At 59.2% G+C, this 56,694-nt stretch carries 56 protein-coding genes and 1 tRNA gene (2 of these 57 cut by a window edge); 37 read left to right on the top strand and 20 right to left on the bottom strand.

Annotated features, from left to right (window positions below; translation table 11 throughout):
• The 3 genes in view from ACA046_RS05440 to ACA046_RS05450 are tightly spaced (at most 30 nt apart) and all read left to right on the top strand, a layout consistent with a single transcriptional unit that may run on beyond the window.
• On the top strand, positions 1–337 hold the 3' portion of the coding sequence (locus ACA046_RS05440) for a bleomycin resistance protein (protein WP_258343850.1). 98 nt of this gene lie to the left of the window's left edge; 337 of the gene's 435 nt are visible here — the last part of the coding sequence; its start codon lies off the left edge, out of view; its stop codon occupies positions 335–337.
• Positions 334–717: a c-type cytochrome gene (locus tag ACA046_RS05445; RefSeq protein ID WP_459026274.1), complete on the top strand. Its 384-nt coding sequence runs from the start codon at positions 334–336 to the stop codon at positions 715–717. Before ACA046_RS05440 ends, ACA046_RS05445 begins: the two co-directional genes overlap by 4 nt.
• 30 nt (positions 718–747) lie before the next feature.
• On the top strand, positions 748–1,194 hold the full coding sequence (locus tag ACA046_RS05450) for an NUDIX hydrolase (protein ID WP_497676062.1): 447 nt from the start codon (positions 748–750) through the stop codon (positions 1,192–1,194).
• Between the two features lie 47 nt (positions 1,195–1,241).
• Here ACA046_RS05450 and ACA046_RS05455 read toward each other — a convergent pair whose 3' ends face one another.
• Entirely contained in the window at positions 1,242–2,510 is a 1,269-nt protein-coding gene (locus tag ACA046_RS05455) for a phospholipase D-like domain-containing protein (RefSeq protein WP_459026278.1), read from the bottom strand.
• Between the two features lie 130 nt (positions 2,511–2,640).
• Between ACA046_RS05455 and ACA046_RS05460 the strand changes: the two genes are divergently transcribed.
• Positions 2,641–3,519: a hypothetical protein gene (locus ACA046_RS05460; protein ID WP_459026280.1), complete on the top strand. Its 879-nt coding sequence runs from the start codon at positions 2,641–2,643 to the stop codon at positions 3,517–3,519.
• 19 nt (positions 3,520–3,538) lie between these two features.
• Here the strand turns inward: ACA046_RS05460 and phnX are convergent, their stop codons facing one another.
• From phnX to ACA046_RS05495, 7 genes are all read right to left on the bottom strand, one after another.
• Positions 3,539–4,366, bottom strand: coding sequence for a phosphonoacetaldehyde hydrolase (gene phnX / locus ACA046_RS05465; protein WP_459026282.1), 828 nt, complete (start codon positions 4,364–4,366; stop codon positions 3,539–3,541).
• Between the two features lie 88 nt (positions 4,367–4,454).
• Positions 4,455–5,327 (bottom strand): LysR substrate-binding domain-containing protein, encoded by an 873-nt coding sequence (locus ACA046_RS05470; protein ID WP_497676063.1) that lies wholly within the window; start codon positions 5,325–5,327, stop codon positions 4,455–4,457.
• 36 nt (positions 5,328–5,363) lie between these two features.
• Entirely contained in the window at positions 5,364–6,659 is a 1,296-nt protein-coding gene (locus ACA046_RS05475; RefSeq protein ID WP_497676064.1) for an MFS transporter, read from the bottom strand.
• Between the two features lie 93 nt (positions 6,660–6,752).
• Entirely contained in the window at positions 6,753–7,844 is a 1,092-nt protein-coding gene (psrA, locus tag ACA046_RS05480; protein ID WP_167664545.1) for an iron-containing alcohol dehydrogenase PsrA, read from the bottom strand.
• A 126-nt stretch (positions 7,845–7,970) separates the two neighbouring features.
• Positions 7,971–9,989: an LTA synthase family protein gene (locus ACA046_RS05485; RefSeq protein ID WP_459029199.1), complete on the bottom strand. Its 2,019-nt coding sequence runs from the start codon at positions 9,987–9,989 to the stop codon at positions 7,971–7,973.
• Positions 9,989–10,588 carry a hypothetical protein gene (locus ACA046_RS05490; RefSeq protein ID WP_258343865.1) on the bottom strand — a complete coding sequence of 200 codons (600 nt, stop codon included), beginning with the start codon at positions 10,586–10,588 and terminating at the stop codon, positions 9,989–9,991. Before ACA046_RS05490 ends, ACA046_RS05485 begins: the two co-directional genes overlap by 1 nt.
• Complete coding sequence (locus ACA046_RS05495; protein WP_459029201.1) at positions 10,588–11,856, bottom strand: sialidase family protein; 1,269 nt, start codon at positions 11,854–11,856, stop codon at positions 10,588–10,590. The genes ACA046_RS05490 and ACA046_RS05495 overlap by 1 nt, the downstream gene beginning before the upstream one ends.
• Positions 11,857–12,036: 180 nt before the next feature.
• Between ACA046_RS05495 and ACA046_RS05500 the strand changes: the two genes are divergently transcribed.
• A complete protein-coding gene (locus ACA046_RS05500) occupies positions 12,037–12,699 on the top strand; it encodes a response regulator (RefSeq protein ID WP_459026286.1) in 663 nt (220 codons plus the stop codon).
• A complete protein-coding gene (locus ACA046_RS05505; RefSeq protein WP_497676065.1) occupies positions 12,696–14,093 on the top strand; it encodes a sensor histidine kinase in 1,398 nt (465 codons plus the stop codon). The genes ACA046_RS05500 and ACA046_RS05505 overlap by 4 nt, the downstream gene beginning before the upstream one ends.
• Here the strand turns inward: ACA046_RS05505 and ACA046_RS05510 are convergent.
• From ACA046_RS05510 to ACA046_RS05520, 3 genes are read right to left on the bottom strand one after another with little or no spacing between them, the layout of a single operon-like run.
• The gene (locus ACA046_RS05510) at positions 14,050–14,520 is read right to left on the bottom strand and encodes a hypothetical protein (RefSeq protein ID WP_459026290.1); all 471 of its coding nucleotides are present in this window, start codon (positions 14,518–14,520) and stop codon (positions 14,050–14,052) included. The two genes, ACA046_RS05505 and ACA046_RS05510, sit on opposite strands and share 44 nt — an antisense overlap.
• Before the next feature lie 9 nt (positions 14,521–14,529).
• Positions 14,530–14,808 (bottom strand): colicin E3-like toxin immunity protein, encoded by a 279-nt coding sequence (locus ACA046_RS05515; protein WP_459026292.1) that lies wholly within the window; start codon positions 14,806–14,808, stop codon positions 14,530–14,532.
• Positions 14,809–14,822: 14 nt separating this feature from the next.
• Positions 14,823–15,986: an S-type pyocin domain-containing protein gene (locus ACA046_RS05520; protein WP_497676066.1), complete on the bottom strand. Its 1,164-nt coding sequence runs from the start codon at positions 15,984–15,986 to the stop codon at positions 14,823–14,825.
• Between the two features lie 255 nt (positions 15,987–16,241).
• Here ACA046_RS05520 and ACA046_RS05525 point away from each other — a divergent pair, with 255 nt between their 5' ends.
• Positions 16,242–17,996 (top strand): hypothetical protein, encoded by a 1,755-nt coding sequence (locus tag ACA046_RS05525; protein WP_497676067.1) that lies wholly within the window; start codon positions 16,242–16,244, stop codon positions 17,994–17,996.
• Positions 17,997–18,101: 105 nt separating this feature from the next.
• Here ACA046_RS05525 and ACA046_RS05530 read toward each other — a convergent pair whose 3' ends face one another.
• Positions 18,102–18,470 carry a PH domain-containing protein gene (locus ACA046_RS05530; RefSeq protein WP_003210321.1) on the bottom strand — a complete coding sequence of 123 codons (369 nt, stop codon included), beginning with the start codon at positions 18,468–18,470 and terminating at the stop codon, positions 18,102–18,104.
• A gap of 157 nt (positions 18,471–18,627) precedes the next feature.
• Between ACA046_RS05530 and ACA046_RS05535 the strand changes: the two genes are divergently transcribed.
• Positions 18,628–19,263 carry a LysE family translocator gene (locus tag ACA046_RS05535; protein ID WP_459026298.1) on the top strand — a complete coding sequence of 212 codons (636 nt, stop codon included), beginning with the start codon at positions 18,628–18,630 and terminating at the stop codon, positions 19,261–19,263.
• Positions 19,264–19,271: 8 nt separating this feature from the next.
• Here ACA046_RS05535 and ACA046_RS05540 read toward each other — a convergent pair whose 3' ends face one another.
• Positions 19,272–19,601, bottom strand: a complete 330-nt coding sequence (locus ACA046_RS05540) for a hypothetical protein (protein WP_497676068.1) — start codon at positions 19,599–19,601, stop codon at positions 19,272–19,274.
• 94 nt (positions 19,602–19,695) lie between these two features.
• Positions 19,696–19,780: transfer RNA gene (locus ACA046_RS05545), tRNA-Leu, on the bottom strand.
• A 108-nt stretch (positions 19,781–19,888) separates the two neighbouring features.
• Here ACA046_RS05545 and queA point away from each other — a divergent pair.
• The 6 genes from queA (at position 19,889) to ACA046_RS05575 (ending at position 25,968) form a co-directional block, all read left to right on the top strand.
• Entirely contained in the window at positions 19,889–20,938 is a 1,050-nt protein-coding gene (gene queA / locus ACA046_RS05550; protein ID WP_497676069.1) for a tRNA preQ1(34) S-adenosylmethionine ribosyltransferase-isomerase QueA, read from the top strand.
• A 5-nt stretch (positions 20,939–20,943) separates the two neighbouring features.
• Positions 20,944–22,059 carry a tRNA guanosine(34) transglycosylase Tgt gene (gene tgt / locus ACA046_RS05555; RefSeq protein WP_497677046.1) on the top strand — a complete coding sequence of 372 codons (1,116 nt, stop codon included), beginning with the start codon at positions 20,944–20,946 and terminating at the stop codon, positions 22,057–22,059.
• 43 nt (positions 22,060–22,102) lie between these two features.
• Complete coding sequence (yajC, locus tag ACA046_RS05560; protein ID WP_076017553.1) at positions 22,103–22,441, top strand: preprotein translocase subunit YajC; 339 nt, start codon at positions 22,103–22,105, stop codon at positions 22,439–22,441.
• Between the two features lie 62 nt (positions 22,442–22,503).
• Positions 22,504–24,372, top strand: a complete 1,869-nt coding sequence (gene secD, locus ACA046_RS05565) for a protein translocase subunit SecD (RefSeq protein ID WP_459026305.1) — start codon at positions 22,504–22,506, stop codon at positions 24,370–24,372.
• A gap of 9 nt (positions 24,373–24,381) precedes the next feature.
• Positions 24,382–25,296, top strand: a complete 915-nt coding sequence (gene secF / locus ACA046_RS05570; RefSeq protein ID WP_003210311.1) for a protein translocase subunit SecF — start codon at positions 24,382–24,384, stop codon at positions 25,294–25,296.
• 123 nt (positions 25,297–25,419) lie between these two features.
• Positions 25,420–25,968 (top strand): glycine zipper 2TM domain-containing protein, encoded by a 549-nt coding sequence (locus ACA046_RS05575; protein WP_003210309.1) that lies wholly within the window; start codon positions 25,420–25,422, stop codon positions 25,966–25,968.
• Positions 25,969–26,019: 51 nt separating this feature from the next.
• Here ACA046_RS05575 and suhB read toward each other — a convergent pair whose 3' ends face one another.
• Positions 26,020–26,835 (bottom strand): type III secretion system regulator SuhB, encoded by an 816-nt coding sequence (suhB, locus tag ACA046_RS05580; protein WP_003175971.1) that lies wholly within the window; start codon positions 26,833–26,835, stop codon positions 26,020–26,022.
• 145 nt (positions 26,836–26,980) lie between these two features.
• On the opposite strand from suhB, the gene trmJ reads away from it, so the two are divergent.
• The 21 genes from trmJ (at position 26,981) to ACA046_RS05685 (ending at position 45,796) form a co-directional block, all read left to right on the top strand.
• On the top strand, positions 26,981–27,751 hold the full coding sequence (trmJ, locus tag ACA046_RS05585) for a tRNA (cytosine(32)/uridine(32)-2'-O)-methyltransferase TrmJ (RefSeq protein WP_497676070.1): 771 nt from the start codon (positions 26,981–26,983) through the stop codon (positions 27,749–27,751).
• Positions 27,752–27,753: 2 nt separating this feature from the next.
• On the top strand, positions 27,754–28,539 hold the full coding sequence (gene cysE, locus ACA046_RS05590) for a serine O-acetyltransferase (protein WP_258343881.1): 786 nt from the start codon (positions 27,754–27,756) through the stop codon (positions 28,537–28,539).
• A gap of 303 nt (positions 28,540–28,842) precedes the next feature.
• The gene (gene iscR / locus ACA046_RS05595; protein WP_003210305.1) at positions 28,843–29,334 is read left to right on the top strand and encodes a Fe-S cluster assembly transcriptional regulator IscR; all 492 of its coding nucleotides are present in this window, start codon (positions 28,843–28,845) and stop codon (positions 29,332–29,334) included.
• A 50-nt stretch (positions 29,335–29,384) separates the two neighbouring features.
• Positions 29,385–30,599, top strand: a complete 1,215-nt coding sequence (locus ACA046_RS05600; protein ID WP_497676071.1) for an IscS subfamily cysteine desulfurase — start codon at positions 29,385–29,387, stop codon at positions 30,597–30,599.
• Positions 30,600–30,701: 102 nt separating this feature from the next.
• Positions 30,702–31,088, top strand: coding sequence for a Fe-S cluster assembly scaffold IscU (iscU, locus tag ACA046_RS05605; RefSeq protein WP_003209682.1), 387 nt, complete (start codon positions 30,702–30,704; stop codon positions 31,086–31,088).
• A 28-nt stretch (positions 31,089–31,116) separates the two neighbouring features.
• Entirely contained in the window at positions 31,117–31,440 is a 324-nt protein-coding gene (iscA, locus tag ACA046_RS05610) for an iron-sulfur cluster assembly protein IscA (protein WP_003209680.1), read from the top strand.
• An 8-nt stretch (positions 31,441–31,448) separates the two neighbouring features.
• Complete coding sequence (gene hscB, locus ACA046_RS05615; RefSeq protein WP_497677047.1) at positions 31,449–31,970, top strand: co-chaperone HscB; 522 nt, start codon at positions 31,449–31,451, stop codon at positions 31,968–31,970.
• A gap of 51 nt (positions 31,971–32,021) precedes the next feature.
• Entirely contained in the window at positions 32,022–33,884 is a 1,863-nt protein-coding gene (hscA, locus tag ACA046_RS05620) for a Fe-S protein assembly chaperone HscA (RefSeq protein ID WP_497676072.1), read from the top strand.
• 3 nt (positions 33,885–33,887) lie between these two features.
• The gene (gene fdx, locus ACA046_RS05625; RefSeq protein WP_167664532.1) at positions 33,888–34,229 is read left to right on the top strand and encodes an ISC system 2Fe-2S type ferredoxin; all 342 of its coding nucleotides are present in this window, start codon (positions 33,888–33,890) and stop codon (positions 34,227–34,229) included.
• A gap of 14 nt (positions 34,230–34,243) precedes the next feature.
• Positions 34,244–34,444: a Fe-S cluster assembly protein IscX gene (gene iscX, locus ACA046_RS05630; protein WP_076017546.1), complete on the top strand. Its 201-nt coding sequence runs from the start codon at positions 34,244–34,246 to the stop codon at positions 34,442–34,444.
• A 91-nt stretch (positions 34,445–34,535) separates the two neighbouring features.
• Positions 34,536–34,961: a nucleoside-diphosphate kinase gene (ndk, locus tag ACA046_RS05635; RefSeq protein WP_003175956.1), complete on the top strand. Its 426-nt coding sequence runs from the start codon at positions 34,536–34,538 to the stop codon at positions 34,959–34,961.
• Between the two features lie 30 nt (positions 34,962–34,991).
• Positions 34,992–36,140, top strand: coding sequence for a dual-specificity RNA methyltransferase RlmN (rlmN, locus tag ACA046_RS05640; RefSeq protein ID WP_003209670.1), 1,149 nt, complete (start codon positions 34,992–34,994; stop codon positions 36,138–36,140).
• 12 nt (positions 36,141–36,152) lie between these two features.
• Complete coding sequence (gene pilW, locus ACA046_RS05645; protein ID WP_497676073.1) at positions 36,153–36,911, top strand: type IV pilus biogenesis/stability protein PilW; 759 nt, start codon at positions 36,153–36,155, stop codon at positions 36,909–36,911.
• The gene (locus ACA046_RS05650) at positions 36,911–37,900 is read left to right on the top strand and encodes a RodZ domain-containing protein (protein WP_497676074.1); all 990 of its coding nucleotides are present in this window, start codon (positions 36,911–36,913) and stop codon (positions 37,898–37,900) included. The genes pilW and ACA046_RS05650 overlap by 1 nt, the downstream gene beginning before the upstream one ends.
• A 4-nt stretch (positions 37,901–37,904) precedes the next feature.
• Positions 37,905–39,014, top strand: coding sequence for a flavodoxin-dependent (E)-4-hydroxy-3-methylbut-2-enyl-diphosphate synthase (gene ispG / locus ACA046_RS05655; RefSeq protein WP_017478664.1), 1,110 nt, complete (start codon positions 37,905–37,907; stop codon positions 39,012–39,014).
• 21 nt (positions 39,015–39,035) lie between these two features.
• The gene (gene hisS / locus ACA046_RS05660; RefSeq protein WP_076017543.1) at positions 39,036–40,325 is read left to right on the top strand and encodes a histidine--tRNA ligase; all 1,290 of its coding nucleotides are present in this window, start codon (positions 39,036–39,038) and stop codon (positions 40,323–40,325) included.
• A gap of 40 nt (positions 40,326–40,365) precedes the next feature.
• A complete protein-coding gene (locus ACA046_RS05665) occupies positions 40,366–41,007 on the top strand; it encodes a YfgM family protein (protein WP_010176862.1) in 642 nt (213 codons plus the stop codon).
• Entirely contained in the window at positions 41,000–42,151 is a 1,152-nt protein-coding gene (gene bamB, locus ACA046_RS05670) for an outer membrane protein assembly factor BamB (protein ID WP_063032991.1), read from the top strand. The genes ACA046_RS05665 and bamB overlap by 8 nt, the downstream gene beginning before the upstream one ends.
• Positions 42,152–42,290: 139 nt before the next feature.
• Complete coding sequence (der, locus tag ACA046_RS05675) at positions 42,291–43,760, top strand: ribosome biogenesis GTPase Der (protein WP_088423691.1); 1,470 nt, start codon at positions 42,291–42,293, stop codon at positions 43,758–43,760.
• 108 nt (positions 43,761–43,868) lie between these two features.
• Entirely contained in the window at positions 43,869–45,017 is a 1,149-nt protein-coding gene (locus tag ACA046_RS05680; protein WP_497676075.1) for a pyridoxal phosphate-dependent aminotransferase, read from the top strand.
• On the top strand, positions 45,005–45,796 hold the full coding sequence (locus ACA046_RS05685) for an amidohydrolase (RefSeq protein ID WP_459026321.1): 792 nt from the start codon (positions 45,005–45,007) through the stop codon (positions 45,794–45,796). Before ACA046_RS05680 ends, ACA046_RS05685 begins: the two co-directional genes overlap by 13 nt.
• A gap of 194 nt (positions 45,797–45,990) precedes the next feature.
• Here the strand turns inward: ACA046_RS05685 and leuA are convergent, their stop codons facing one another.
• From leuA to ACA046_RS05710, 5 genes are all read right to left on the bottom strand, one after another.
• Positions 45,991–47,670 (bottom strand): 2-isopropylmalate synthase, encoded by a 1,680-nt coding sequence (leuA, locus tag ACA046_RS05690; RefSeq protein WP_063032988.1) that lies wholly within the window; start codon positions 47,668–47,670, stop codon positions 45,991–45,993.
• 387 nt (positions 47,671–48,057) lie between these two features.
• Positions 48,058–51,927, bottom strand: coding sequence for a dermonecrotic toxin domain-containing protein (locus tag ACA046_RS05695; RefSeq protein WP_497676076.1), 3,870 nt, complete (start codon positions 51,925–51,927; stop codon positions 48,058–48,060).
• 287 nt (positions 51,928–52,214) lie between these two features.
• Complete coding sequence (locus tag ACA046_RS05700; RefSeq protein ID WP_017478670.1) at positions 52,215–53,036, bottom strand: peptidoglycan DD-metalloendopeptidase family protein; 822 nt, start codon at positions 53,034–53,036, stop codon at positions 52,215–52,217.
• 3 nt (positions 53,037–53,039) lie between these two features.
• The gene (gene xseA, locus ACA046_RS05705; RefSeq protein WP_017478671.1) at positions 53,040–54,419 is read right to left on the bottom strand and encodes an exodeoxyribonuclease VII large subunit; all 1,380 of its coding nucleotides are present in this window, start codon (positions 54,417–54,419) and stop codon (positions 53,040–53,042) included.
• Between the two features lie 10 nt (positions 54,420–54,429).
• On the bottom strand, positions 54,430–55,320 hold the full coding sequence (locus tag ACA046_RS05710; RefSeq protein WP_459026328.1) for a LysR family transcriptional regulator: 891 nt from the start codon (positions 55,318–55,320) through the stop codon (positions 54,430–54,432).
• Positions 55,321–55,419: 99 nt separating this feature from the next.
• Here ACA046_RS05710 and ACA046_RS05715 point away from each other — a divergent pair, with 99 nt between their 5' ends.
• Together ACA046_RS05715 and ACA046_RS05720 are read left to right on the top strand one after the other, a co-directional pair.
• Positions 55,420–56,187, top strand: a complete 768-nt coding sequence (locus tag ACA046_RS05715; RefSeq protein WP_497676077.1) for a sulfite exporter TauE/SafE family protein — start codon at positions 55,420–55,422, stop codon at positions 56,185–56,187.
• Positions 56,188–56,348: 161 nt separating this feature from the next.
• Positions 56,349–56,694, top strand: the 5' portion of a protein-coding gene (locus tag ACA046_RS05720; RefSeq protein ID WP_003209647.1) for a hypothetical protein. It continues 203 nt past the right edge of the window; the window shows 346 of its 549 coding nt (coding positions 1–346); the start codon lies at positions 56,349–56,351; its stop codon lies off the right edge, out of view.

Below are 56,694 nucleotides of genomic sequence, written 5' to 3' on the forward strand. Positions count from 1 at the left end.
TCAGCGTCCCGAAGAAGGCTTTGCCTATCTCGACCTGCAAGGTGCGCAAATCATGCTGGAGCAATACGATCCGGATGCCGGCCAGTGGTTGACCGCCCCGCTGGAAAAACCTCTGGGACGAGGCATCAACCTGCAAATCGATGTGCCTGCCGTGGCGCCTGTCTTGCAGCGTCTGGCTGCCATCGGCTGGCCGCTGTTCCGCGAGGTCGAAGACGCCTGGTATCGGGCGGGCGAGGTGGAGGCGGGCCAACGGCAATTCATCGTGCAAGACCCGGATGGCTATCTGGTGCGTCTGGTGCAGCGGTTGGGCGAACGACCTGTGGGGAGCCATTCATGAAATACGCCGCGTTACTGTCCATTGCCTTCATCGGTGTGGCCTTCAGTCTCCAGGCCGTCGCAGAAGGCGATGCCGAAGCCGGTGGAAAGCTGTTCAGCAAGACCTGCGGTGGTTGCCATAGCGTCGGCGAAAACGCTCGGGGCGGTTTCGGGCCGCAGCTCAACGGCATCATTGGCCGGCCGGCTGGCACCACCACTGATTACCAGTATTCAGATGCGATGAAAAATTCAGGCGTGGTCTGGACGCGTGACAAGCTGGCCGCCTATATCGAGGCGCCGAAAAAGGTGGTGAGCGGCACCCGGATGATTTTCTGGGGGATCAGCGACCAGGAGAAGATCGACAACTTGCTGGCGTACCTTGCGACCTTCCAGGCGCAATAAACACCGATCCCAAGACAAGGATTTCACCCCATGGTCGCACCGCGTATCCGGGCGCTCGCGCTTTGCATCTTCCACCGCAACGGCCGAATTCTGGTTCACGAATTCCAGGATGCGGTGAAACAGCAGACGGTATTTCGTCCCATCGGTGGCGGCATCGAATTCGGTGAACACAGCGCCGAGGCGATCGTACGAGAAGTGCAGGAAGAACTGGCGCAGCCTATTCACAGCCTGCGGCTGCTCGGCACGCTTGAAAGTATCTTCACCTACGACGGCAACCCTGGGCACGAGATCGTCCAGGTCTACGATGGCCAATTTGCGGACCAGAGCCTGTACGAGCAACCGTACCTCGACGGTGCCGAAAGCAACGGTTTTGCGTTCAAGGTGAGTTGGAAGGACAGCTCAAGCTTCACTGCGCAGTCGCCATTGGTGCCGGAAGGGCTCTACGCGTTGCTCAAAGGTGCAGCGTTACTGGATTGACGGGACGCACCCCGATAATGGTGGTCGTCCCCAGCCTGCGAAATTAATCAGGATTTCTGTCGTTTTCCCACCGCGCTCACCGCCAGGAATGGCTGGTCGTGATAGAGCTTCAGCTCTACGGTGTTGACGGATTGTGGCTTGCCGAAAAACTCCCCTCGTTTACCGGTGTATGCCTTTTCAAAGGTGAAGGGCGTTGTAATTACGTTGATGATTTCTTTGTCGAACTGGTCCTGATGTTTGCGTATCCAGGCTTTGCTCTGTGCTTGCTCCTTGGCTGTAGCCTTTTGAGTGTTGCGGTTATCGCCTATAAAAGCCACAGGTGCAAAGGAGTGCGCGGAATCGAAGTCAAACCGCATATAGACGCAACAAAGCCCTCTGCCTTTTGAGTCGTAGATGTTCAGCATCAAGTTGGATTGACCATTTTTGTGCTGGCGTGCCTTGGGTTTGGCCGACACATGGATCTTCCAGTCCGGGCGGAGCGGGAACTCTTTGAAGTCCAGTACCACGTCATCGGCGACGAAAGTAATCCGTGTTTTATTGATCCTTGCCCACCCAAGTTTCTGGCTGTCCAGCACGCAAAAATAGCGTTGCTTGGGTTCGAGCGAATAGGGTTCTGAATCGATTTTCCACTCCAGGAAACTCTGGTCCTTGGGCGGATAAAGCGACAGTTTTGCTTTACCTTCATCGTTGAAGTTAACGACTTTCACTTGCGCAGAAAGGGGCGCCGAACTGCGAAGTTTTGCGATGGACTTGACGATGACACTGCTGATGTCGTCTTTGGCGGACTGCGCGTTTTCGGTCTTTTCAAAAGCATCGGCGACGTCAGCGCAGGCTTTTTTATAGTCCTGGTATTTTGCCTTCAGGCTTACCACCGCGGCCTCCATCGCCTTGATTCGCTCTTTTGTCACAGGCGTTGCGCCGACCTGCCATTGGTCTATTTGCTTCTTGATGGCGGTTATCTTGGTTCGTTGCTCGGTGGAAATGCTCAGCTCTTTGTTTCTCTGGCCGTTTGTCGTGAAGTTTTGGCTGCCCACCGTCGCCATTCTGTTGCCCACCACGATTACCTTCGCGTGCAGTTGGGCTACCTGATAAATCTCATGCTGGTCGGTCAAAAGGCCTTTGAGGGTTTTCAGGTCGGAACTGTTGCTTGCAAACAGCTCCGGGTGAAACAGGGTGTAAATTTTTGCTGGCCCTCTATTCTTTAGAAAGCTGCGCAGCGTTTTCCCGGTGATGTAAGGCGACATGACTGCCACGGGCTCGTTGTCGACAAGGGCGCAGTCGGTAAGGGCGTTGAAAACATCAGTTTGGAGGTTCACTGCATTTATTCCATGAAATCAATGAAAGACAGGGCTGGAGTGGTTGGCAACCCTGTGATGCCCAATGATGGCATAATGACTTCTTTGTTGTTTGCGGATATCTCTTCTCGCTCAACCCTCAAGGATGACTATGCGAACGCTTTTCCGGATCTGGCTCACCCTCACCATTGTTTCGATGGTGTTCTACCTACCGTTTTACGTGTTCTCCAACAACGCCATCAATGCCGTTGAAGAACTGACCCCTGACGAAATCATTCCCTTCACCGGTATTCGCGGGCAGGATCCCGAGCGTGTGCACAACCTGTTGGCCCGCACCGGTATCGATATGTCGATGGAACTTGAGGACGCGCTCGAAGACAACAAGAGCCTTTCCAGCGTCAAGGTTGAGTACCTGCAAACGCCAGAAGCCACGCGTGTTGAACAGGCAACCGGGCTGAAGTTGGTTGAAGCTTCGGCCGATGCGGGCAACGGTCGGCAACTCAAGCTGGTGTTCACGGTCATTCCGAAGCGGTTCTTGCGCAGCACCGCACAGGTCAACGGTTTGCTCGCACTGCAGATCACCGACGGCAAACACACACTCACGATGAATGATGGCCCGAATGACGAGCTTCATCTTTGGGCGCTGTTCGAGAAGTCGGGTAAAGCCGGTCGTGAGTCAGTGCAGCGCATGAATGGCCGGTTCGACGTGATGGTTGCTGAAATCGATGCTCGCGAGAAGGCTCGCAGCGCACCGGCCGCCGTGACCCCATCCGCACCTGCTCGTCAGTTTGCGAGCAACACCGTCGCCGGTAACCCAGGTACGGATCAGGTCATCATTTTCCAGTTTGATGGTAAGCCTGCGTATTGCGCAGACGAAGGCGCGGACGGAGCCAACTGCCATGGCGACAGTGCCGCATTTATCGGCCAAGGCTCCTACAAGGACTACATGGACCCCGACAGCAGCTTATGCATCGCAGGCGAGAATGACTGCACGTTGCCGCAATTTTTTCCTGCCGATATACGGGGTTAATCCCAGCCCCGTTGCCTCTTCAAGAACCCTGCGGTGTTTCCCCGCGCGCCAGACGCGCATTGATGTCTTCGATCACCGCGGGCAGTTCGACAATGGTGTCGATCAGGTAATGTGGCCGTGAGCCTTCGAACATCTGGGTAATACGTGCACGCTCCAGCGCCAGCTCAGCAGCGGGCAGCGCCTTGTATTGCTCGTAGGTCAAACCCAGCGCATTGCCGGAGCAGGTCAGCGCGACTGTCCACATGCCTGCGCTGCGGCCTTCCAGAATCCCGGGCCAGGTGTCGTCGACTTTCACGCACGCGGCCACATCACTGATGCCCAACGCAATCACGTTGGCCAAGGCCTGCGCCGGATGTGGACGCCCATTGGGCACCTCATCGGTCGCCACCACGTGGTCGGCGACGTAGCCATTCTGCCGCGCCAGCTCGACCACCTTGGCCATCACCACCGCCGGGTACCCGGAGCAGGAGCCAATCTTCAAACCCTGGCCGCGCAGGGTGTTGATCGCCTCAAGGGCGCCGGGAATGACTGCCGAATGCAGCGCGATTTTCTCGATCTGCAACGGCATGAAGCGTTCATACAGTGCGGTGACATCCGCGTCTGTCGGCAAGCGATCAAACACCGCCCGATAACGCTCGGCAATCTGCGGCAGGTTGCACAAGGTGCGGATGTGGTCCCACTTGCCCATGCCCATCGGGCCGCGCGCTTCTTCCAGGGATACGGCGACGCCGAATTCGCCGAATGCCTCGACAAAAATCTGCGTGGGGGCGAAGGAGCCGAAGTCGACGACGGTGCCGGCCCAATCCAATACCACGGCTTGCAGCTTGGAAGGTTGTTGGTAATTCATGGCAAGTCTCCATTTTCAGGTGTAAGCAGGCCGTCCCTCTATCGAAGAAGAGGTAAGTGCCTGGTGAGGGTTTAAACGGGTAAGGCGATCAGGTAACCGGGATCGGGCTGGCCTCGAACAACTCCGCGATCATCGGTCGGTTGCGCCGGATGCCCAGGCAACACAGGTGGTAGTCGATGAAAAACGGATGGTCGACGAAGGTGATCGGCGTGGTGCCCGGGGTTTCGGCGTATTCCACCGCGGACACAAAACCGATGCCGATGCCCTTGGTGATCGCATGCACGATGGCTTCGCGACTGTTCAACTGCATCACGCAGTTCACGGCGACGCCCTGGCGCTTGCAGCTTTCTTCCACCAGTTGCCGGGTGCGTGAGCTTTTCTCGCGCATCACCCACTTTTCGCGGCTGATCTGTTCCACGTGCACCTCTTTCTGTTGGGCCCATGGATGGTCATCGCGTACCACTGCAATGATCGGATAGCGCCGGTAAAGCTGGGTATCGAAGCGCTGGTCGAATTCCGAGAGGGCCAGGATCGCCACGTCGATATCGAAGTTGAAGAGCCGGTCCAGGGTTTCCTTTTCCGGGGAAAACGAGGTCTCCAGTTCGATGTCCGGGTGGCGCTGCATCAGCTCGTAGGTCAGGTTCATCGCGATCGGCGGCGACACCGCGCCCAGGCGCAGCAGCCCGGTCTTGCGCTGCTTGAAACTCTGCAACAGTTGCATGGCTTCATCCTCCTGGCCGAACAGCCCTTGGGTGATTCCGTAAAGGGCGTGCCCGGCCGCGCTCATCTCGATAAACCGCCCGCGACGGTGGAACGGCTCCACCGAGAACTGCTTCTCCAGCCCATTGACCTGCTCGCTGACCGTCGGCTGGCCGACGCTCAGGTACTCGGCGGCGAGGGTGAAACTGCCGGTCTTCGCCACTGCATGAAACGAGCGCAGCCACTTGTGGTACTGGTACATAAAAAGTCCTGTTCCTGAGGTCCGCCGGGCCGGTCATCAACGTCGGATAAACAACGCCACCACCGCGCTGCACAGGCAGGCCGAGGTCACGACGATGAAGATCAGCGAGGTGTTGCCGGTACTGTCGAGCATACTGCCGATCAGCGGTTCCGCCAGGCCGGCGAACAGATAGGATGAGAAGTTCATCACGCCCGTGGCCGTACCCGCACGCTTGGCGCCCACCAGATCCGGGCACAGCGCCCAGAAACTCGAGGCCGGGCCGTACACGAAGAACCCGCAAAGGAACAAGGCGACCAGGCCGATTGCGCTGTGGGGCGGCAGGCTCCACATCCACAGGCTGGTGGCGGCGCCGAGGAACATGTACAGCATGATCGCCAGGTAGCGTTTGGAGCCGAACAGCTTGTCCGAGACCCAGCCGTTGCTCAGGGCGCCGATGGCCATGCCCACCGGCAGGGCCACGGTGATCCACTTGGGGTCGATCATGCTGTCGCCGCTTTTCCAGTCGGCGCCCAGGAAATGCACCGGCACCCAGACGATCAGGCCGTAGCGGGCGGCGTTCTGGAACCCCAGGGAGAGGGCAGCGATGATCAGCCGCGGGTTTTTCAGCACCGCCTTGTAGCGCTGCGCCGAAGTTTCGACTTCGCCGTGGGCCACTTCATGATTCTTGTCTTCAGCGTTGGCCACGCCGGTATCGGCCAGGGGTTCGAAGCCCAGGTCCTGAGGCCGTTCGCGGGCCACCAGGTAGAAAATGATGCCGCCCGCCAACATCAACAGCACCGGCAGACGGAAGATCCAGCGCCACTCCAGTTGCAGCACTTCCAGCACCACGATCGAGGTCACGTACGACAGGACCGAGGCGCATCCGGCGGCGAATACATAAAAGCCATACACCTTGCCGCGTTCGCCGGCGCTCCACCAATTGGATATCAGCCGGCTGCCGGGCGCCCAACCGAGGGCCTGGAAGTAACCGTTGATGCCCCATGGCAGGATCAACCCAGCAAAGCCGCTGGCGAAACTGGTGACCCAGTTGGCCCCGCAGGACAGCACCGCGCCAAGGGTCATGATGCGGCGCCCGCCGAATTTGTCGGCGAGGTTGCCGTTGATGGCTTGGCCAATCGCGTAGGCCCAGAGCATCGCGGCTGAGGCCCAGCCGAGTGTTTCCTTGGTCAGGCCGAACTCGGCCTGGATCCCGGGGATCGCAAACCCGAAAGTCTGGCGACCGGTGTAGAAAAACAGATAACAAAACATCGCGGCCAGCAGCATGCGCCACTGGGCAACGCGGAACGATGAGGTACGGACGGCAGGAACAGGCAGCACGTGTGCACGATTCATGATGTTTTCCTTATTGTTATTCGCCCCGGCGACCGCAGCCGCAGGGGGGCACTCTTGATAGGTGCAACAGGAAACGACTGAATTACGATGAGTCTAGGCCGCTTGCGCACCGATGAAGTTCTTGCCGCGTGCGCCTTGCAGGGCGAAGCGGATCATCGCCTCGGCCTCGCTGGCATTCACGCCGTAGTCGGCAAATTCGGTCTTCACGTCCAGGCTGTGGAGGAAGTCGCGCAACTGCGCCTGGGCCTGGTGCAGGTCGGTACCGAATACCCGTTGCAGGGTGCGGTCCCGCGCGGCGTCATGCCCCCATGCCAGGCCCAGCACCAGCGGCAAGGTGAAGGAGCAGGCGATGCCGTGGGGCAAGCCGTGGTGCAAGGTCATTTCGTAGGAGATGGAATGGGCGAGGGCGGTCTTGGTATTGGAAAAGGCCAGGCCGGCTTTCAGGGCCGCCAGCGCCATCCGTGAGCGTAACTCCTGATTGCCAAGGTCACGCCGCAAGCGCGGCAGGCATTCCAGGATGTCTTCGATGGCGGAGATGGCGAAGGTGTCCGAGACCGGGTTGGCGTTGATGTTCCAGATCGACTCCAGCGCATGGGACAAGGCATCCAGCCCGGTGGAAACCGTGACTCCGGCCGGCACCGTCAGCATCAACTGCGGGTCGATGATCGCCACTTTCGGCCAGGTGCAGTCCAGGTGCAGCGAATACTTCTTGAGGCTCGCGGAATCCCAGATCGTCGCCCATGGCGTGACTTCGCTGCCGGTGCCGGCGGTAGTCGGTGCGGCAATCAGTTGCTTGTGACGGGCCGGCACGAAAGGTTTTCCGGTGGCCAGCAATGCCAGCAACTCGTCGAAATCCCCCGATTCGGTGCCGACGATCAACGCCTTGGCCGTATCAATCGCGCTGCCACCGCCGACGGCGACCACCACCTGGCAATCACCGGCCTGCTGCCAGAAGCGCTCGTAGGTGTCGCGCAGTTGAGCCACGTCGGGGTTGGGCTGCACGTCTTCGATCACGTACACCAGGCGTTCACCCAGCAGGTCCTGGATGCGGTCAACCAAGCCGAGCCCGCGTGCTTCGGGGAAGGTCACGAGGGCGACGCTCTGGCCTTCGGTAAGGACGGCGAGTTCTTGCAGGCAGCCCCAGCCGAAGCGGGTGTCTACCGGGTTGTGGAATCGGGCAGTCATGGCGGGTTCCTGGTTTTTGTTATTGGAAGTGCCGCCATAGTCGGGGAGGGTGAGGTTGACCTCAAATCGATAGATTGGGGGGATGGATTGGCTGGGCCGATAGTAAGGCCCAGCCGCCAAGTGCCTTCAGCGCACGTTGCGGAACAACATCAACCGCGCACTCTCATGCAGCCCGCGAGTCAGTCCCTGCAAACGCTGGAACTCTTCCGGGTATTCCTGGGCCACATCTTCCCTTGGTGTTTGCGACGCCAGGTCATGCAGGGTGGGCGAGCTGCCGTCGTGTTCCATTTGCAGCAGGAAGTCCTTGGTCACGCCACCGATCAGCGGGAAGGTGCCTTCGCGTAATACCAACGGCACCACGCGCTCACCTTCTGGTGCAGGCTGCTGGATATCCCGGCCCATTGCGCCATTGCGAAACGGAATGCCCGCCATGCCGGCGACGGTCGGCAGCAGGTCTGCCAGGCCGACGGCTTCTTCGATCACTTTGGGTTGCAGCCCGGGCGCGTGGATCATCATCGGCACGTTGTTGCTTTCCAGGCCAAGCTGCTCGAACGCCGGCGCCATGTGCGGGATCTGGCTGATGCGGGTGTTGTGGTCACCGAAGAACACGAAGATGGTGTTGTCGTAGTAACCGCCGGCCTTGGCGATTTCCATCAGGCGGCCAATGTTGAAGTCCAGCAGGCGTACGGCGTTGTATTGCTCGACGCTGCGACTGCCCGCGGCCTGGACTTGTTCCACGGTCAGGTCATGCACCACGAAGCCGTCGTTGTTCTTGGGGATGGTGAACGGGCGGTGGTTGCCGGAGGTTTGCAGGTAGGCGAAGAACGGTTGGTCCTTGGGGATGGTGCGCAGCAGTTCGTCGCCTTCCTTGAACAGGTCCAGGTCGGAAACGCCCCACACGTCCACTCGTGGCGAGCGCCAGTGGCTTTCGTCATAGAGCTTCACGCCGTCGATGCTCTGGCGGATCAGCGCGTTGATGTTCGCCCAACCGGCATTCCCGCCGATCATGTAGAGCTTTTGATAATCCTCGAACGCATTGATCAAGGTGTGTTGCCGGGTGATCAACGGGTTGCGGGTCGCGGTCTCCTGGCGCGTGACGTCGGGCACGCCGGTGATGCTTGCCCATACGGTTTTGGCGGTGCCGGTGACGGGCACGTAGAAGTGTTTGAAGAACCAGCTTTCCTTCGCCAGCTTATCGAGGTTCGGCGTGGGGTTCAGCGGGTTGCCGTAGGCGCCCACAGCGCTGGTGCCGAGGGATTCGAGCATCACGAAAATCACGTTCGGCGGGCGCTCGCCCTTGAGCCGATAAGGCTGCACGGCTTGTTCGCGGGCGAAGCTCAATTGCTCGGGATCGGGTTGGCTGACACCCAGGTAATCGGCAACTTGCGGGTAATGCTCGCGCACCCGCGCCTCATCGAATTGCGACTGGCCAACCTTGAGGGTGTCGTACAAAAACAGCACCGGGTTGAGGCCCACGGCGGCGATCTGGTTATTGCCGGAAAAGAACGCGTCGCTCCAGCGCAGGGGCACCGGGTTTTCGAGATTGAGGTTGGCGACGCGGCCGAGCAGGGCCAGCAACACCGCAATCACGCCAACGGTGGCCACGGATGCAATGGTCAGCTTGCCGATGGGTTTGCGTTCGTCATCCAGGGTGATGCGTTCAAGGCGAACCAGTGCATAGGTCCACAGGCCGACTGCGGTAAGCCAACTCAAGGTTATCCACAGCACCGGGTAGGTTTCCCACACCATCTGCTGGGAAATCTGCGCGTCTTCCAGATAACGCAGCACCGTGGCGTTGATGCGCACGCCGAGGTAGGCGTAGTGGCCGAAGTCGATGATGTACACCAGCCCGACGATGCCCAGTGCCAGCAGCAGATAACCCCGTGCCAGCCAGCGCAATGCCGGCACAGTCAGCAGGTTCCAGCGCGGTAGCCAGGCAAGCAGGGCCAGCGGCAGCAGGATCAGCACCGCCAGGCGCAGGTCGAAACGCAGGCCGATGCCGAGGGTTTCCAGCAGTGCATCTTCCCGGAGATCGACTCCGGAAAACGCCAGTACAAACACCAGCCGCAGTGCGGCCAGCAACGCAAATACCAAACCGATCGCGCCCACGCCGTAGCGCAGGCGGCGCGAGTACAGCCATCCCATCATTGACCTCTGTGCAGTTTTAAAAGAGGGCGCCAGGCAGCCAGCGCCAGCATCCACAACCCGGCTACCAGGCAGTAGCCCGTCAGCAATGGGTCGATCAGATAGTCCCAGTAGTTTTCCGAGGCCTTGAGCCGCAGCGCAAAAGCCAAAGTGCCCGCCGCGAGCATCCACACGGCCAAGGTATTACGCAGCCAGAGCATCAACAGCGCGGCCATGCCGATCAGCACAATCATCGGCCGGGGATTGAAACCCCAGCGGTACGGATCGAAGTAGGTCAGGCCCATCGTCGCGGGGTACAGCGCCAGGCTGAGTGCGCCAAACAGCAGCAACACCTGGACCTTCTGCGGGCGCTGGAGCGGCTGCACCACGCCCAAACGGCACAGGCTGACCCACGCCAACAACACCAGGGTGCTGATGGCGAGGTCGTCGGTGAAGCTGCGCACATACGCCGCCAGCGGCAGCTCGTTGACCGGGATAAAACTTACCACCACCAACACCGGCAGCAACCACGGCCGCCAGGGCGCGGTCACGCGCAACAGGCTGAGCAGTACAAAGCCCAACAACACAAAACTCAAATGCGCTTGCCATATAGAAAACATCACAGGCGCTCCGACAGCCAGGCTTCGTTGAAGCTGACATGTTTGATAAAGGTGTTATTCCACGAGTACACCAGGTGGTACATGCCGTCCGGGCTGCGGCTGAAGTACGGGTACTCGTATTCGAAATCGCAGCCACGGGGTTTGCACACCCGGTAATCCAGGCTGCTGAGGAAGCGTTGCTCCAGCGGCAGGCGCCGGGCACCGCTGGATTCGCGGAAGCCTTCGCCGATGATTTCCTTGTAGGCCGCGGGGGAGAACGGCTGCCCCAATGGGTCGGGGGATTGGTCCAGTTCCACCACCGTGCGCCAATGGTTGAGATTGGCATCGGTGCCATACAGGCTGAGCTTGAAGCGGCCGTCCTGCAGGTCGTTGAGGGCCACCAGCAAACCGTCGCCTTCGGTGCTGACTGCCGCCAGCGAGGAGTTGGGATTGGAGGGCTCCAGCGGATAAGGCTCGCTCCAGGTTTGCCCGGCGTCTTCGGTGCGGCTGGCGAGCACGCGGTGATGGGTTTCGCCGGCGTAACGCAACATGGCGATGGCGCGCTGGCCGTCCTGCGGGACGATGGTCGGTTGCAGCGAGTTTTTCCCACGGCTGATACGGAATTTATCGATCACCGCCCCGTCGGCGCTCAAGTACAGGTACTCAGCGAACTTGCCCATGAACTCGTGGTACACCGGCAGGCCGATGGAGCCGTCGGCATGGAACACCGGTGCGGCGCGCACCAGGGTGCTGATGTTGAAGAAAGGCGAGGTGATCAGTTGGCGAGGTGCCGACCAGGTTGTGCCGAGGTCGTCCGAGACCATCACATTGATCGCGCTGGTGGCCCAGCCGCCTACCGACACCGAGACGTAGAACATCCACAGGCGATTGTCCGGCGCCAGGGCGATCACCGGGTTGCCCAACTTACGGATGTAGCGGTGGGTGCCGTCGCGGGTGCTTTCGCGGGTGGCGAGTACTTGCTCCGGGCCCCATTCGGCGCTTTTCGCGTCAAAGCGCGCGGTGCGTACCTGCACATCGGCAGCGCCTTCGCGGGAGCCGGCAAACCATACGGCCATCAGGTCGCCGCCGGGCAGTGCAGTGACCGAGGAGGAGTGCACAAAGTCATTGAGCTGCGAGGAGACGAAGCGGCTGCTGTATTGTGGTGCGGCCGCTGCGGGGGACTTGTCCTTGCCAGCTTGGGCAAACGGCGCCAGCACGTGGGGCGGGTGACTGGTCCAGGCAGCTACAAACACCAGTAGCAGACTGCAGATCGTTAAAGGCGCGCGTATCGAAAACGTGTCGAAAAAAGGCTTGTTGCGCACAGAAACACTCTCAACAGGCATAGGAGGTTTCACTGTGCAAAACCAACCTTAGCGAAAGCTTAGTTGGCAACGGCCCGTAACATCTTTCCGGGAATAGACGTCGGCAGAACCCTGCATGATGCCGCCGGTCTCTACAGAGAATCTCTCATGCGCCTGCTGCTGGTAGAAGATGATCGTGCCCTCGCCCAAGGTATCCGCGTGGCCCTTAGCGCCGAAGGCTACACCCTGGACTGGCTGCAAGACGGCGTCAGTGCCCTGCACGCGTTGCGCAGCGAAAGCTTCGATCTGCTATTACTCGACCTCGGCCTGCCGCGCCTTGACGGCCTCACACTGCTGCAAACCCTGCGCGCCGAGCAATATGACCTGCCGGTGATGATCCTCACCGCCCGCGACGACACCACCGAACGTATCGCCGGCCTGGATGCCGGCGCCGACGACTACCTGGTCAAACCCTTCGACGTCGAAGAGTTCAAGGCTCGCGTCCGTGCCCTGTTGCGCCGCAGCCAGGGCCGAGCGCAGCCGTTGCTGGAGCATGCGGGCGTCAGCCTGGACCCGGCGACCCAGCAGGTCAGCTATCAGGGCCAGGACATTGTGGTCACGCCGATGGAATACCAACTGCTGCATCAACTGATGGTGCGCCCCGGCAAAGTCGTCACCCGCGAACGGCTGTCCCGCGCGCTTTATGGCTGGCAGGACCGCGTCGAAAGCAACACCCTCGAAGTCCTTATCCACAACCTGCGCAAAAAACTCTCCACCGAACTGATCCGCACCGTGCGCGGCGTTGGCTACGTGGTGGAACTCAAGCCATGAACTCGGTCCGCGCGCGCATCCTCATCCCGGTGCTGGTGCTGATCCTGCTGGGTGATGGCCTGATCAGCTGGCTCGTCCTACGGGACAGCCACCACGAAATCGAGGAAGTCTACGACGCCCAACTCGCCCAGAGTGCCCGTTTGCTGCAAGGCGTATTGCGCCAGCGCGATCCCGGCGATGCCGACTGGGACCGCCTCTACCAGGCTTTCGACCAGGCCATGAGCCGCGTCGGCGAAGACGGCGCCGCGCACCCTTATGAAACTCGCCTGACCTTCCAGGTATGGCGCACCGATGGCCAACTGCTGGTGCGCTCCACCGACGCCCCGATCCTCAACACTCCGCCCACCACCCTCGGGGCGCACGACCTGATGGAAAACGGCAACGACTGGTGCGCGTTCATGCTCGCCGACATGCAACAAGGCCTGTTGATCTGGGTGGGCGAGCGCGATGACATCCGCCAGGACGTGATCCAGCGCATCATTCGCCACACCCTCTGGCCGATCCTGATTGGCGTACCGCTGCTGGCGGTGTTGATCTGGCTGACCATCGGCTGGGGCCTCAAACCTCTGCGCGCCATGGCCCTGGCGATTCGCGGGCGGGATAGCGAGACATTGCGGCCGCTGCAACTTGAACCCTTGCCGGCGGACCTGGAACCAATGCAAACCGCGCTGAACCGTCTGCTGGTGCAGGTGGACGAGCTGCTGGAGCGCGAGCGACGGTTTATTGCGGATGCAGCCCACGAGCTGCGCACGCCGTTGGCGATATTGCGCATTCATGCGCAGAACGCCCAGAGCGCGGGTACCGAGGAGGAGCGGCGAGAGGCGTTAGACTTTCTGGTCAATGGCGTGGACCGGGCGACGCGGATTGGCAGCCAACTGCTGACCATGGCGCGGATTGAGCCGCAGTTGAACAGCACCGTTCGCACTCGCGTGCCTCTGACGGAATTGGTACGCGAAGAACTTGCGGAATTGACGCCCCTGGCAATGGAGAAGGGCGTTGAACTGGTGCTGGAAGGGGATGAGGAATGCTGGATTGAAACGGACCCGGTGGCGTTGGCGATTGCGCTGCAGAATCTGGTGACCAATGCACTGAATTTCTCGCCGGCGGGGAGTGAGGTGCGGGTGGTGGTACGGGGTTCGGATTCGGGAGTGGTGCAGTTGTGTGTGGAGGATGCGGGGCCGGGGATTGATGAAGGAGAGATCGGGCGGTTGTTTGAGCGGTTTTATAGTCGCGGGAATGCGAATGGAGCGGGGTTGGGGCTGGCGATTGTGCAGATGATCGTGGGGAAGATTGGGGGGCGGTTGGAGTTGTATAACCGGGAGGTGGGTGGGTTGTGTGCGCGGTTGAGTTTTAGCGCCTGTGAGGTGGGATCGGTGGGAATACCACACCGTTGAAGGTGTGGGTGCAGCAGTTGCAAAACGGCTTCATCAACTCGGGTGTCAGTTGTGGGTTAACCTTTTGCAGCAGGCCAGCCTCGTCGACGTACAAGCCGCTGTAGTAACTGGATTCGTCCGTTCGTACGTACTCTTTTTTGTCGCTTTCATGCAGAGCAACCATCCAGAACACAGGTTCCGGGCGGTCCAGGCGGGCGTTGGCTTCGCTGAACACACCATCCCAATGATGGCCGACCTTGGACAGAAGAAACCGGAATAGTGGCGTGTAATCGAGACCGTGCCGGTGATGGCTATGCATTGATCCACGGCTGAGCATGGAATTCTTTTCGCTTTTACTATGGCGTTGTTGCCTGTAGGTGCGGCAACTGCCGTGACGCACGTTGTGCGTGCGGGTGTTGACTGAGCGGTAGAGAGGGGGCTTTTTCATTGGATTCCTTTATGGTTTCTTGGAGGATTGGGGCGGCCATGTGCCTTGGTAGCTGAAAGAGATTTGGTAATCGAAAAGTCTTGGATTTATCACCTGTTTGAAATGGGGCTGCAGGATCCCAATCCAATTTGGGAGAATGTCGAATCCTCCGGCATAAATTTGGGGCTCTTCGTCTAATCCGAGTGCAATAAGGATGCTTTCGTCATCCTCGAAATTCATCGAGTACTCCTCGGCTTCCAAGTTTTCGGTTCGCTTGTCGTACCAGGCCAATCTGATCTTCATAACCATTAAGGCGTCTCCACTTATTTGTTTGTACGGCGCTTGTCTTTTGCTTTGCCCCTACGTTCGCCGGTAAAGGGATCAAAGGAACCCAGATGACTGAGATCATTGCTGCGGTAGGCTTCCAGTTCGCCTTTCTCATAATCCCATTCGTAAATTGTTCTTCCCCTAGCGTCTTTCCAGCGTTTACGTAGGCCGCCTCCGCCTCGTCTTTGGGTTTTCCCCTTTTGCTCTATCAAGCCAGGGAAACCAGTGATGTCTTCAGTTCTTGGAGCGGGAAAGTAATCATGGTCAGAGTTTCTCAAACCTTTCCTGGGCTCGTTAACCACCACATAGAGAGGCCGAACCCCCGATTCCACCGGGAACACCAGAATGAAGTCCCGATACTCCGGCGGATAAATCGGGCTCACCAAAATCTGTTTGGCCGCTTCAGTCGGCGGATAGATCCACATCACCGGTGCTTGCGGCGCGGCCTCCAACGCCGGGATGCCAAGGGTGTCGTCAGGATCAATGGACGGCGTCCAAATCAGCTCAACGCCCTCGCCAAGATCCGCCACGAACTGACTTTCACGACTCTGAAACTGCACCACATCGATCATCTGCCAGTCGGTATTTTTACCGGTGTAAAACCCATATCCCTTCAGCGTCCCATCGGCGCGTTGCTCGATATGCAACCGCATCCGCGAGCGGGCTTTTTGCAGGTGACGAAGTTGTTCTTCGCTATAGAGCGCACTGTCGCCAAGCTCCGACGGCCATGCCAGCGCCACCAGCCCTGCAAGCAAACTCCCGGCTGCGGCGCCGACCGCCGCAGCTGCGGATTCCATTACCGCTGTGCGCAATACAAGCTGGCCAAGCCCAGCGGGCAGGGCATTGCCACTGATCTTCCTGAGGGACACACCGCCATGGCTATCCACCTCCCGTCCGCCTAACAGCGTTAAGTGGCCGTAGTCCTTGATCAGCTCAAGCGGCACATACCCGGTGGGGTTGTTGTAGCTGATGATCCCGTCGGGCAACTGGCACGACTTGGCGAATACATGGCCTGGAATCCTCGCGGGTTCAGGCGATGGCGGGGGAGGCGCTTCATACAAATCAATAAACTGTGAATACGGAATCTGCTTAGGCTGCGGAGTCAGAATTCGCCGCTTCAGCTGCTCTTCTTCGGTAATTGGATACGCGCGCTCTGTCATGGCTGCTCACTTCCCTGTGCAAGGAAGCGAGCCTATGAGAGCGGAGGCGAACCTGAAATTCCCGTTGTTCGATGGTGTGCGTGGGAAAACTCACTTTCTGAACGGGTGCTCACCTCCTAATCAGGTGTAGGAAGCTTCCAGTTCGTGTGCCAGCGTCGAAAAACCGGTGTGTCGATATGCTACGGTCGTGCGCCATTAGCGATGGGGATAAGGCGAGTGCCTGCCCTCAGTGGAAATTGGACAGGACGCCAGTTGATGATTTATGAAGATGTAGACCCGCAACTACTCGCCTTTTTGCATAACCCTATGGCGAACACGACTGCCCTCCCGCCAGTTGGCAAACGTCTCACCTGGCGCAGTCGAATACTTTACAAAATACCCGCACTGCGTCGGCTGATTTGTCCCGAACAGGTTCAGGCAATACTCTGGGAGAAACTTAAGGCAAACCTGGAACAGGCCCGACAATCGCTGCCGCAGTATCTCTTCGAAGACAACACACCACTCAACCCTAATACGGTGCACCGGTTCACAGATCAACTGGGCAGCTATTTCAGGATTGAGGTGGCGTCTGCAGGTCATGGTGCATCGTCAGCGCCGGGAAGTCATACGTACGCTGATTTTAGTAAGGCCTACACATGGGCGGCGCTTGAATATACGTGCAACAGGATTGCCGAAAACCTGCAGCTGCGAGCCGTACATAACTTATCCATCCTGAAGAATGCTAACTTGTGGTTGTGTTATTACCTGAGTGAAATCTATTTTCTTATGGGGCATGGACTTCTGACAGCCAGGTTGGTTGGCGGTACTCTCCATATTGTACCTACTGCTAAACTACAGCGACGGATCAAGGGGTATTGGTTGGCGGAGGTCACTGAGGCTAATTCTAAAATCAGTGACACACGCACATTGTATGACATGGCGGAACTGTTGCAGAAACATGGCCGTTTGAATCCGGATTTGCGTGGGCTTCTGGTGGATCAGACCCTCGATAAATGCCTGTCTATACATTCGGAGTACTTGTCCGCCGCCATGACCCGGCATCCCAAGTATCATTACTTGCGAGAAATAGTCGATTTTGCCCTTCACCTGGAGCTGCGTGTGATGTCGGGCGAACGTACAACCGACGAAGCTTACCTGAGGACTATTGTCAGTCCTGCCACGGTGGATATGATCAACAGTGCCTTGGCCGGACGTGCACCCACGTTGGACTCCGCCAGCAGTTTCATAGAATACAAGGGCGGCATGTATGTGCGGGGAGCGCTAAACTTTAAGTATGGGTTGAGAAAGTTTGTCAGGTATTTGCTGGGTACGGCAACCGTCAACGGAAAAGAGGCGGACTTTGGCCAATTGCTCGGAGCCGGCTTCGAAAAAGACTACGTTTTAAATTACATTAAAAAACTTAATGATCCGCGCCTGGAAGTGTTTGGGGAGTTCAAGCCGGGCAATAATGCGAAAATCAAGGGGTATGATATTGATTTGATAGTTCGGGACGTGGAGGATGATATTTATTACTTTATTCAGGTTAAATATCAATTGTCGGAAATTCCAACCTATCTTTCGGAGCAGTGCCAGCTATTTCTAAATGCTAATTTTCGTACCGGATTCGTCAGACAGTTGGCCGTGCTCAGGGACACTATTTCCGACGAAAGTATTCGCCAGAAACTGAGCCAGCATGGCTTGGCCGGTGCTCATGCGGGTAATAGTCACTTCGTGTTGTTACACAATATTCCCTTCCTGAACTTTTATGAGCTGGATGGTATTTTCTTTTATGAGTGGAATCTGCTTCGGAATATTCTCCGTGATGGGCGGGTGCAGGTTCGAAAAGATCAACACATTACCGAAGAGCGAGTGTTGAGCAAGCCACGGATGCACCGGCCTCAGGAGATGGTAGACGCTTACTTCAACGAGTCGCAGAGCGGAAGGCAGATGACCGAGCACTATGATGTCTATTGCAGGGCTAATACGCGCTTTATTTTCGATGAGCTGGACGTGATCTGCAAACTGTTATGAGATCCAGTGGCTTGCCCCTGAGCAGGCGTTATTGTTTACGTCCAATCAGGGGCAAGGCTGGTTTCTTCAATGGTTTTTTCAGGTAGTCCTGAGCAGGGCATTAGCTCAGAGCACATGCCTTGAAATCACCCTCGATATCTCAACAATCGACGTCTTCCCCGTGAACTCAAACTTCACTTTCCCCACCGCCGAAAAGTAAATCTCCAGCTCTGAATCCAGATCAAACGTCCCGGACGTTTCCACTGAATACGCGACGATGTTTTTGTACGGCAGGGAGGTGAAATCCTTCTTGCTGCCGGTAATCCCTTGCACGTTCACCGCGATGATGCGCTTGGTGGTGAACACCACCCCATCGCGCATGGCCTTGTATGAATCGATGACCTGCTCATCATCCAGCAGCAGGGACGAAACGCGTTCGGCGTATTCGTTGTTTTGTTTGAGTTTGAAGAAGCCTTTGTTGTTGAAGTCGATCATTTGCCTTTCCTTGGGTGAGCGGTGCGGTAAACGTACGCGCCGGTGTATGACGTTTTGCTCGCGGATCTGTATCTAACGGCCTTCCTTTTATCGCCCTACCATGGCGCCAACAACCCGCCGGCCATTACAAAGTTTTACGTCGCCAAGGAGTTACACCATGCCCGAGATGTCCAGTCTGCTCGCCTACGGCCTGATTTCGCTCGGCATGGTACTGACGCCCGGCCCGAACATGATTTACCTCATTTCGCGGTCGATCTGCCAGGGGCGAGTAGCCGGGCTGATTTCCCTGGGCGGTGTTGCGCTGGGTTTTGTCGTCTACATGTTCTGCGCGGCATTGGGCATCACCGCGTTGGTGATGGCGGTTCCTTATGCCTACGACGCGCTGCGACTCGGCGGGGCGTTGTACTTGGTGTACCTCGCCTGGCAGGCGGTCAGGCCGGGTGGCCGTTCGCCGTTCCAGGTTCGCGACCTGCCCAAAGACAGCCCGCGCAAGCTGTTCATGATGGGCTTTGTCACCAACCTGCTGAATCCCAAAGTGGCGGTGATGTACTTGTCGTTGCTGCCTCAGTTTATCGACCCTGACGGCCACGCCAGTGTGCTGTCGCAATCCCTGGTATTGGGCTTTACGCAGATCATGATCAGCGTGAGCGTCAACGCGCTGATCGCCGTTATGGCAGGCTCGATTGCAGGATTTTTCATCCGCAAACCCGTCTGGCAAACCGTGCAACGCTGGTTGATGGGCTCGGTGCTGATGGGCCTGGCCGTGCGCATGGCAGTCGAAGGGCGACGCTGACTCGCGCGTTACAGGATGGCTTTCAGGTAATCCTTGAGTGCGTTGAGCGGAGCATTGAGTGCTTCAAGTGTCGTCGCTTGGTGCACATCCAACGCGAGCCGTTGCAGCTCGCGGCCCATCACGGTGTTTGCACCGCCCAGGGATTCGAGTGCCAATAGCAGGCACTCGTCGATTTTTTGCTGGATGGCCTTGATATCGCCCTTGCGCACCAGCAAGCCAAACACTTCCCGCTCATACCCGTCCATGACCGGGTCGTCCCGCAGAATCGGGCTCGCGCCTTCGGTCTCATGCACCAGCTTGAGCGCAAAAAGTGCTACAGCTTCCAGCGTCTGTTCCATGGCCAAGGTTCCTCTTCTCTCGCGTTCGCCCGTCCATCATCACTTTCCTGCAGGCGAAAAAAAAGACCTTGAATTTCAAGGTCTTTTTTTAAGATGGTGCCCCGAGGGAGACTCGAACTCCCACTCCTTTCGAAAACGGATTTTGAATCCGCCGCGTCTACCAATTCCGCCATCAGGGCTCAATGGCGGCGAAGTATAGAGATGAGATTACCGTTGGTCAATCACGTTTCATGGTCAATTTTCACTATTTCCGCTAGACTTCCCGGCCCTGCTAGACGAACCCCATCATGCGCGTTGCTGACTTTACTTTTGAGCTCCCTGATTCGCTGATCGCTCGCCATCCTTTGGCCGAGCGTCGCGCCAGTCGACTGCTAACCCTGGACGGGGTCAGCGGTGCCCTCGCACACCGTCAATTCACTGATTTGCTTGAGCATTTACGCCCAGGCGACTTGATGGTTTTCAACAATACCCGGGTGATTCCGGCACGGCTGTTTGGCCAGAAAGCGTCCGGCGGCAAGCTGGAAATTCTGGTGGAGCGGGTGCTGGACAGCCATCGCGTGCTGGCCCATGTGCGCTCCAGCAAGTCGCCGAAACCGGGTTCGAAGATCCTTATCGATGGCGGAGGTGAAGCTGAAATGCTGGCCCGTCACGATGCGTTGTTCGAGCTTGGGTTTGCCGAGGAAGTGTTGCCGCTGCTGGAGCGTGTCGGCCACATGCCGCTGCCTCCTTATATAGACCGTCCGGATGAAGACTCGGACCGCGAGCGCTATCAGACGGTATATTCCGAGCGTCTTGGCGCGGTGGCCGCACCGACGGCTGGGCTGCATTTCGATCAGCCGCTGCTGGAAGCGATTGCCGCCAAGGGCATCGAGTCGGCCTTTGTGACCCTGCACGTGGGGGCCGGCACGTTTCAGCCGGTGCGTGTGGATAACATTGAAGACCATCACATGCACAGCGAATGGCTGGAAGTCAGTCAGGCGGTCGTGGACGCGGTCACTGCGTGCAAGGCGCGCGGCGGGCGTGTGGTGGCGGTCGGTACCACCAGCGTGCGGTCGCTGGAAAGTGCGGCGCGCGATGGCGTGCTCAAGCCGTTCAGTGGCGACACCGATATCTTTATCTACCCGGGCCGCCCATTTCATGTGGTCGATGCCCTGGTGACCAATTTCCATTTGCCGGAATCCACGCTGTTGATGCTGGTGTCGGCATTTGCCGGTTATCCCGAAACCATGGCCGCTTATCAAGCCGCCATCGATAATGGATACCGTTTTTTCAGCTACGGTGATGCGATGTTTATCACCCGTAATCCGGCGCCGCGCGGCCCAGAGGAACAACCATGAGTCGTATGTCGTTTGAATTGCTGGCCACGGATGGTAAAGCTCGCCGCGGCCGTTTGACTTTCCCTCGCGGTACCGTCGAGACCCCGGCCTTTATGCCGGTCGGTACCTACGGCACGGTAAAAGGCATGCTGCCACGGGACATCGTCGCCACCGGCGCCGAGATCATCCTGGGCAACACCTTCCACCTGTGGCTGCGCCCGGGCACCGAAGTGATCAAGAAGCACGGCGACCTGCATGACTTCATGCAGTGGAAAGGCCCGATCCTGACTGACTCCGGCGGTTTCCAGGTGTTCAGCCTGGGCGCCATGCGCAAGATCAAGGAGGAGGGCGTGACCTTCGCCTCCCCGGTGGACGGCGCCAAAGTGTTCATGGGCCCGGAAGAGTCGATGCAGGTGCAGCGTGACCTGGGCTCCGACATCGTGATGATTTTCGACGAGTGCACGCCGTACCCGGCCGATGAAGACGTCGCGCGGATTTCCATGGAGCTGTCGTTGCGTTGGGCTCAGCGCTCGAAAAATGCCCATGGCGATAACACCGCTGCCCTGTTCGGTATCGTGCAGGGCGGCATGCATGAAAGCTTGCGCAAGCGCTCGCTGGAAGGCCTGGACAAGATCGGTTTCGACGGCCTGGCCATCGGCGGTCTGTCGGTGGGCGAGCCCAAGCACGAGATGATCAAGGTGCTGGACTACCTGCCGGGCCTGATGCCGGCTGACAAACCTCGTTACCTTATGGGCGTTGGCAAACCAGAAGATCTCGTAGAGGGTGTGCGCCGCGGTGTGGACATGTTCGATTGCGTGATGCCAACCCGTAATGCCCGCAATGGGCATCTGTTCATCGATACAGGCGTGCTGAAGATCCGTAACGCGTTCCATCGCCATGATGAATCGCCGCTGGATCCTACCTGTGACTGCTACACCTGCCAGAACTTCTCGCGCGCTTATCTGCACCATCTGGACAAGTGTGGGGAAATGCTGGGTAGCATGTTGAATACCATCCACAATTTGCGTCACTACCAAGTCCTGATGGCTGGTTTGCGCGAGGCTATTCAACAGGGTACATTGGCCGCCTTCGTCGATGCCTTCTATGCCAAGCGCGGGCTGCCTGTGCCGCCCTTGGACTGAGTTTTCCGACCCTAAGATTCACTATTTGCAACTGGAGTGCTAAATGAGCTTTTTTATCTCTAATGCCATGGCTGATGCCGCTGCACCGGCCGCTGCCGGCCCATTGGGCGGTGGTTTTGAGTGGATTTTCCTGGTCGGCTTCCTGGTCATCTTCTACCTGATGATCTGGCGTCCACAGGCCAAGCGCGCCAAAGAGCAGAAGAACCTGCTGGGCAGCTTGCAGAAAGGCGACGAAGTCGTGACCACTGGCGGCATCGCCGGCAAGATCACTAAAGTGTCCGACGCTTTCGTGGTTCTGGAAGTCTCCGACACCGTAGAAATGAAGTTCCAGAAGGGCGCCATCGCCGCCACGCTGCCAAAAGGCACGCTGAAAGCGATCTAAGTTCCAACCTTTACCAATCGACGGGGCGCGCAAGGCGCCCCGCGTTATAAGCGGGCGGCGTGATGCTGAACAAATACCCTCTGTGGAAATACGTACTGATCCTGGCGGTGCTGGCGATCGGTTTTATTTATTCCGCTCCCAATCTCTATCCTGATGACCCGGCGATCCAGATCACGGGTGCCAGCACTGCGTTGCAGGTCAATCAGGCTGATCTGGACCGCACGAGCAAAGCGCTCACCGACGCGGGCATCCAGGTTAAAGCGGCAACCTTGGCAGCTGACGGCAAGGGCGGTTTGTTGCGCCTGGCCAAGCAAGAAGACCAATTGCCGGCCAAAGACGTTGTGCGCAAGATCATGGGTGATGACTACGTCGTCGCACTGAACCTGGCACAGACCACGCCAAAATGGCTGCGCGCGATTGGCGCACACCCGATGAAGCTGGGTCTGGACTTGTCCGGTGGTGTGCACTTCCTGCTGGAAGTGGACATGGACAAGGCCCTCGACGCTCGCCTGAAAGTCTACGAAGGCGATGTGAAGAGCCTGCTGCGTAAAGAGCGCCTGCGTTATCGCAGCCTGCCGCAGCTCAACGGCGCCATCCAGCTGGGCTTTGCTGACGAAGCAACCCGCGAACAGGCCCGTGCACTGATCCGCAAGAACTTCAACGATTTCGACATTGTTCCGGCCGACCTCAATGGTCAGGCGGTACTGCGTCTGGCGATGACCCCGGCCAAGCTGGCGGAAATCCGTGAATACTCCATCAAGCAGAACTTGACCACGGTACGTAACCGCGTCAACGAGCTGGGTGTGGCCGAGCCGATCGTTCAGCGCCAGGGTGCCAACCGCATCGTGGTTGAACTGCCGGGCGTGCAGGACACTGCTGAAGCCAAACGTATCCTGGGTAAAACAGCCAACCTGGAATTCCGCCTGGCGGCTGAGCCGGGTGCCACCCGCGCCACTGCCGAGGAATTCGAATTCCGTGAAGGCGGTCGCCCACCTGCACTGATCGAGCGTGGCTTGATCATCACCGGTGACCAGGTAACCGACGCCAAGGCCGGTTTTGGCGAGCACGGCACGCCAGAAGTGAACATCCGTCTGGATGGTCATGGCGGCGAACTGATGAGCCGCGCAACCCGCAGCAACGTCGGTCGCAGCATGGCGGTGATCTTCATCGAACAGCGTCCTGTCACCACTTACACCAAGCAAGTGGTCGGCGGCGTAGAGAAAGACGTACCGGTACAGACCTTTAAAGAAGAGAAGAAGATCATCAGCCTGGCGACCATCCAGTCGCCCTTGGGGGCTCAATTCCGCATCACTGGCCTGAACGGCCAGGGTGAGTCGTCCGAACTGGCGCTGCTGCTGCGTGCCGGTGGCCTGGCGGCCCCGATGTACTTCGCTGAAGAACGTACCATCGGCCCGAGCCTGGGTGCTGACAACATCACCAAGGGTATCGACGCTGCACTGTGGGGCATGCTGTTCGTCTCCCTGTTCATCATCGCCATCTACCGCTTCTTCGGCATCATCGCTACCGTCGCACTGGCGGGCAACATGGTGATGCTGCTGGCCCTGATGTCGCTGTTGGGTGCAACGCTGACCCTGCCAGGTATCGCCGGTATCGTACTCACCATGGGTATGGCGGTAGACGCCAACGTACTGATCTTCTCGCGTATTCGTGAAGAGATCGCTGCGGGCATGACCGTACAGCGGGCAATCAACGAAGGCTTCGGCCGGGCATTTACCGCGATTCTCGACTCCAACCTGACCACTCTGTTGGTCGGTGGGATTCTCTTTGCCATGGGCACCGGCCCGGTCAAAGGTTTTGCGGTGACCATGTCCCTCGGTATCTTTACCTCGATGTTCACGGCCATCATGGTGACCCGCGCAATGGTCAACCTGATCTTTGGCGGGCGTGACTTCAAGAAGTTGTGGATTTAAGGGGCTGCCATGTTACGTACAATCAACTTCATGGGCGTTCGCAACGTTGCGTTCGGCTTCACCATGCTCCTTACCGTTCTGGCGTTGTTCAGCTGGTTCCATAAGGGCCTGAACTACGGTTTGGACTTCACCGGCGGTACGCTCATCGAGCTGACCTACGAGAAGCCGGCCGACGTTAGCCTGGTGCGCAACGAGCTGGTCAAGGCCGGCTATCACGAAGCTATCGTGCAGAGCTTTGGTGCAACCACTGACCTGCTGGTGCGTATGCCGGGCGAAGACCCGCAACTGGGTCACCAGGTAGCCGAGGCCTTGCAGAAGGTCGGTGGCGATAACCCGGCGTCGGTCAAGCGCGTCGAGTTCGTGGGCCCGCAGGTAGGTGAAGAGCTGCGCGACCAGGGCGGCCTCGGCATGCTGATGGCGCTGGTCGGCATCATGATCTACCTGGCTTTCCGCTTTCAGTGGAAGTTCGGTGTCGGCGCCATTGTGTCGCTGATTCACGACGTGATCGTGACCGTGGGTATCCTGGCCTACTTCCAGATCACCTTCGACCTGACTGTGTTGGCGGCGGTGCTGGCGATCATTGGTTACTCCCTCAACGACACCATCGTGGTATTCGACCGGGTTCGTGAGAACTTCCGGGTACTGCGCAAGGCGACGTTGATCGAGAACATCAACATCTCCACCACTCAGACCCTGCTGCGCACCATGGCAACTTCGATCTCCACCTTGCTGGCGATTGCGGCATTGATGGTGTTCGGTGGTGACAACCTGTGGGGCTTCTCGCTGTCGCTGTTCATCGGCGTACTGGCGGGTACCTACTCGTCGATCTACATCGCCAACGTGGTACTGATCTGGCTGAACCTCAACAGCGAAGACCTGATCCCTCCTGCCAGCACCGGCAAGGAGGTCGACGACCGCCCTTGATGGTTGGTTGTTGATCTGCTGTTACAAAAAAGGCGCGAGTATTGAACTCGCGCCTTTTTTTTTGCTCCAAGGCTGGGTATAGCGCGGATCGATCGGTCCGTTTGTGATGGTCAGGAGGTTCACGTGAACAAGTCGTTACTGGTTGGTGCGGTATTGGGTGCTGTCGGTGTGACTGCCGGGGGTGCTGTTGCCACCTACAGCCTGGTAAAAAGCGGCCCTGAGTATGCGCAAGTGCTGGCAGTGCAGCCGGTGAAAACCCAGATTAAAACCCCGCGTGAAGTCTGCAAGGACGTTGCCGTAACCCGGCAAAAGCCTGTGCAGGATCAGCACCAGATCGTCGGTACGGTGGTCGGTGCGCTGGCGGGCGGCCTGTTGGGTAATCAGGTCGGCGGCGGTAATGGCAAGAAGCTGGCCACGGTGGCCGGTGCGGTCGGTGGCGGTTATGCCGGTAACAAGGTTCAGGAAGGCATGCAGAACCGCGATACCTACACCACTACGCAAACCCGTTGTAACACCGTTAACGACATCAGCGACAAGGTTGTCGGGTACGACGTGCGTTACACCCTGGACGGCAAGGAAGGCTCCGTGCGCATGGATCGTGATCCTGGCAACCAGATCCCGGTCGACAAGGAAGGGCGCCTGGTTATCGGTCAGAACCAGCCGCAGCAGTAATTTCAGGTATAAAAAAAGCACCCCGAGGGGTGCTTTTTTGTGCTCGCTCGCTTAGCGCTTCAGCGAAGCCGGCAGGTGCGGCTGGATCGCCGTCAGTACTGCCTTGAAGCATTTGGTGTTGCCGGCAACGACGTGACCCTTCTCCAGGAAGTCGTGACCGCCGGTGAAGTCGCTCACCAGGCCGCCCGCTTCTTGAATCAGCAGTGCGCCTGCAGCCATGTCCCACTCGGACAGGCCCGACTCCCAGAACGCGTCAAAACGACCGGCAGCGACATAAGCCAGGTCCAGGCTGGCTGCACCGGCGCGACGGATGCCGGCGGTCTGGCCAACCAGGGCGCGGAACATGCCCAGGTAATTTTCCAGGTTGTCCATCTGGTCATCACGGAACGGGAAGCCGGTACCCAGCAGGGCGCCGTCCAGGCTGGTGCGACCGCTAACGCGCAGGCGACGACCGTTCAGTTGGGCGCCACGACCACGGCTGGCGGTGAATTCTTCCTGGCGAACCGGGTCCAGAACAACAGCGTGCTCCAGGCGGCCACGGTATTTGCAGGCAATGCTCACGGCAAAGTGCGGGATGCCGCGCAGGAAGTTGGTGGTGCCATCCAGTGGGTCGATGATCCACAGGTAGTCTTCGCCTTCGCCGCTACCTTTGTGCAGGCCGGTTTCTTCACCGAGGATGCCGTGGGTAGGGTAGGCCTTGCGCAGCGCGTCGATGATTTTCTGCTCGGCGGCGCGATCCACCTCGGATACGTAATCCTTGGCGTCTTTTTCGTCGACCTTGATGGTATCCAGGCGCTCGATGGAGCGGAAGATCAATTCACTGGCGCTGCGGGCGGCGCGCAGCGCGATATTCAGCATGGGCTGCATGGATGTGTCACCTAAGGTTGTTAAAGAAAGCCGAGCATTCTAGCAGAAACTTTCTTCAGGTGAAGGACGACGTTACCTTTCATGGCATAACCTTAGGCTGTTCTGTAAGATTTGCTCCCCTTTCCCGTGTCCGAGAGCGCCTCCCTTGCTGCAAAACATCCGTGTCGTCCTCGTCAATACCAGTCATCCCGGCAATATCGGCGGCGTGGCGCGAGCCATGAAGAACATGGGGCTGACGCGCCTGGTGCTGGTCGAACCGCGTCTGTTTCCGCACTACGAGGCCGATGCCCGCGCGTCTGGCGCCAATGACATCCTCGAAAAAGCCCAGGTCGTTGCCACCCTGGAAGACGCCCTTGTCGGCTGCAACCTGGTGCTCGGTACCAGTGCTCGCGACCGTCGCATCCCCTGGCCACTGCTGGATCCTCGCGAATGCGGGACCAAAGTCGTGGAAGAGGCCGCTGGCGGCGCTGAAATCGCCTTAGTGTTCGGCCGTGAAGATTCCGGCCTGACCAATGAGGAGCTGCAGCGATGTCATTATCACGTGCACATCCCATCAGACCCTGAGTTCAGTTCGCTGAACCTCGGGGCGGCGGTGCAGGTGTTGAGTTATGAAGTGCGCATGGCCTGGCTGGCCGCTGAAGGTCAGCCAAGCAAGGTTGAAAAGGATGAGGTTGCATCGACCAAGAGTGGCGAGCTGGCCACCATGGACGGGCTGGAGCGGTTCTATGAGCACCTGGAGCAAACCCTGGTGGCCATCGAATTCCTCGACCCGGAAAAACCACGGCACTTGATGGCGCGCCTGCGTCGGTTGTACGGACGCAGCTCGGTCAGCCGGGCGGAAATGAATATATTGCGTGGCATCCTCACGGAAACCCAGAAAGCGGCCCGTGGCGAGCTTCTTAAGCGGAAGGATTAAAAATGTTCGAGCGTTTGCGAGAAGATATCCAGAGTGTTTTCCACCGTGACCCGGCGGCGCGCAACGCCTTTGAAGTGCTGACCTGCTACCCGGGCATGCACGCGATCTGGATCCACCGCCTGTCCGGCGCCTTGTGGCATATGGGCTGGAAGTGGCTGGCGCGGCTGGTCTCCAACTTTGGCCGCTGGCTGACCGGGATCGAGATCCATCCGGGCGCCAAGGTCGGTCGTCGCTTCTTTATTGATCACGGCATGGGCATCGTTATTGGCGAGACCGCCGAGATTGGCGATGACGTGACCCTGTATCAGGGCGTGACCCTGGGCGGCACCACCTGGAACAAAGGCAAGCGCCACCCGACGCTGGAAGATGGCGTTGTAGTGGGGGCGGGCGCCAAAGTGCTCGGCCCGTTTACCGTCGGTGCCGGCGCCAAGGTCGGCTCCAACGCCGTGGTGACCAAGGCCGTACCGCCTGGTGCAACGGTTGTCGGCATTCCGGGGCGGATCATCGTCAAGCCGGAAGTCGGTGATGAACAGGAAGCCAAGCGCAAGGCCATGGCCGAGAAAATCGGCTTCGATGCCTATGGCGTCAGCGAAGACATGCCTGACCCGGTGGCGCGTGCTATCGGCCAGTTGCTGGATCACCTGCAAGCGGTGGATGGCAAGCTGGACGGTATGTGCGGTGCCCTGAAAGACCTTGGCAGCAACTACTGCGCCAAGGACTTGCCTGAGCTGCGCACCGAAGACTTTGCCGAGATCAAGGACGAAGGTGCCGCTACCAAGGCGGGCTGAAGTCTCGCAATCACTGCAAAACCCATGTGGGAGCGGGCTTGCTCGCGAAAGCTGCGTGTCAGTCGCAGAATATATTGACTGATCCACCGCATTCGCGAGCAAGCCCGCTCCCACATTTTGACCTCCATTGGTCCCGCATTCCCGGCTTGGCCCTGTTCCCGCTGGTCCATCCCGTCCCGCCCTGCTATTATTCGCGCGCCCTTTTTGCGGCTATTCCTGACTAAAGTACTAGGTCTTATAGTTGACTTAAATACTCGGGAATCGCATACTTGCTCCCATTCTGAAACACCTTGGTACTTGTCCATGAGACTGACTACAAAAGGCCGATACGCGGTAACCGCCATGCTGGATCTGGCCTTGCACGCGCAAAATGGGCCGGTGTCCCTGGCCGATATCTCCGAGCGCCAAGGCATTTCCCTGTCCTACCTCGAGCAGTTGTTTGCCAAGTTGCGCCGCAGCAATCTGGTTTCCAGCGTTCGTGGTCCAGGCGGCGGCTATCAACTGTCCCGCGACATGCAGGGCATCCAGGTAGCCCAGGTGATCGATGCGGTGAATGAATCCGTCGATGCCACCAAATGCCAGGGCCTGGGTGATTGCCATGCCGGCGACACCTGCCTTACACACCACTTGTGGTGTGACCTGAGCCTGCAGATCCATGAGTTTTTGAGTGGTATCAGCTTGGCTGATCTTGTGACTCGCCGTGAGGTGCAAGAAGTAGCCCAGCGTCAGGACCAGCGCCGTTGCAACACCAAGGCGCCGCGTCTGGACAAGATTGAAGCGTCCGCCGTCGAGTGACAGCCGAAGAGCTAACGGCACGCCAGCCAGCCTGATTTAGGAGAAAGTCCATGAAATTGCCGATTTACCTTGATTACTCAGCGACCACCCCGGTTGATCCGCGTGTCGCGCAAAAAATGAGCGAATGCCTGCTGGTTGACGGAAACTTCGGTAACCCGGCGTCCCGTTCCCACGTTTTCGGCTGGAAAGCTGAAGAAGCAGTGGAAAACGCTCGTCGCCAGGTCGCTGACCTGGTGAATGCCGACCCGCGTGAAATCGTCTGGACCTCCGGTGCCACCGAGTCCGATAACCTGGCAATCAAGGGTGCGGCGCATTTCTACGCGACCAAGGGCAAGCACCTGATCACCACCAAGATTGAGCACAAGGCTGTCCTCGACACCATGCGCCAACTGGAGCGTGAAGGTTTCGAGATCACTTACCTCGAGCCAACCACCGACGGTATCGTGACCCCTGCGATGATCGAAGCTGCGATGCGTGAAGACACCATCCTGGTTTCCGTGATCCACGTGAACAACGAAATCGGCACCATCAACGACATCGCCGCCATCGGCGAGCTGACCCGTTCCAAGGGCGTGTTGCTGCACGTCGACGCTGCTCAGTCCACCGGCAAGGTCGATATCGACCTGTCGAAACTGAAAGTCGACCTGATGTCGTTCTCTGCCCACAAGACCTACGGCCCTAAAGGCATTGGCGCGCTGTACGTAAGCCGCAAGCCTCGCGTGCGTATCGAAGCCACCATGCACGGCGGCGGTCACGAGCGCGGCATGCGTTCCGGCACCCTGGCGACCCACCAGATCGTCGGCATCGGCGAAGCGTTCCGTGTGGCCAAGGAAGACATGGCTGCTGAAAACATGCGCATCAAGGCCCTGAGCGATCGCTTCTACAAGCAGGTCGAGCACCTTGAAGAGCTGTATGTCAACGGCAGCATGACTGCCCGTGTACCGCACAACCTGAATTTGAGCTTCAACTACGTCGAAGGCGAGTCGCTGATCATGGCGCTCAAGGATCTGGCGGTTTCGTCCGGTTCGGCCTGCACCTCGGCTTCCCTTGAGCCGTCCTACGTCCTGCGCGCCCTGGGCCGCAACGACGAACTGGCTCACAGCTCGATCCGCTTTACGTTCGGCCGTTTCACCACCGAAGAAGAAGTCGACTACGCCGCGCAGAAAGTCTGCGAGGCCGTCACCAAGCTGCGTACCTTGTCGCCTCTGTGGGATATGTACAAAGACGGTGTCGATATTTCCAAGATCGAGTGGGCGGCACACTAACTATAGAAGCCGCCACCCAAAAGGCTCTGTAAAGACGTGGCGGAAAACGCAGGCGTGTTTACAGGGTTCCAGAGCGGCCCTGATGAGTGAGGATTCAGTACCATGGCTTACAGCGAAAAGGTCATCGACCACTACGAAAACCCGCGCAACGTCGGCAAGATGAACGCGGAAGACCCAGATGTCGGCACCGGCATGGTCGGCGCTCCGGCGTGCGGCGACGTTATGCGCCTGCAGATCAAGGTCAACGAAGCTGGCGTTATCGAAGACGCCAAGTTCAAGACATACGGTTGCGGTTCGGCCATCGCCTCCAGCTCCCTGGCGACCGAATGGATGAAAGGCAAGACGCTGGATGAGGCTGTGACTATCAGCAACACCCAGCTGGCCGAAGAACTGGCCTTGCCGCCAGTGAAAATCCACTGCTCGGTACTCGCAGAAGACGCTATCAAGGCGGCTGTTCGCGACTACAAGCAGAAGAAAGGCTTGATCTAAGCAATTTGGCGACGAGTAAGGAGTCACGATGGCTATCAGCATGACAGAAGCGGCTGCGCAGCACATTCGCCGCTCCCTGAATGGGCGCGGTAAAGGTGAGGGGATTCGTCTGGGTGTTCGCACCACGGGCTGTTCCGGCCTTGCCTACGTGCTGGAGTTTGTCGACGAGGTGGTCGAGGAAGATCAGGTGTTCGAGAGTCACGGCGAAAAAGTGATTATCGACCCGAAAAGCCTGACTTACCTGGACGGCACCGAGCTCGATTTCGTCAAGGAAGGGTTGAACGAAGGCTTCAAGTTCAACAACCCCAACGTACGCGGTGAATGTGGCTGCGGCGAAAGCTTCAACATCTGAGGCTGATCGTGGGTACTCCTTGTCATTTCGCTTTGTTCGAGCTGCAGCCGAGTTTTCGACTGGACCTTGAACAGCTTGCCACGCGCTACCGTGAACTGGCGCGTGGGGTGCATCCGGACCGTTTTGCTGACGCTTCCGAGCGTGAGCAACGCTTGGCGCTGGAGCAATCAGCCAGCCTCAACGAGGCCTATCAGACGCTCAAGAACCCTCCCAAACGCGCGCGCTACCTGCTCGCCATGGGCGGTCGCGAGCTGCCGCTTGAAGTCACGGTCCAGGACCCTGATTTCCTGATGCAGCAGATGCAATGGCGCGAGGAGCTTGAAGAACTGCAGGACGAGGCTGATCTGGCCGGAGTCGCAGTGTTCAAGCACCGTCTGAAAGCGGCCCAGGATGAACTCAACGAAAGCTTCGCAGCCTGTTGGGATGATGCAGCGCAACGTGAACAGGCCGAACGCCTGATGCGGCGCATGCAGTTCCTCGACAAGCTCACCTACGAAGTGCGCCAGTTAGAAGAGCGCCTCGACGATTAACCCAGTGCCGCCCAGGTTGCACGCCTGATATACAGATAAGTCCTGATTACCATGGCCCTACTGCAGATCGCCGAACCCGGTCAAAGTCCTCAACCGCACCAGCGTCGTCTGGCGGTCGGGATTGACTTGGGCACTACCAATTCGCTGGTCGCTGCATTGCGCAGCGGTCTTTCCGAGCCGCTGCCCGACGCGGATGGCCAAGTCATCCTGCCGTCTGCCGTGCGCTATCACGCTGACCGTACCGAAGTGGGCGAGTCGGCCAAGCTGGCGGCGTCTGCCGACCCGCTGAACACCGTGCTGTCGGTCAAGCGCTTGATGGGTCGTGGTCTTTCCGACGTCAAGCAACTGGGCGACCAGCTGCCGTACCGCTTTGTCGGCGGCGAATCCCATATGCCGTTCATCGACACCATCCAGGGCCCAAAAAGCCCGGTGGAAGTGTCGGCCGATATCCTTAAGGTGCTACGCCAGCGTGCGGAAACCACCTTGGGCGGCGAACTGGTGGGTGCGGTGATTACTGTTCCTGCGTATTTCGATGATGCTCAGCGCCAAGCCACCAAGGATGCGGCGAAACTTGCCGGCCTGAACGTGCTGCGCCTGCTCAATGAACCGACTGCAGCGGCTGTGGCTTACGGCCTGGACCAGCACGCCGAAGGCCTGGTGGCTATTTACGACCTGGGCGGCGGTACCTTTGATATTTCGATTCTGCGCCTGACCGGCGGTGTCTTCGAAGTGTTGGCTACCGGTGGCGACACTGCCCTGGGTGGCGATGACTTCGATCACGCCATTGCTGGCTGGATCATCACCAGCGCGGGCTTGTCTGCCGACCTGGATCCGGGCGCGCAACGTAACCTGCTGCAAACCGCCTGTGCCGCCAAAGAAGCACTCACTGACGCTGCGTCTGTGGAAGTTTCCTACGGTAGCTGGTCGGCGCAACTGACCCGCGAAGCCTTCGATTCGCTGATCGAACCGATGGTCGCCCGCAGCCTGAAAGCCTGCCGCCGTGCGGTGCGCGACTCCGGTATCGAGCTGGAAGACGTCGCCGCCGTGGTGATGGTGGGTGGTTCGACACGCGTGCCACGTGTCCGCGAAGCCGTTGCCGAAGCCTTTGGCCGCCAGCCGCTGACTGAAATCGACCCGGATCAGGTGGTGGCCATTGGTGCCGCGATCCAGGCCGACACCCTCGCCGGTAACAAGCGCGATGGTGGCGAACTGCTTCTGCTCGACGTTATTCCGTTGTCCCTGGGGTTGGAAACCATGGGCGGCCTGATGGAGAAGGTGATTCCACGTAACACCACCATCCCCGTTGCCCGCGCCCAGGATTTCACCACGTACAAAGATGGCCAGACGGCCATGATGATTCATGTGCTGCAAGGCGAGCGTGAGCTGATCAGCGACTGCCGTTCCCTGGCGCGCTTCGAATTGCGCGGCATTCCGGCAATGGTGGCCGGTACGGCGAAGATTCGCGTGACCTTCCAGGTCGACGCCGACGGCTTGCTCAGCGTTGCCGCTCGCGAATTGGCCTCCGGCGTTGAAGCCAGCATCCAGGTCAAGCCGTCCTACGGCCTGACCGACGGCGAAATCGCCAAGATGCTCAAGGATTCGTTCCAGTACGCCGGTGACGACAAAGTCGCCCGCGTGCTGCGTGAGCAGCAAGTCGACGCCCAGCGCCTGCTCGAAGCCGTGCAGGGCGCCCTTGAAGCCGACGGCGAGCGTCTGCTGGATGCCGAAGAGCGCATGGTTATCGACCTGCAAATGCAGGAACTGGCTGATTTGATGAAAGGCACCGATGGTTACGCCATCGAGCAACAGACCAAGCGCCTGTCGCAAGTGACCGATGCCTTTGCCGCCCGTCGCATGGACCAGACGGTAAAAGCCGCGCTGGCGGGCCGCAACTTGAATGAACTTGAGGATTAACTGATGCCGCAGATCATTTTTCTGCCACACGCCGAGCATTGTCCGGACGGTATGGTTGTGGAGGCTGAGACCGGCAAGTCCATTCTCGAAGTCGCTCATGACCACCACATCGAGATCGAAAGCGCCTGCGGCGGCGTTAACGCCTGTACCACCTGTCACTGTGTGATCCGTGAAGGTTTCAACAGCCTGGAAGAGGCTGATGAGCTGGAAGAGGACTATCTTGATAGGGCGTGGGGCCTTGAGCCGACATCGCGCTTGAGCTGTCAGGCAAAAGTGGGAACAGAAGACCTCACCGTCGAGATTCCGAAATATTCGCTCAACCATGCCGCTGAAGCGCCGCACTGATTCAAGGAAGTGTCATGAGTCTTAAATGGGTTGATGTACAAGAAATCGCTATCCTGCTGGCCGATGGTCACCCGGATGTGAACCCTTATTCGCTGAACTTTGTAGCTTTGCGTGACATGGTCATGGCCTTGCCAGGGTTCGAAGATGACCGGGAACGCGGCGGTGAAAAGGTGCTTGAAGCTATTCAGACTGCCTGGAAAGAAGAGCAGGACTGAAGCCTCCCTTACGCAGTTAGGCAATACCCAAGAACCCGCGTATAATTCGCGGGTTTAATTTTTCGCAAATTACCGTTTCTGGAGTTACACCATGGCTGTTCAACGTACTTTCTCCATCATCAAGCCTGACGCTGTTGCAAAAAACGTCATCGGCGAGATCACCACTCGTTTCGAAAAAGCCGGCCTGAAGGTTGTAGCTTCGAAACTCAAGCAACTGTCCAAAGCTGAAGCTGAAGGCTTCTACGCTGAGCACAGCGCTCGTGGTTTCTTCGGCGACCTGGTTGCCTTCATGATCTCCGGCCCTGTTGTTGTTCAGGTTCTGGAAGGCGAAAACGCTATCGCTCTGAACCGTGAGCTGATGGGCGCTACCAACCCTAAAGAAGCTGCTGCCGGCACCATCCGTGCTGACTTCGCTGAATCGATCGACGCCAACGCCGTTCACGGTTCGGACTCCGAAGCCGCTGCTGCCCGCGAAATCTCGTACTTTTTCGCTGCTACTGAAGTAACCGCTCGCTAAGCATTGGCTTAAAAGAGCGAAGGTGAATCCATGACTACATTGACTGCAAAAACCAACCTGCTGGGTCTGACTCAACAGGAAATGGAAAAATTCTTCGACTCAATCGGGGAGAAGCGTTTTCGTGCCGCTCAGGTAATGAAGTGGATTCACCATCTTGGCGTCGATGATTTCGACGCCATGACGAACGTCAGCAAGGCCCTGCGCGACAAGCTCAAGGCCATTGCCGAAGTTCGCGGCCCCGAAGTGGTCAGCGAAGACATTTCCACCGACGGCACCCGTAAATGGGTGGTGCGCGTGGCGTCCGGCAGCTGCGTCGAGACCGTGTACATTCCCCAGGGCAAGCGCGGCACTCTGTGCGTTTCGTCCCAGGCAGGCTGTGCCCTGGACTGCAGTTTCTGCTCCACCGGCAAGCAAGGTTTCAACAGCAACCTCACCGCCGCCGAAGTCATCGGCCAGGTGTGGATTGCCAATAAATCGTTCGGCAGCATCCCGGCAACCGCCGACCGTGCCATCACCAACGTGGTGATGATGGGCATGGGCGAGCCGCTGCTGAACTTCGACAACGTTGTTGCGGCCATGCATTTGATGATGGACGACCTGGGCTACGGCATTTCCAAGCGCCGTGTGACCCTGTCGACCTCCGGCGTGGTACCGATGATCGATGAGCTGGCCAAGCACATCGACGTCTCCCTGGCGTTGTCGCTGCACGCACCGAATGACGCATTGCGTAACCAATTGGTGCCGATCAACAAGAAGTATCCGCTTAAGATGCTGCTCGAATCTTGCCAGCGTTATATGGCGACCTTGGGTGAGAAACGTGTGTTGACCATCGAGTACACCATGCTCAAGGACATCAACGACAAGGTCGAGCACGCGGTCGAGATGATCGAGTTGCTCAAGAATGTACCGTGCAAGATCAACCTGATTCCGTTTAACCCGTTTCCCCATTCTGGCTACGAGCGGCCGAGCAACAACGCCATCCGCCGTTTCCAGGATCAACTGCACCATGCAGGCTTCAATGTCACCGTACGCACTACCCGCGGCGAAGACATCGATGCGGCATGTGGCCAATTGGTAGGACAGGTGCTGGATCGCACCCGTCGCAGCGAACGTTATATTGCCGTGCGTGAACTGAGTGCCGCCGACGATATGCCGCAAAGCGCCGCGACTCGAACCTGAGAGAGGATCTCTATGCCCTTGCGCCTTGCGCTGCTTTTGCTTGTTGCCAGCCTCGCGGCTGGCTGTGTTTCATCGGGCCATGACAGCCCGCTGCAAACCGGCAAGGGCCGTGACGAGGCGCGTGCTGCCTATGTGCAGTTGGGCTTGGGGTACTTGCAGCAAGGAATGGCCGAACGGGCCAAGGTGCCGCTGAAGAAGGCCCTCGAGCTGGATGGCAGCGACGCCGATGCCAATGCTGCGTTGGCCTTGGTATTCCAGGCCCAGGCCGAGCCTGAATTGGCCGATCAATATTTCCACAAGGCCCTGGCCTCACGTCCTGGCGACCCAAGACTGCTGAATAACTACGGCAGTTTTTTGTTTGCGCAGAAACGTTATGACCAGGCGTCCGAATATTTCCAGCAGGCTGCGGCCGATACCCTTTATCCTGAGCGCTCGCGGGTTTTCGAGAACCTTGGGGTGACCTCAATGCTTCTCGGCCGGCGCGACACCGCCCGCCAGCAACTGGAAAAAGCCCTGCACCTGAACCAGCGCCAGCCACGAGCCTTGCTCGAAATGGCTGAGTTGTCCTTCGAAGACAGGCATTATGTGCCGGCACGTGACTATTACGAGCGTTTTAGCCTGCTGAGCGGGCAAAATGCACGTAGTCTATTGCTCGGTGTGCGCCTGGCGACGGTTCATGAAGAACGCGACAAGGCCGCACGTTTTGGCCAGCAACTCGAACGACTCTATCCCGGTACGCCGGAATATCAGCAATACCTGTCGGAGCAATGATGAAAGCGGCGCACCCGGAAGTTGTAGCAGCTAATCGTGGAAACCCAGGCGAGACCTTGCGTCAGGCCCGCGAAAGCAATGGTTGGTCGCTGGCAGAAGTGGCCCTCAAGCTCAATTTGACCACGACTTCATTGGGCAACCTTGAAGCTGGCGCGTTCGACAAGCTGCCAGGGCATACCTTTGCCCGCGGCTATATCCGTGCCTACGCCAAGCTGCTCGGTATTGACCAGGCCGCATTGGTCCAGCAATTCGACCAGATCACCGGTACCGATTCCCAGGGCAGTAACGTCCATGGCCTGGGCCGCATTGAAGAGCCTGTGCGTGTTTCCCACACGATTTTGCGAATTGTCAGCCTGTTGCTGCTGATCGCCGTGATCGGCGGTGGTTTTGTATGGTGGCAGGACCAGACCTCCCAACGCGGCAAGGACCTGTCCAGCAACGCCATGGAGCACGTCGAAGTCGAAAGCGCCGACGGCACCACCCAGATTCATCCATTGGACGAACCGGAAGACCAGGCCGTGGCCGAGAGCCAGGCGGCACCTGAGGCAGAGCCTGGCGCCGAGCAGTCTGCTCCGCAAGCGGGAACTGCCCCGGCAGTGACCCCGGTGGCACCGGCCCCGGCTCCTGCCGTTGCCGCCACGCCAACTGCTCCAGCGCACACCCCGGTGGTGCCGGCGCAGGCACCGGCGCCAACCGCTCCGGCTGCCCCGGCGGTTTCCGCGCCAACCACCCCGGTGCTGATCGCCGGTGATGGCCGAGTACAAATTACCTACGTCGCTGACTGCTGGACGCAAGTCTCCGATGGCAACGGCAAGGTGCTGTTCAGTGGTCTGAAGCGTAAGGGAGATACACTTGACCAGGGCGGCAAGCCTCCTTTGACGCTGCGTCTGGGCTATGCCCGTGGCGCGCAAGTGGCCTACAACGGCCAGCCTGTGGACGTGGCGCCGTTCACCAGTGGCGAGACTGCTCGCCTGAAGTTGGGACAATAAAGTCATGCACGGCGAATCTCCAATCAAACGTCGCGTATCGCGCAAGATCTGGGTCGGCTCGGTGCCGGTGGGCGGCGATGCCCCCATCGCAGTACAGAGCATGACCAACAGCGACACCAATGATGTGGCGGCCACTGTCGCCCAGATCAATCGCCTGGAAGCGGCGGGCGTCGACATCGTGCGGGTTTCCGTACCGGACATGGACGCTGCCGAAGCCTTTGGCCGCATCAAGCAACTGGTCAAGGTGCCGCTGGTCGCCGATATCCACTTCGACTACAAGATCGCTTTGCGCGTGGCCGAACTGGGCGTCGATTGCCTGCGGATCAACCCGGGCAACATCGGTCGTGAAGACCGGGTTCGCGCCGTGGTGGATGCCGCCCGTGATCGCGGGATCCCAATCCGCATCGGCGTCAACGCCGGTTCCCTGGAAAAAGACCTGCAAAAGAAATACGGCGAGCCGACTCCGGCCGCCCTGGTCGAGTCCGCGTTGCGCCACGTTGAACACCTTGAGCGCCTGAATTTCCAAGACTTCAAGGTCAGCGTAAAGGCTTCCGACGTGTTCATGGCGGTAGAAGCGTACCGCCTGCTGGCCAAGGAAATCGTCCAGCCGCTGCACCTGGGTATCACCGAAGCCGGCGGTTTACGCTCAGGCACAGTGAAATCTGCGGTGGGTCTCGGTATGCTGCTGGCCGACGGGATTGGCGATACTATTCGCATCTCCCTCGCGGCAGACCCGGTAGAGGAAGTGAAAGTCGGTTACGACATTCTCAAATCCCTGCATTTGCGTTCCCGTGGCATCAACTTCATTGCCTGCCCGAGCTGCTCGCGGCAGAACTTCGACGTGGTGAAAACCATGAACGAACTGGAAGTACGCCTCGAAGATCTGCTGGTGCCGCTGGATGTTGCAGTGATTGGCTGTGTGGTCAACGGGCCGGGTGAGGCCAAAGAAGCCCATGTGGGCCTGACCGGCGGTACGCCAAACCTGATTTACATCGACGGCAAGCCGTCGCAGAAACTGACGAATGACAATCTGGTGGATGAGCTGGAACGGCTGATCCGCCAGAAAGCGGCCGAAAAAGTCGCGGCTGACGCAGCGCTGATCGCGCGCGGCTAAGAACGAATTTAAGGATTAGATGTGAGCAAGTCTCTGCAAGCCATTCGTGGCATGAACGACATCCTGCCTGAGCAGACGCCCCTGTGGCGCTACTTCGAGGGCACTGTCGCGCGCCTGCTGGATAACTACGGTTACAAGCAGATCCGCATGCCGATCGTCGAGTTCACCGAGCTGTTCAAGCGCTCCATCGGTGAAGTGACCGACATCGTCGAAAAAGAGATGTACACCTTCGAAGACCGCAACGGCGACTCCCTGACCCTGCGTCCGGAAGGCACTGCCGCGTGCGTGCGTGCAGTGCTCGAGCATGGCCTTACCGGCGGTGGCCAGCCGCAGAAGCTCTGGTACATCGGCCCGATGTTCCGCCACGAGCGTCCGCAGAAAGGTCGTTATCGCCAGTTCCACCAGATTGGCCTCGAAGTGTTCAATCTCGACGGTCCGGACATCGACGCCGAGCTGATCGTGCTGACCTGGCGCCTGTGGGGCATGCTGGGTATTCGCGACGCGGTCAAGCTTGAGCTCAACAGCCTGGGCACCAGCGAATCCCGGGGCCGCTACCGCGAAGCCCTGGTGGAATTCCTGTCGGGCCACCTGGACAAGCTGGACGAAGACAGCCAGCGTCGCCTGAAAACCAACCCGCTGCGGGTACTGGACACCAAGAACGCCGAGACCCAGGCCGTACTCGTGGACGCGCCGAAAATGGCCGACTACCTGGACGACGAGTCTCGCATCCACTTCGAGGGCCTCAAGGCTCGTCTGGATGCAGCCGGTATTCCGTACGTCATCAACCCGAAACTGGTGCGTGGCCTCGATTACTACAGCAAGACCGTGTTCGAGTGGGTCACTGACAAGCTCGGCGCCCAGGGCACCGTGTGTGCCGGTGGCCGTTACGACGGCCTGGTCGAGCAGATGGGCGGCAAGCCGACCACTGGTGTTGGTTTCGCCATGGGCATCGAGCGGCTGATCCTGCTGCTGGAAACCCTGGAGCAGGTCCCCGAAGAAATCTCCCGTCAGGTGGACGTGTACTTCTGTGCCTTCGGCGAGGCGGCCGAACTGGCTGCCCTGGCCCTGAGCGAGAAGTTGCGCGACCAACTGCCGAACCTGCGCCTGCAAGTCAATGCCGGCGCCGGCAGCTTCAAAAGCCAGTTCAAGAAAGCCGACAAGAGCGGTGCGTTGTATGCACTGATCCTGGGTGATGATGAACTGGCCCAGCAAGTGGTAAGTTTCAAACCCCTGCGTGGTCAGGGTGAACAACAAAGCATTGCCTTTGATGCGCTTGCAGCGCACCTGGCCACCTGCATCGTGCAGGGTTGAAGCTGTCAAACAGCCGATTTAGCGATTAAGGAGTATTGGGGTGTCGAGTACTGATGATGACCAGCTGGCCGAGTTCAAAGACTGGTGGCAGCGCAACGGCAAGCCCCTGGTCACTGGCGGTTTGCTGGCTTTAGTAGTGGTGTTCGGCTGGCAAGCCTGGCACAAGTATCAGGCTAACCAGTCGCAAGGCGCCTCGATTATCTATCAGCAATTGCTGGAAACCACGCTGACGCCCAACGGCAAGCCTGACCTCGCCCAAGTGGCAGACCTGGCCGGCAAGCTGAAGAGCGAATTTGGCGGTAGCACTTACGCGCAATACGGCAGCCTGTTCGTCGCAAAAGTTGCGGTCGACAACGGCAAGCTGGATGACGCAGCCTCCGAGCTGAAAGCCATCACCGACAAGCCGGCCAACCCGACACTGGGTGAAATCGCACGTCAGCGTCTGGCTCAGGTACTCGCGGCACAGAACAAGGCCGACGACGCACTGAAACTGCTCGACGGCGATGCTGACAAGGCATTCCTGGCTACTCGTGAAGAGCTCAAGGGCGACCTCCTGGTCCAATTGGGTCGTACCGACGAAGCCAATGCTGCGTACCAAAAAGCCAAGGCGGCGCTGTCTGATGAAGCGGCGGTCGGTGGCTTACAAATCAAGCTCGACGACTTGGCCAAAGGGGATGCGTGACGTGATCCGTTGGAAACATGCAGCATTGCTGGCTCTGGCCGTTTTGGCCGCGGGTTGCAGCAGCAACAGCAAAAAAGAACTGCCTCCGGCCGAGCTGACCAGCTTCAAGGAAGAAGTGGTCCTGCAAAAGCAATGGAGCCGCTCCATTGGTGACGGTCAGGGCGATCTGTACAACCTGATGGTTCCGGCTATCGACGGTGACACCATCTTCGCTGCTGACTCCACCGGCGTTGTGGTCTCCATGGATCGCATGAACGGCGACGTCAAATGGAAGAAAGATCTCGAACTGCCTGTGTCCGGCGCCGTAGGCGTGGGTTCCGGCATGGTGCTGCTTGGCACGCTGAAAGGCGATGTGGTGGCGCTGGACGAGAGCACCGGTGAAGAGAAATGGCGCGCTCGCGTGACCAGTGAAGTGCTCTCGCCACCGGCTACCAACGGTGACATCGTTGTCGTGCAAACCCAGGATGACCGTGTGATCGGCCTCGACGCCGCCACCGGTAACCAGCGCTGGTTGTACGACAGCACGCCGGCGGTCCTGACCTTGCGCGGTACCAGCGGTCCGGTTGTGACCAGCAACCTCGCACTGGCAGGCCTGTCGACCGGTAAAGTGGTCGCCCTGGACACCCAGAACGGCGTACCGGCCTGGGAAACCCGGGTTGCTATTCCTCAGGGTCGTTCGGAACTGGACCGCGTAGTGGACATCGACGGTGGCTTGCTGCTGTCGGGTGATACCCTTTACGTCGCCACTTACCAGGGCCGTGTTGCGGCGCTGGACGTGCAGAGCGGCCGGATCAACTGGCAGCGTGATGCTTCCAGCTACGCCGGTGTCGCCCAAGGGTTTGGCAGCGTCTACGTAAGCCTGGCGTCTGGCACGGTTGAAAGTGTCGACGAGCGTTCCACCACTGCATTGTGGAGCAACGACTCCCTGGCTCGCCGTCAGTTGTCGGCACCGGAAGTGTTCTCCAGCTACGTAGCGGTAGGCGACTTTGAAGGCTACCTGCACCTGCTGAGCCAGGTGGACGGTCGCTTCGTCGGTCGCGAACGTATCGACAGCGACGGCCTGCGTGCTCGTCCGCTGGTAGTGGGTAACATGCTTTACGTGTATGGCAACAGCGGCAAACTGGAAGCGCTGACCATCAAGTAATGGTTTGACTATGCTTGGGGTAACACCCAGGCGGCCCCGCTTCGGCGGGGCATGCGGCATTTGAATATGCTGCCCCGAGCACCAGCCGCTGCCTTGCAGCGGCTTTTGTATTTTCTGAAATAACGAAGTGGAGAGCCGCATGGTTCCCGTAATCGCCCTGGTGGGCCGACCGAACGTCGGCAAGTCCACCTTGTTCAACCGCCTGACCAGGACTCGCGACGCCATTGTCGGCGACTTGTCCGGTCTGACCCGTGATCGCCAATACGGTGAGGCAAAGTGGCAAGGGCGCTCCTACATTATTGTCGACACCGGTGGTATCTCCGGTGACGAGCATGGCATGGACGAAAAGATGGCCGAGCAGTCGCTGCTGGCCATTGAAGAAGCTGATGTCGTGTTGTTCCTGGTGGACGCCCGCGCGGGCTACACCGCTGCTGACCAAATGATTGGCGAGCACCTGCGCAAGCGCAACAAGCGTTCCTACGTGGTAGCCAACAAGATCGACAACATCGATCCTGAAATGGCCCGCGCCGAATTCAGCCCGATGGGCCTGGGCGACGCGATCCCGATCGCCGGTGCCCACGGTCGCGGTATCACCCAGATGCTGGAAATCGCCCTGCGCGACTTCCCGCGTGATGACGTGGATGAAGTCGAAGGCGAAGAAGAGATCGTTGCCGAAGGCGAGGAAGCCAAGCGCATTCCTGGCCCAAGCGAAAAAGACGGTATCAAGATCGCGATCATCGGCCGCCCGAACGTCGGCAAGTCGACCCTGGTCAACCGCATGCTCGGTGAAGATCGGGTAATCGTCTATGACGAACCCGGCACCACCCGCGACAGTATCTACATCCCGTTCGAGCGTAACGACGAGAAGTACACGCTGATCGACACCGCCGGTGTGCGCAAGCGCGGCAAGATCCACGAGGAAGTTGAAAAGTTCTCCGTGGTGAAAACCCTGCAGGCGATCAAAGACGCCAACGTGGTGATCTTCGTCATGGACGCCCGCGAAGGCGTGGTAGACCACGACCTGAACTTGCTGGGCTTTGCCCTGGAAGCCGGTCGCGCCCTGGTGATCGCGATCAACAAGTGGGATGGCATGACGCCGAGCGAGCGCGATTTCGTCAAGATCGAGCTGCAGCGTCGCCTGTTCTTCGTCGAGTTTGCCGATATCCACTTTATCTCGGCACTGCACGGTACCGGCGTGGGCAATCTCTACGCTTCGGTGCAGAACTCGTTCAAGTCCGCGGTCACCCGCTGGCCGACCAACCGCCTGACCCAGATTCTGGAAGATGCGGTCAGCGAGCACGCGCCGCCGATGGTCAACAACCGTCGGATCAAGCTGCGTTACGCTCACTTGGGTGGTGCCAACCCGCCGATTATCGTGATCCACGGTAACCAGCTGGAGAAGGTGCCGAAGTCCTACGTGCGTTACCTGGAAAACACCTATCGCCGTGTCTTGAAACTAGTCGGTACGCCGATCCGTATCGAGTTCAAGGGTGGCGAGAACCCGTACGAAGGTAACAAGAACAGCCTCACCGACCGCCAAGTAAACAAAAAGCGCCGGATGATGACGCACCACAAGAAAGCCGACAAAAAGCGCCGCGACAAGCGCTGATCCTGATCGGTTGAAAAAGGGCTCTTTAAGAGCCCTTTTTTGTGCCTGGCGGTTGACCCTTCGCGGCATGCAGCTTAAAACTTGGGGCTCACCGCAAGGGGCGCACCGATGATCACCAGTAAGCTGCCGAATGTCGGCACCACCATCTTCACCACCATGTCGCAACTCGCCGCCGAAACCGGTGCGCTCAACCTGTCCCAAGGCTTTCCCGACTTCAATGGGCCTCAGGGTTTGCTCGATGCGGTGGGCAAGCACATTGCTCTGGGCCATAACCAGTACGCACCCATGACCGGCCTGCCGGTGCTGCGTCAGCAAGTGGCGGCCAAGATCGCCCGCAGCTATGGCGCCACGGTGAATGCCGACAGCGAAGTAACCATCACCCCTGGCGCAACTGAAGCGATCTTCTGTGCGATCCAGGCGGTGATCCGCAGCGGTGATGAAGTGATCGTGTTCGATCCGGCCTACGACAGCTATGAGCCCTCGGTTGAGCTGGCGGGCGGTCGCTGCGTGCATGTGCAACTGGGCCTGGATGACTTCTCCCTCGACTTCGAACAGATCAAGGCGGCGCTGTCCCCGCGCACCCGCATGATCATCCTCAACAGCCCGCACAACCCCACCGGTGCCCTGATCAGCCGCGCCGAGCTGGACCAGTTGGCCGAGTTGATCCGCGACCGCGACATCTACCTGGTCAGCGACGAGGTCTACGAGCACCTGGTATTCGACGGGGTGCCCCACGTCAGCGTGCTGGCCCACGAAGAGCTGTACCAGCGCGCCTTCGTGGTCAGCTCCTTCGGCAAGACCTACCACGTCACCGGCTGGAAAACCGGCTATGTGGTCGCGCCACCGGTCCTCAGTGCCGAGCTGCGCAAGGTGCATCAATATGTCAACTTTTGCGGCGTGACCCCATTGCAGTACGCTTTGGCAGACTTCATGGCCGAACACCCGGAACACGTAGAGGAATTGCCGGCTTTCTATCAAGCCAAGCGCGACCTGTTCTGCGACCTGCTGGAGCCGTCGCGTTTCAGCTTTACCCGGGTGGCCGGTACTTACTTCCAACTGGTGGATTACTCACAGATTCGCCCGGACCTGGATGACGTCGCCATGTCGCTATGGATGACCCGCGAACATGGCGTGGCGACCATTCCGGTCTCGGTGTTCTACCAGAACCCACCGCAGGGCCAGCGCCTGGTGCGACTGTGCTTTGCCAAACGCGAGGAGACGCTGCGCCAAGCAGCCGAGAAACTATGCGTGATCTGAGTGCACTGCCAAACCTGAACATTGCCCTGGTGCAAACCACCCTGGCCTGGCACGACCGCCAGGCCAACCTGGAGCATTTCGAACTGCTGCTGGACCAGGCTGAGGGCGCCGACCTGATCGTGTTGCCGGAGATGTTCACCACCGGTTTCTCGATGGAATCGGAAACCCTCGCCGAGCCCGAAAACGGCCCCACTCATCAATGGCTGCAGGCCCAGGCGAAGAAGTACAACGCGGTGATCACCGGCAGCGTGATCATCCAGGCCGCCGACGGCAGCCACCGCAATCGCCTGCTGTGGGCGCGCCCGGATGGCGAGGTGCTGCACTACGATAAGCGTCACCTGTTCCGCATGGCCGGTGAGCACGATCACTACACCCCCGGCGAGCGCCAGGTGCAGTTCGAACTCAAGGGCTGGCGGATTCGTCCGTTGATTTGCTACGACCTGCGCTTCCCGGTGTGGAGCCGTGACGCCCAGGACACGGACCTGCTGCTGTACACCGCCAACTGGCCGGGTGCTCGGCGTCAGCACTGGAACCGCTTGTTGCCGGCACGGGCCATTGAAAACCTTTGCTACGTGGCGGCGGTAAATCGGGTGGGCACGGACGGGAAGGGTTTTGCCTACACCGGCGACAGCCAGGTCGTGGACTTCCAGGGAGAAAGCCTGCTGAGCGCAGGGGAGGCGGACGGGGTGTTCCAGGTGTGCCTGGACGCAGCGGAATTGGCGGAGTACCGCACACGCTTCCCGGCGAACCTGGATGCGGACAGCTTCGAGTTCACCTGAAGGATTTTCGTCGCCTTATAGATTGCCTTCGCGAGCAAGCCCGCTCCCACATTCGACCTGCGCCACCTGAAAGAACGCGGTCAAAATGTGGGAGCGGGCTTGCTCGCGAAGAGGCCCTGAAAATCACCACAAACTCTAATAAAAAAGCCCCTGGATTCTCATCCCGGGGCCTTTTGCATTTCAGCGGTCAGTGTTTACGCCGCTTTCGCTTCCAACTGGCTCAACGAGCGGTTCAGCGCACTGAACACCGCCTTGAAGCTCGCCGTGGTGATGTTCTCATCAATACCCACGCCGTGCACCGGACGCTCACCGTTCACTCGCAGCTCAATGTAAGCAGCGGCCTTGGCATTGGTGCCGGCACCAATCGCGTGTTCGTTGTAGTCCATGATCTCAACACCAATCGGCAGGCCGGCCACCAGCGCTTCCAGGGCGCCGTTGCCTTTACCATGCCAGCGCAGGTTGGTTTCGCCCTGGCCCTTGCCGGAGACTTCAACTTCCACCGAGCTGTTGCCGTTCTCTTCCTGCAAGCGATGGCTGACCAGCGCGTAAGGAATGTTGGCTTGCAGGTATTCACGCTGCAGCAAGCTGTAGATCTGCGAGGCAGTCATCTCCAGGCCCACGCGGTCGGTTTCGGCCTGTACCACCTGACTGAACTCGATCTGCATGCGGCGCGGCAAGCTGATGCCGTATTCCTGCTCCAGCAGGTAGGCGATGCCGCCTTTGCCCGACTGGCTGTTGACGCGAATCACTGCCTCGTAGCTGCGGCCGATGTCCGCCGGGTCGATCGGCAAGTACGGCACTTCCCACAGGGCATCGTCTTTCTGCTGGGTAAAGCCCTTGCGGATCGCGTCCTGGTGAGAGCCGGAGAACGCGGTGTGAACCAGGTCGCCGACGTACGGGTGACGCGGGTGCACCGGGATCTGGTTGCACTCTTCGACGACTTTGCGGATGCCGTCGATGTCGGAGAAGTCCAACTGAGGGTCGAGGCCCTGGGTGTACATGTTCAACGCCACGGTCACCAGGTCGACGTTACCGGTACGCTCGCCGTTGCCGAACAGGCAGCCTTCGACACGGTCGGCGCCGGCCATCAGGCCCAATTCGGTAGCGGCCACGCCGGTGCCACGGTCGTTGTGGGTGTGCAGGCTGATGATCACGCTGTCACGACGGTTGATATGGCGACCGAACCACTCGATCTGGTCGGCATAGATGTTCGGGGTGGCGCATTCAACGGTAGCTGGCAGGTTGAGAATCACCTTGTGCTCAGGGGTCGGGTTCCAGACCTCGATCACCGCATCACAGACTTCCTTGGCGAACTCCAGCTCAGTGGCGCTGAAGGTCTCTGGCGAGTACTCGAAGGTCCACTGGGTTTCCGGCTGCTGGGCGGCGTATTTGACGAACAGCTTCGCCGCGTTGACCGCGATGGCCTTGATGCCGTCCTTGTCCTGGTTGAACACGATGCGGCGGAACGACGGCGAGGTGGCGTTGTACAAGTGAACGATGGCTTTCTTCGCCCCGCGCAGGGATTCGAAGGTGCGTGCGATCAAGTCTTCACGGCCCTGGGTCAGCACCTGGATGGTGGTGTCCTCGGGGATGTGATTGTCTTCGATCAGGGTACGCACGAAGTCGAAATCGGTTTGCGACGCGGCCGGGAAGGAGGCTTCGATTTCCTTCACACCGACGGCGACCAAGGTCTTCCAGAAGCGCAGCTTTTTCACCGCGTCCATCGGCTCGATCAGCGACTGGTTGCCGTCGCGCAAGTCGGAACTGCACCAGATCGGCGCGGCGGTAATGGTCTTCGACGGCCAGGTGCGGTCCGGGATATCAATGGTCGGGAACGCGCGGTACTTCGAAGACGGGTCTTTGAGCATGCTCATCGGGAAATCCTTTGTTTAGGGGCCGAGAAGAGGCGGCCTGCCGTAAAACTGTTATTGGGAATAAAGCAGAGGACGAGGCAGATCGATTCAGCCTGGCAGTCGTGCGCTGACGAGGCACAGGCTGCGGTGCTGGCGGAGCTGAATGAGGGTGTGAGAGGTTTTCATAGGTCCAACCCTAATCGTGGGCAGGAGAGATGGCAAGTGGTCTTGGAAAATTGATAGGATTTCTTCATTAATTGAATTTAATAGATATTTATTGCTGTTTTTTTGTAAGGTCTTAAGTGTTATTGCGGTGCTATCCAGAGGTGTGCAATTTAAACGAGGCAGTCACAGTTTTTCTATCGGATACGCAAAGGTGAGGGATTCACCCTTGCGTACCGGGTTCACTCAAGTGATTTTATGGAAGATCTGATAATCACCGGCGGTCAAGCTGCCCGTTACGCTGCTGCCGGGATCCCTCGGTATTGATGGACCACTGATAGCAATGCTCCTGTTCGATGTTGTCGCCGGGTACACGCCGATCCCGATGCCGCCAGTGAGTTCGGCCAGCCCTGGTATGTTTCGGGCGGTGTTCATATGGGACCTGCCGACCACGGCCAGTACTTTTTCACCCGGCTTGCGGTTTTGCAGGATGCGGGCCGCATAGTAGTTGAACTCCTGCAGGCGAGTAATGCCCTTTTCGTTGTCTCCAACGTCTTTGTAAAAACCCGGCATATCCGACCTTCGGGTCAAATAGCGATGCTCAAGGGCTTTTACTGTTAGGCCGTTTTCCCGAGCAAGCTGAGTCAGTTCCGCAAGCGTGGGCGATGCACCTGCTGGCCGGCCACTGCCCATGCCGGCGTCGACCACTTGGCCTGCGGTGTTGGTTTCGACACTTTCAAAAGCGATGGTGGTGTAACCGGCCTCCTTGATGGCCTGCATATTTTCCTTGATCAACTGAAAGCTGGCGATTTCGTTGTGAATCTCACCGAGTACGACAACGTCGGTGGCCCGGGCGGCATCACGCAAGAGGTCTGCAGGCGATGCTCCGGGCTCAAGTGTGAGCCGAGGCGGACGCGGTGGCATTTGACCGCCTGCGACCATGTTCTGATAGAAGCGCTGAGCATCCCGCCTGAACCAATGCCGAGCCACCGGCAGCGTGTTCGGAGTGAAATCGGCCTCGATCAACCGGCCATTGTTGCGGCTGATAAACTCGGTTTCGGGTAATGGCTTTCCTCCTCCCGGTAGTTCATTCAACCGCCATTCGCCGTTTCCAGCGGACTGCACCGACGCTACGATTTTGCTGCTTCTGGGCGCCGTTGGCGCGGCATTCGGGTCGACGATATTGACCCGTCCGCTGCGTGCGTGAAATGCCGAATCGATCTGGTACACCTTGTTCATCCCGGTGTTGTCGGTAAAGCGCACGTACCAATGGTCGCCGACGTTGTAAGTGCCGTCCGGCCTCAGCGGGCGCCCCTGGATCAGCGTATCCGGCACGGCATAGCGGCTCAGGTCACGGCCTGCACTTGAGAGTGGTGCTGCTGGTGGAGTGCTCGTCGTGACGACGTGCGAGCGGCTCGAGCTTGGCGCCGGTGGCGGGATCACCAACGGCGGCGGTGCTTTGAGCATGGGGAGCTTTACCACCGGCCGTAGTTGCGAGGTGCGAATCACCGGGATCCCCGTCGCCGACGTCGCAAAGTCAGCATAGATCGCGCGCCCCAGCGCCGGATGCTTGATCAGTTTGGGCAGCACCCTTGCGTTGGCACGCAGCGCTGTGACCCCGGCCTTTCCTAGCCGGGCAGCCGTGGACACACCTTTGCCCAACACCGGCAGCAGGTCGAGGAACATCGTAGCGACTTCAATGCCGAACTGGATCTTGTTGGTAGTCGATTGCGCCGCCACTTCAGCGCTGCTGACTGACTGGTGGTCGGCTTTATCGACCAGTAGCTGTACCTTTTGTTTGTACAACGCATCCTGGACGTTGCCGGTTATGGGCGTGAGGGTATTGGCGTCGCCCGTAAGCTTGAGAGCCTTGATGAATGCATCGATGGTGGCGGCCGGGTTGGTGCCCAGGGCGCTGGCGTGCTGTTTGAGCGCGTCCCTTGCCTTGGCAACGTCATCCTTATTGACTGGCGACTTCCGGTTCGCGGTGTAGAGCTTCCATTCGTTTTTATCCAGCAGGGTGTTGAGTGCGTTTTGGTCTGCCAGTTCGCGGAAGCTCAAACCGTCGGGCGCGTCCGGCGTGTACAACACCCGCTCTGGGTCTGTGCCGTTGGCAATCACCATGACGCCCTGTACGGGCAAGCCGCTTTGGAGGAGGGTATGGGCGACGATGGGCTGGCCGTCGACGGATGGGCGGTTGGCCGGGTCTGGGTGGTACACCACGGCCGCGACCCATTGCTCTGCGCGTTTGGTGGTTTTGTCTTCTTTCGCCTCAGTCTTATAGGCAGAAGGGTTCAACTCCGAGAGAAGCAACTCTTTATACATCTGGTTCGTCTGGCTGGCTTTCCAGGCCTTGCGTCTTTCCGCGGCGGGGCCCGACGCGGCGTCCGTCGCCAGTTCCTTCTTCAGCAGGCGGGTGTATTCACCGCCCACATCGGCCGTATTGACCATGGCTTTGAGCTGATTGGTGTCCAGGACTACCGGATTGCCGTCAGTGTCCAGTGTCGGGTTGCCCTGCTTGTCGACCAGCGGCAGTTTGAACGTGATCTGTGTAAATCCGGAAGGTTCGCCCGTGGGGAACTCGGTTGGGTTTTTCAGGGCAAGATCGGCCAGCGACAGGCGTGTGTGTGTTACGGATGGCGCGTGAGCGGGACCTGGGCGGCCCGTGTGAATTCGGGTTCTGGTTTGCGCTTGGACCATCAACTGATCGGCATCCACGTCTGCCGTCGGGTATAGCTGTGTTATCGCTGCGTTCATCCGGTCTCGGGCGAAGGTAGCCAGTGAGGGAATCGTCTCAAGCAGGGGATTCAGTGTGTTCGCGCTTTTCTCCTCGCCTTGTTCCAGATGGGCATAGAACGCTTCCTGGCCCGGAGTCAGGTTTTTCATCCACTCGGGTTGCAGGCTCTCGGCCAGTTTCTGGTTGCGTGCCAGCACGGCATTGCTGCCGTCAAGCAAGTAGGACCAGTCGGCAGCCTCATCAATCGCCTTGTGCAATGGGATGGTGGATTGGGCGGGTGTTTTGGCCAGACTCGCGTTGATCTCGGCCTGCTGGCGCTTGAGCATCTCGGGTACTCCCGCGGCCAGCACGTCTCCTCGCAGCGGCTTGGCGCTGAGCATCAGGTCGTCCCCGGTGGGAGGATCAGGCCGGTTTTGCAGAGACAGTGGCAGGGTCTGCAACAGCAAATCCTTACTGGATCCGCCTTGATCCAGACGTTGCGCCACCGCCTCGCGTGCTTGGGCAGGTGTGGCGAACTCCTCGAATCCTTCGCCGGGTGTGTACAGCACGACTGGGCCATTGGCATCGTTGAGCACCAGGGATCTGCCTTTGGGCCAGGCCGGTGGGTTGGCAAAGGATCCATCCGTTTGAGTGATCAGAAAGGAGCCCGCGAGTAACGCGCCGTGTTCGGTGCCGTCATCCAGGGTAAGCGGGTACACGCCAGGGCGAGCGCCATTGGCAAAGACCTGCTCGCGTTCGGCCAGGGTGGGGTATTGCAGTGCCGTATCGATCAGCTTTTTGCTGGTCGGGCTCAGGGTGCTATCGCTTGCACGCAGCGCAGTCAGTCTCGAGAGTTGTTGCTTGTGCAGGTGCAGCAATTCGTCCTGTGGTGCCTTTGGTACACGCGGGTTTGTGATTGATAGACGTGGTGTCGTCCAGAATTTCCTTACCGTCTTGGGGTATTGCTCGGTGATGCGCTGGGCGATGGTGCTTAACGAGTGCGTTGTGCTGATGTAAGTGGGCGGCTCGCTGGAACTGCCTCGGGTGAATACGCCTGACAGTACGTTGGCGTCCTCGTCGGTATTGCTCGCCAGCCCTGCAATCTTTTTATCCAGCGCATCCAGGAGTGGTTGCTCAGAGAGTGTCCTGATACTGCCATCACTCTGTTGAATCCAGCGCTTGAAGGTCAACTCGGGTGGATTGAGTTGGGGCTGACCGGTAAACATTGTGGCCAGTTGCTGCAGCTGGAAATCCTTGAAATTCGGTTGCTGGCTATGCAGCCGTTGCATGGCGGTCGTGAGGATGTCGTGGTCAGTGATGAAGGCTTGCTGAGCGCTGACTTTGAAATGTATTGCGAGCGCTGATTGTCGGGCCGGCGGTATTCCCGGCGACTTGGGCAACGGCAGGTCATTTGACGCTGAGTTCGAGTGAGACGCGGTGGAGGTCGGGACCGGCAGTGGGGGAGTGAAGGCTGATGTTGAGGTGGCGGTAAGTAAAACGGGGGGCTGGGGCGACGGGGGAAGCGTGGGCGTTGTGACACGATCAAACATAAGGGAAACCTCACAGTATTTGAATGTCGTCGTTACGTTCCTTGTAAGTCGTCAGATGGGTGAGGGTTCACAGTGAGTTGGTTCCTGCGGGAAATGTAAGCAAAGAACGCCGCACCGGTGAGGGTGCAGCGCAGTGTTCAGGGCTGAAACGCGCCGATAAAGATCGCCGGATCCACCCGTGCATCGTTCAGGCTGATGTTCCAATGCATATGCGGCCCGGTCGCCCGGCCGGTAGAACCGACCTTGCCCACTACCGCTCCACGGGCGAGTTGCTGGCCGACGCTCACATCAATCTTCGACATATGGCAGAACATGCTGATAAAGCCCTGGCCATGGTCGACAAACACGGTGTTGCCGTTAAAGAAGTAGTTGCCGGTCAGGATCACCTTGCCCGCCGCCGGGGTCTTGATCGGCGTGCCGGCGCCTACGGCAAAGTCCAGGCCGGAATGCGGATTACGCTCCTCGCCATTGAAGAAGCGTCGTACGCCGAACTTGCTCGACAGCGGCCCGTTCACCGGTTTGTCCAGCAGCAGGTTGCTCGGCGTGTTCGGGCTGAAGCTGCGATACGCTTTGAGCTGGACCGCCAGCTCGCCTTCGATGCGCTTGAGTTGCGCCGGGTCCGGGTTCACCTGGCTTTTGTTCTTCAGCGTGATGTGCTGCTCGGGGTATTTCTTGAACCCCACGACAAACGGCAGGTTCTGGCTGCCGCTGGTGATTCGCTGGGTGCCGGGTTTGACTGTCAGCGGAATGCCCACAATCGCCAGCCAGTTGTTCTGTTCCTTCACCACCAGCACTGGCCGGTTCAGGTAGGTGGCTTTGGGTGCAGTCGCCGAGGTACCGAGGTCGACCACCGCGACGCCACCGGGCACCGGCTTGTTCAGCAGCCGGGTGATGTAGCTGTCGGCGTGGGCATTGAAGGTCAGGCACAGCAGCATCAACAAACTTAAAAAGCGTGGCATCAATCAATCCAGTAACGAGAGGGTGACGGGCGTCAGGTGGTTGTCTTCCACCCGCACTTGCAATTGGCCTTCACCGAGGCGCGCGGTCAGGCGCTGGCCGGTGTGGGTTTGCGCGGCGTTGCGTATTGCCTGGCCGCGCTCGTCGAGCAGGATGCTGTAGCCGCGTCCGAGAGTGGCCAGCGGGCTGACCACGTGCAGCGTCTGCACCTGGCTTTGCAGTTGCAGGCGACGGGCCTTGAGGCCTTCGCGCATGGCGCGCGGCAGGCGCTCGGCGAGGCTGTCCAGGCGTTGGCGCAACAGGGCCAGTTGGCGGCCTGGGTGTTGGCCGGCGAGGCGGGTTTCCAGGCGGATCAGCCGTTCACGACGGGTATTCAGGTTGCGCTCGAAGGCCCGGCGCAGGCGCATGTCCAGGTCGTCGAGGCGTTGGGCTTGCTGGCGCAGGCGTTCGCCCGGGTGACGCAGGCGACGGGCCATGCCTTCCAGGCGCAGGCGGTCGTGGGTCAGGCGGTTGCGCATCAGCATCACCAGGCGGCGGTGCAAATTCTCTACCTGGCGAGTCAGGTGGCTGGAATCCGGCGCTAATAGTTCGGCAGCGGCGGAAGGGGTAGGGGCGCGTACGTCGGCGACAAAGTCGCTGATCGACACATCGGTCTCATGGCCAACGGCGCTGACGATGGGTGTCACGCAGGCGTCCACCGCACGCGCCACCGCTTCTTCGTTGAAGCACCAGAGGTCTTCCAGCGAGCCGCCGCCACGGGCCAGGATCAACGCGTCGAAGCCCCGTGCATCGGCCAGCTTCAGTGCGCGGACGATTTGCGCGACCGCTTCACGGCCTTGCACGGCTGTCGGGATCAACGTCAGTTCCACGTTGGGTGCCCGGCGGCGGAACACGCTGATGATGTCGCGAATCACCGCGCCGGTGGGCGAGCTGATAATCCCGATGCGCCGTGGGTGCGCGGGCAGCGGCACCTTGCGCTCGGCACTGAACAAACCTTCAGCGCTGAGTTTTTCCTTCAGTGCGTCGAAGGCCAGGCGCAACGCGCCGTCACCGGCCGGCTCCACCGTGTCGAGAATCAGCTGATAGTCGCCACGGCCTTCAAACAGCGAGACCTTGCCCCGTACCTTCACCGCCAAGCCGTCTTTCAACGCCTGGCGCACCCGTGCGGCGTTCTGCCGGAACAGTGCGCAACGCACTTGGGCGCCACTGTCCTTGAGGGTGAAGTACACGTGGCCGGAGGCCGGGCGGGCGAGGTTGGAGATCTCGCCTTCGACCCAGATATTGGTGAACACGTCTTCCAGCAACACCCGCGCACGGCCGTTGAGCTGGCTGACAGTCAGGACTTCGCGGTCCAGGCCCAGACGGGCAAAGGGATCTTTAATCATGGGCGGCAGTTTATAGGCATTCGTGCAGGGTTTGACAGAACTGCTCCACCAGCGCGCTCGGCGTTTGCTGGCAGGCGAGGGCGACGGTGCTTTGGCAATCGGGATCGGCCAAGGGCAGAAAATGAACGTTGGCCGGCGCAATGTCCCGCATCGACTCCGGCAGCAGGGCGATCCCGAATCCGGCCTGGATCAGCTGTAACTGCGTGGTCTTGCGCGACATCACCCGGGCGGCCTTGGGGAAAAATCCTGCACGCATGCACAACTCGGCTGACAGGTAACTCAGCCCTCCGCGCTGTGGGTGAGGGATCGAGATAAACGCTTCGTTCTTCAGTTGCGCCAAATCGATACCGGATGTGTGCCCGGCCAACCGGTGGTTCGGCGGCACGGCCAGCAACAGCCGCTCGCTATATAAAGGCACGATGCGCACGCCTTCGCGCTGGCGCAACACCGGCAAGCGCAACAGCCCGACCTCCAGCCGACCGTCGGCGATTTCTTCCAGCTGGGCTTCGGAGGACAGTTTGACGATCTCCATCGACACGCCCGGGCATTGCTCCAGCCAAGCACCGATGCCGCGCAGCAGGCGGCCACTCATCGGCACCGTGCTCGAATGGCTCATCCGCAGCGTGCCGAGTTGGCCATTGCCCACTTGCGTCGCCATTTCACTGGCTTTGAGCAGTTCGCCCAGCAGGTTGCGTGCCCGTGGGTAAAACGCCTCGCCCGCAGCCGTTAGCCGTGGCTGGCGTGCGGTGCGTTCGAACAAGGGCGTTTGCAGCAGGTTTTCCAGCTCCTTGATCTGCCGGCTGAGGGCCGATTGCGCTACAAACAGCCGCTCGGCCGCCGCGCTGAAGCTGCCGCTCTCGGCGATTTCGACGAAGTAACGCAACTGCCGGGTGGAAATCACAAGTCATGCCTTTTCGAGATGGGTGGCGGGCTTTGAAGATATTAGTCGCAACCCTCGCCAATGGCTAAAGTGATGGCCATCTCCAATAAGGAATACGTCATGAGCCCGGTCGAACTGTTGAGTCATTGGTCGTTTGGCGGTGTTGACTGGCTGGTGATCGGCGTGGCGATTGCCCTGGCCTATATCGTGTTTGGTATCGCCGGTTTTGGTACTGCGCTGGTGGCGGGGCCGATCCTGATTCTGTTCATGCCGCTGTCGAAGATCATCCCGTTGCTGGTGCTGCTGGATTTTGTCGCAGCCTTTGGCAACCTCCTGCAATCGCGGCGGGATGTGGTGAAACCGGAATTGCTGAGGCTGCTGCCGTGCATGGCGATTGGCTGCACCCTGGGGGTGATCTTCCTGCTTAACCTGCACTCCGATTTATTGCTGCTGCTGATGGGGCTGTTTATCAGCGCCTATGCGATCTACAGCCTGGCGGTGAAGACCAAACCCACGCAACTGGCGTCCGGCTGGGCGATTCCCATGGGCGTTGTGGGCGGGTTGTTCGGGGCGTTGTTCGGCAGCGGCGGCTTTTTATATGCGATCTACCTCAACAGCCGTTTGCCCAAGGATGGCGCGCGGGCGACCCAGAGCGCGTTGATCAGTTGCAGCACGGTGGTGCGCCTGAGCCTGTTTTTGATCGCGGGCGTGTATGCCGAGCTACCCTTGTTGATGTTGGCGGTATGCCTGTTGCCGGCCATGGCGCTCGGGCTGTGGGCCGGGCGGCGGCTGACCCTGCGTATGTCCCGCGAGGCGTTCGTGCGGTTGGTGACCTGGCTGGTGCTGGCCAGCGGCATTGCGTTGATCGCCCGTTACTTGAGTACTTGACCTGTGGGTGTCAGGGATTAAGCTGCCGGGCTTTAGGGCCTCTTCGCGAGCAAGCCCGCTCCCACATTCGACTGCATTTATCCTGTTGGAACGCGGTCGAATGTGGGAGCGGGCTTGCTCGCGAAGGCGTCAGAAGCCACACCGCAGGACACCCAGGCACCATGAACTCCCAAAGCATCCTTGTCCCCAAGATCTCCACCTTGCCCGTCCACGAACCCCGCGCCCGGGCGATCGTGCGCTGGCTGGTGCGCAAGAACATCGTCAAGGAAGAACTCACCACCTGCGGGCGCACCGGCAACCGCATGGGCTATGCCCTGGCCGACGGTGCCCGCGCCGTGGTGCTGCATCCCGACGCGCTGCCGTTCAACGAGCCGATCAATGGCCTGGAGATCATCTACAAGCGCTGCATCTACACCCCGGCCAAGGGCTTTCTCGAAGAAGCCGGCTGCCCCGAATGCCTCAAGGAAGTCGGCGAAGCACTGTTCGAAAGCCTGGAAGACTGGATGC

This window comes from Pseudomonas sp. LBUM1641, from assembly GCF_059716235.1.

Coding starts and splice junctions, on each gene's coding strand:
- ACA046_RS05445 (WP_459026274.1), top strand. CDS start 334: ATGAAATACGCCGCGTTACTGTCCATTGCCTTCATCGGTGTGGCCTTC.
- ACA046_RS05450 (WP_497676062.1), top strand. CDS start 748: ATGGTCGCACCGCGTATCCGGGCGCTCGCGCTTTGCATCTTCCACCGC.
- ACA046_RS05460 (WP_459026280.1), top strand. CDS start 2,641: ATGCGAACGCTTTTCCGGATCTGGCTCACCCTCACCATTGTTTCGATG.
- phnX (WP_459026282.1), bottom strand. CDS start 4,366: ATGAATTACCAACAACCTTCCAAGCTGCAAGCCGTGGTATTGGATTGG.
- ACA046_RS05470 (WP_497676063.1), bottom strand. CDS start 5,327: ATGTACCAGTACCACAAGTGGCTGCGCTCGTTTCATGCAGTGGCGAAG.
- ACA046_RS05475 (WP_497676064.1), bottom strand. CDS start 6,659: ATGAATCGTGCACACGTGCTGCCTGTTCCTGCCGTCCGTACCTCATCG.
- psrA (WP_167664545.1), bottom strand. CDS start 7,844: ATGACTGCCCGATTCCACAACCCGGTAGACACCCGCTTCGGCTGGGGC.
- ACA046_RS05485 (WP_459029199.1), bottom strand. CDS start 9,989: ATGGGATGGCTGTACTCGCGCCGCCTGCGCTACGGCGTGGGCGCGATC.
- ACA046_RS05490 (WP_258343865.1), bottom strand. CDS start 10,588: ATGTTTTCTATATGGCAAGCGCATTTGAGTTTTGTGTTGTTGGGCTTT.
- ACA046_RS05500 (WP_459026286.1), top strand. CDS start 12,037: ATGCGCCTGCTGCTGGTAGAAGATGATCGTGCCCTCGCCCAAGGTATC.
- ACA046_RS05505 (WP_497676065.1), top strand. CDS start 12,696: ATGAACTCGGTCCGCGCGCGCATCCTCATCCCGGTGCTGGTGCTGATC.
- ACA046_RS05510 (WP_459026290.1), bottom strand. CDS start 14,520: ATGAAAAAGCCCCCTCTCTACCGCTCAGTCAACACCCGCACGCACAAC.
- ACA046_RS05515 (WP_459026292.1), bottom strand. CDS start 14,808: ATGGTTATGAAGATCAGATTGGCCTGGTACGACAAGCGAACCGAAAAC.
- ACA046_RS05520 (WP_497676066.1), bottom strand. CDS start 15,986: ATGACAGAGCGCGCGTATCCAATTACCGAAGAAGAGCAGCTGAAGCGG.
- ACA046_RS05525 (WP_497676067.1), top strand. CDS start 16,242: ATGATTTATGAAGATGTAGACCCGCAACTACTCGCCTTTTTGCATAAC.
- ACA046_RS05530 (WP_003210321.1), bottom strand. CDS start 18,470: ATGATCGACTTCAACAACAAAGGCTTCTTCAAACTCAAACAAAACAAC.
- ACA046_RS05535 (WP_459026298.1), top strand. CDS start 18,628: ATGCCCGAGATGTCCAGTCTGCTCGCCTACGGCCTGATTTCGCTCGGC.
- ACA046_RS05540 (WP_497676068.1), bottom strand. CDS start 19,601: ATGGAACAGACGCTGGAAGCTGTAGCACTTTTTGCGCTCAAGCTGGTG.
- queA (WP_497676069.1), top strand. CDS start 19,889: ATGCGCGTTGCTGACTTTACTTTTGAGCTCCCTGATTCGCTGATCGCT.
- tgt (WP_497677046.1), top strand. CDS start 20,944: ATGTCGTTTGAATTGCTGGCCACGGATGGTAAAGCTCGCCGCGGCCGT.
- yajC (WP_076017553.1), top strand. CDS start 22,103: ATGAGCTTTTTTATCTCTAATGCCATGGCTGATGCCGCTGCACCGGCC.
- secD (WP_459026305.1), top strand. CDS start 22,504: ATGCTGAACAAATACCCTCTGTGGAAATACGTACTGATCCTGGCGGTG.
- secF (WP_003210311.1), top strand. CDS start 24,382: ATGTTACGTACAATCAACTTCATGGGCGTTCGCAACGTTGCGTTCGGC.
- suhB (WP_003175971.1), bottom strand. CDS start 26,835: ATGCAGCCCATGCTGAATATCGCGCTGCGCGCCGCCCGCAGCGCCAGT.
- cysE (WP_258343881.1), top strand. CDS start 27,754: ATGTTCGAGCGTTTGCGAGAAGATATCCAGAGTGTTTTCCACCGTGAC.
- iscR (WP_003210305.1), top strand. CDS start 28,843: ATGAGACTGACTACAAAAGGCCGATACGCGGTAACCGCCATGCTGGAT.
- ACA046_RS05600 (WP_497676071.1), top strand. CDS start 29,385: ATGAAATTGCCGATTTACCTTGATTACTCAGCGACCACCCCGGTTGAT.
- iscU (WP_003209682.1), top strand. CDS start 30,702: ATGGCTTACAGCGAAAAGGTCATCGACCACTACGAAAACCCGCGCAAC.
- iscA (WP_003209680.1), top strand. CDS start 31,117: ATGGCTATCAGCATGACAGAAGCGGCTGCGCAGCACATTCGCCGCTCC.
- hscA (WP_497676072.1), top strand. CDS start 32,022: ATGGCCCTACTGCAGATCGCCGAACCCGGTCAAAGTCCTCAACCGCAC.
- fdx (WP_167664532.1), top strand. CDS start 33,888: ATGCCGCAGATCATTTTTCTGCCACACGCCGAGCATTGTCCGGACGGT.
- iscX (WP_076017546.1), top strand. CDS start 34,244: ATGAGTCTTAAATGGGTTGATGTACAAGAAATCGCTATCCTGCTGGCC.
- ndk (WP_003175956.1), top strand. CDS start 34,536: ATGGCTGTTCAACGTACTTTCTCCATCATCAAGCCTGACGCTGTTGCA.
- rlmN (WP_003209670.1), top strand. CDS start 34,992: ATGACTACATTGACTGCAAAAACCAACCTGCTGGGTCTGACTCAACAG.
- pilW (WP_497676073.1), top strand. CDS start 36,153: ATGCCCTTGCGCCTTGCGCTGCTTTTGCTTGTTGCCAGCCTCGCGGCT.
- ACA046_RS05650 (WP_497676074.1), top strand. CDS start 36,911: ATGAAAGCGGCGCACCCGGAAGTTGTAGCAGCTAATCGTGGAAACCCA.
- ispG (WP_017478664.1), top strand. CDS start 37,905: ATGCACGGCGAATCTCCAATCAAACGTCGCGTATCGCGCAAGATCTGG.
- bamB (WP_063032991.1), top strand. CDS start 41,000: ATGCGTGACGTGATCCGTTGGAAACATGCAGCATTGCTGGCTCTGGCC.
- der (WP_088423691.1), top strand. CDS start 42,291: ATGGTTCCCGTAATCGCCCTGGTGGGCCGACCGAACGTCGGCAAGTCC.
- ACA046_RS05680 (WP_497676075.1), top strand. CDS start 43,869: ATGATCACCAGTAAGCTGCCGAATGTCGGCACCACCATCTTCACCACC.
- ACA046_RS05685 (WP_459026321.1), top strand. CDS start 45,005: ATGCGTGATCTGAGTGCACTGCCAAACCTGAACATTGCCCTGGTGCAA.
- leuA (WP_063032988.1), bottom strand. CDS start 47,670: ATGAGCATGCTCAAAGACCCGTCTTCGAAGTACCGCGCGTTCCCGACC.
- ACA046_RS05700 (WP_017478670.1), bottom strand. CDS start 53,036: ATGCCACGCTTTTTAAGTTTGTTGATGCTGCTGTGCCTGACCTTCAAT.
- xseA (WP_017478671.1), bottom strand. CDS start 54,419: ATGATTAAAGATCCCTTTGCCCGTCTGGGCCTGGACCGCGAAGTCCTG.
- ACA046_RS05715 (WP_497676077.1), top strand. CDS start 55,420: ATGAGCCCGGTCGAACTGTTGAGTCATTGGTCGTTTGGCGGTGTTGAC.